Source organism: Plantactinospora mayteni, assembly GCF_016862935.1.
Lineage (GTDB): Bacteria > Actinomycetota > Actinomycetes > Mycobacteriales > Micromonosporaceae > Plantactinospora > Plantactinospora mayteni.
The window spans coordinates 115344-173014 of sequence record NZ_BONX01000036.1 but is presented as its reverse complement, the minus strand read 5'-3'; the positions used below and the strand labels follow the sequence as shown (position 1 = coordinate 173014).

At 72.3% G+C, this 57671-nt stretch carries 51 protein-coding genes and 4 pseudogenes (1 of these 55 only partly in view); 35 read left to right on the top strand and 20 right to left on the bottom strand.

Going from position 1 to position 57671, the window contains the following annotated elements; genetic code table 11:
• Positions 1-188: 188 nt before the first annotated feature.
• Both Pma05_RS26420 and Pma05_RS26415 read left to right on the top strand, forming a co-directional pair.
• Positions 189-833: a hypothetical protein gene (locus tag Pma05_RS26420; protein WP_203860173.1), complete on the top strand. Its 645-nt coding sequence runs from the start codon at positions 189-191 to the stop codon at positions 831-833.
• Positions 826-1752: a serine hydrolase gene (locus Pma05_RS26415; RefSeq protein WP_203860172.1), complete on the top strand. Its 927-nt coding sequence runs from the start codon at positions 826-828 to the stop codon at positions 1750-1752. Before Pma05_RS26420 ends, Pma05_RS26415 begins: the two co-directional genes overlap by 8 nt.
• Positions 1753-1894: 142 nt before the next feature.
• On the opposite strand, the gene Pma05_RS26410 is transcribed toward Pma05_RS26415, so the two are convergent.
• From Pma05_RS26410 to Pma05_RS26400, 3 genes are all read right to left on the bottom strand, one after another.
• Positions 1895-2083, bottom strand: coding sequence for a DUF397 domain-containing protein (locus Pma05_RS26410; RefSeq protein ID WP_203860171.1), 189 nt, complete (start codon positions 2081-2083; stop codon positions 1895-1897).
• A gap of 73 nt (positions 2084-2156) precedes the next feature.
• A complete protein-coding gene (locus tag Pma05_RS26405; protein ID WP_203860170.1) occupies positions 2157-2345 on the bottom strand; it encodes a DUF397 domain-containing protein in 189 nt (62 codons plus the stop codon).
• On the bottom strand, positions 2336-3211 hold the full coding sequence (locus tag Pma05_RS26400; RefSeq protein WP_203860169.1) for a helix-turn-helix domain-containing protein: 876 nt from the start codon (positions 3209-3211) through the stop codon (positions 2336-2338). Before Pma05_RS26400 ends, Pma05_RS26405 begins: the two co-directional genes overlap by 10 nt.
• Before the next feature lie 318 nt (positions 3212-3529).
• Between Pma05_RS26400 and Pma05_RS26395 the strand changes: the two genes are divergently transcribed.
• Together Pma05_RS26395 and Pma05_RS26390 are read left to right on the top strand one after the other, a co-directional pair.
• Positions 3530-5506 carry an acyl-CoA dehydrogenase family protein gene (locus Pma05_RS26395; protein ID WP_203860168.1) on the top strand — a complete coding sequence of 659 codons (1977 nt, stop codon included), beginning with the start codon at positions 3530-3532 and terminating at the stop codon, positions 5504-5506.
• Positions 5507-5570: 64 nt separating this feature from the next.
• Entirely contained in the window at positions 5571-5708 is a 138-nt protein-coding gene (locus tag Pma05_RS26390) for a hypothetical protein (RefSeq protein WP_203860167.1), read from the top strand.
• 66 nt (positions 5709-5774) lie between these two features.
• Here Pma05_RS26390 and Pma05_RS26385 read toward each other — a convergent pair whose 3' ends face one another.
• From Pma05_RS26385 to Pma05_RS26355, 7 genes are all read right to left on the bottom strand, one after another.
• Positions 5775-6743 carry an aldo/keto reductase gene (locus Pma05_RS26385; RefSeq protein WP_239313121.1) on the bottom strand — a complete coding sequence of 323 codons (969 nt, stop codon included), beginning with the start codon at positions 6741-6743 and terminating at the stop codon, positions 5775-5777.
• Positions 6744-6902: 159 nt separating this feature from the next.
• Complete coding sequence (locus Pma05_RS26380; protein ID WP_203860166.1) at positions 6903-8030, bottom strand: asparaginase; 1128 nt, start codon at positions 8028-8030, stop codon at positions 6903-6905.
• 131 nt (positions 8031-8161) lie between these two features.
• Positions 8162-8800 (bottom strand): hypothetical protein, encoded by a 639-nt coding sequence (locus tag Pma05_RS26375; RefSeq protein ID WP_203860165.1) that lies wholly within the window; start codon positions 8798-8800, stop codon positions 8162-8164.
• Positions 8801-8890: 90 nt separating this feature from the next.
• Complete coding sequence (locus Pma05_RS26370) at positions 8891-9928, bottom strand: hypothetical protein (RefSeq protein ID WP_203860164.1); 1038 nt, start codon at positions 9926-9928, stop codon at positions 8891-8893.
• Positions 9929-10322: 394 nt separating this feature from the next.
• Positions 10323-10787 (bottom strand): hypothetical protein, encoded by a 465-nt coding sequence (locus Pma05_RS26365; protein ID WP_203860163.1) that lies wholly within the window; start codon positions 10785-10787, stop codon positions 10323-10325.
• Positions 10762-11457: an RNA polymerase sigma factor gene (locus tag Pma05_RS26360; protein ID WP_239313119.1), complete on the bottom strand. Its 696-nt coding sequence runs from the start codon at positions 11455-11457 to the stop codon at positions 10762-10764. The genes Pma05_RS26365 and Pma05_RS26360 overlap by 26 nt, the downstream gene beginning before the upstream one ends.
• A complete protein-coding gene (locus Pma05_RS26355) occupies positions 11450-12718 on the bottom strand; it encodes a S8 family peptidase (RefSeq protein ID WP_239313117.1) in 1269 nt (422 codons plus the stop codon). The genes Pma05_RS26360 and Pma05_RS26355 overlap by 8 nt, the downstream gene beginning before the upstream one ends.
• Before the next feature lie 229 nt (positions 12719-12947).
• Here Pma05_RS26355 and Pma05_RS26350 point away from each other — a divergent pair, with 229 nt between their 5' ends.
• The gene (locus tag Pma05_RS26350) at positions 12948-15560 is read left to right on the top strand and encodes a CHAT domain-containing protein (protein WP_203860162.1); all 2613 of its coding nucleotides are present in this window, start codon (positions 12948-12950) and stop codon (positions 15558-15560) included.
• Between the two features lie 112 nt (positions 15561-15672).
• Here Pma05_RS26350 and Pma05_RS26345 read toward each other — a convergent pair whose 3' ends face one another.
• The 6 genes and pseudogenes from Pma05_RS26345 to Pma05_RS44075 all read right to left on the bottom strand — a co-directional run bounded on the left by Pma05_RS26345 (position 15673) and on the right by Pma05_RS44075 (position 19811).
• Entirely contained in the window at positions 15673-16080 is a 408-nt protein-coding gene (locus Pma05_RS26345) for a Fur family transcriptional regulator (RefSeq protein ID WP_203860161.1), read from the bottom strand.
• Positions 16081-16126: 46 nt separating this feature from the next.
• A complete protein-coding gene (locus Pma05_RS26340) occupies positions 16127-16426 on the bottom strand; it encodes an ArsR/SmtB family transcription factor (RefSeq protein ID WP_203860160.1) in 300 nt (99 codons plus the stop codon).
• Positions 16427-16532: 106 nt separating this feature from the next.
• A pseudogene (locus Pma05_RS26335) lies at positions 16533-17408 on the bottom strand (metal ABC transporter permease); the annotation flags it as partial.
• Positions 17405-18151: a metal ABC transporter ATP-binding protein gene (locus Pma05_RS26330; RefSeq protein WP_372441563.1), complete on the bottom strand. Its 747-nt coding sequence runs from the start codon at positions 18149-18151 to the stop codon at positions 17405-17407. The gene Pma05_RS26330 and the pseudogene Pma05_RS26335, both read right to left, overlap by 4 nt.
• A gap of 113 nt (positions 18152-18264) precedes the next feature.
• Complete coding sequence (locus tag Pma05_RS26325) at positions 18265-19254, bottom strand: metal ABC transporter substrate-binding protein (protein ID WP_203860157.1); 990 nt, start codon at positions 19252-19254, stop codon at positions 18265-18267.
• Between the two features lie 134 nt (positions 19255-19388).
• Entirely contained in the window at positions 19389-19811 is a 423-nt protein-coding gene (locus Pma05_RS44075) for a DUF6703 family protein (RefSeq protein WP_372441562.1), read from the bottom strand.
• On the opposite strand from Pma05_RS44075, the gene Pma05_RS26315 reads away from it, so the two are divergent.
• The 4 genes from Pma05_RS26315 (at position 19746) to dusB (ending at position 23665) form a co-directional block, all read left to right on the top strand.
• Positions 19746-20087: an antibiotic biosynthesis monooxygenase family protein gene (locus Pma05_RS26315; RefSeq protein WP_203860155.1), complete on the top strand. Its 342-nt coding sequence runs from the start codon at positions 19746-19748 to the stop codon at positions 20085-20087. The genes Pma05_RS44075 and Pma05_RS26315 overlap by 66 nt on opposite strands.
• 24 nt (positions 20088-20111) lie before the next feature.
• Positions 20112-20861 carry an Rv0361 family membrane protein gene (locus Pma05_RS44070; RefSeq protein WP_372441561.1) on the top strand — a complete coding sequence of 250 codons (750 nt, stop codon included), beginning with the start codon at positions 20112-20114 and terminating at the stop codon, positions 20859-20861.
• 205 nt (positions 20862-21066) lie between these two features.
• Positions 21067-22446, top strand: coding sequence for a glycine--tRNA ligase (locus Pma05_RS26305; RefSeq protein ID WP_203860154.1), 1380 nt, complete (start codon positions 21067-21069; stop codon positions 22444-22446).
• A 40-nt stretch (positions 22447-22486) separates the two neighbouring features.
• On the top strand, positions 22487-23665 hold the full coding sequence (gene dusB / locus Pma05_RS26300; protein ID WP_239313162.1) for a tRNA dihydrouridine synthase DusB: 1179 nt from the start codon (positions 22487-22489) through the stop codon (positions 23663-23665).
• 9 nt (positions 23666-23674) lie between these two features.
• On the opposite strand, the pseudogene Pma05_RS26295 reads toward dusB, so the two are convergent.
• Positions 23675-25387, bottom strand: a pseudogene (locus Pma05_RS26295) (beta-N-acetylhexosaminidase); the annotation flags it as partial.
• Positions 25388-25779: 392 nt separating this feature from the next.
• Here Pma05_RS26295 and ppdK point away from each other — a divergent pair.
• The gene (gene ppdK / locus Pma05_RS26290; protein WP_203860151.1) at positions 25780-28488 is read left to right on the top strand and encodes a pyruvate, phosphate dikinase; all 2709 of its coding nucleotides are present in this window, start codon (positions 25780-25782) and stop codon (positions 28486-28488) included.
• A gap of 62 nt (positions 28489-28550) precedes the next feature.
• Here the strand turns inward: ppdK and Pma05_RS42815 are convergent, their stop codons facing one another.
• Positions 28551-29048: a roadblock/LC7 domain-containing protein gene (locus Pma05_RS42815; protein ID WP_239313111.1), complete on the bottom strand. Its 498-nt coding sequence runs from the start codon at positions 29046-29048 to the stop codon at positions 28551-28553.
• A gap of 439 nt (positions 29049-29487) precedes the next feature.
• Here Pma05_RS42815 and Pma05_RS26280 point away from each other — a divergent pair, with 439 nt between their 5' ends.
• From Pma05_RS26280 to Pma05_RS26265, 4 genes are all read left to right on the top strand, one after another.
• A complete protein-coding gene (locus tag Pma05_RS26280) occupies positions 29488-29841 on the top strand; it encodes a VOC family protein (protein WP_203860149.1) in 354 nt (117 codons plus the stop codon).
• Between the two features lie 34 nt (positions 29842-29875).
• Positions 29876-31114 (top strand): deoxyguanosinetriphosphate triphosphohydrolase, encoded by a 1239-nt coding sequence (locus tag Pma05_RS26275; protein ID WP_372441560.1) that lies wholly within the window; start codon positions 29876-29878, stop codon positions 31112-31114.
• 307 nt (positions 31115-31421) lie between these two features.
• Positions 31422-32117, top strand: coding sequence for an SDR family NAD(P)-dependent oxidoreductase (locus tag Pma05_RS26270; RefSeq protein WP_203860148.1), 696 nt, complete (start codon positions 31422-31424; stop codon positions 32115-32117).
• Between the two features lie 9 nt (positions 32118-32126).
• Complete coding sequence (locus tag Pma05_RS26265) at positions 32127-33734, top strand: MFS transporter (RefSeq protein WP_203860147.1); 1608 nt, start codon at positions 32127-32129, stop codon at positions 33732-33734.
• Positions 33735-33773: 39 nt separating this feature from the next.
• Here the strand turns inward: Pma05_RS26265 and Pma05_RS26260 are convergent, their stop codons facing one another.
• Complete coding sequence (locus Pma05_RS26260) at positions 33774-35261, bottom strand: cation:proton antiporter domain-containing protein (protein WP_203860146.1); 1488 nt, start codon at positions 35259-35261, stop codon at positions 33774-33776.
• 235 nt (positions 35262-35496) lie between these two features.
• Entirely contained in the window at positions 35497-35721 is a 225-nt protein-coding gene (locus tag Pma05_RS26255; RefSeq protein WP_107263243.1) for a cation:proton antiporter regulatory subunit, read from the bottom strand.
• A 155-nt stretch (positions 35722-35876) separates the two neighbouring features.
• Between Pma05_RS26255 and Pma05_RS26250 the strand changes: the two genes are divergently transcribed.
• The 21 genes and pseudogenes from Pma05_RS26250 to Pma05_RS26155 form a co-directional block, all read left to right on the top strand.
• The gene (locus tag Pma05_RS26250) at positions 35877-36716 is read left to right on the top strand and encodes a siderophore-interacting protein (RefSeq protein ID WP_203860145.1); all 840 of its coding nucleotides are present in this window, start codon (positions 35877-35879) and stop codon (positions 36714-36716) included.
• Positions 36717-36794: 78 nt separating this feature from the next.
• Positions 36795-38121 (top strand): annotated as a pseudogene (gene dnaG / locus Pma05_RS26245) (DNA primase); the annotation flags it as partial.
• A gap of 65 nt (positions 38122-38186) precedes the next feature.
• Positions 38187-38681, top strand: a pseudogene (gene dnaG, locus Pma05_RS44410) (DNA primase); the annotation flags it as partial.
• 3 nt (positions 38682-38684) lie between these two features.
• Positions 38685-39221 carry a hypothetical protein gene (locus Pma05_RS26240; protein ID WP_239313109.1) on the top strand — a complete coding sequence of 179 codons (537 nt, stop codon included), beginning with the start codon at positions 38685-38687 and terminating at the stop codon, positions 39219-39221.
• A gap of 107 nt (positions 39222-39328) precedes the next feature.
• Positions 39329-40261, top strand: a complete 933-nt coding sequence (locus Pma05_RS26235; protein ID WP_239313107.1) for an ABC transporter ATP-binding protein — start codon at positions 39329-39331, stop codon at positions 40259-40261.
• A gap of 10 nt (positions 40262-40271) precedes the next feature.
• Positions 40272-41075 carry an ABC transporter permease gene (locus tag Pma05_RS26230; RefSeq protein ID WP_372441565.1) on the top strand — a complete coding sequence of 268 codons (804 nt, stop codon included), beginning with the start codon at positions 40272-40274 and terminating at the stop codon, positions 41073-41075.
• A gap of 57 nt (positions 41076-41132) precedes the next feature.
• On the top strand, positions 41133-41942 hold the full coding sequence (locus Pma05_RS26225; RefSeq protein WP_203860141.1) for an ABC transporter permease: 810 nt from the start codon (positions 41133-41135) through the stop codon (positions 41940-41942).
• 154 nt (positions 41943-42096) lie between these two features.
• Positions 42097-43161 carry a cobalamin-independent methionine synthase II family protein gene (locus Pma05_RS26220; RefSeq protein ID WP_203860140.1) on the top strand — a complete coding sequence of 355 codons (1065 nt, stop codon included), beginning with the start codon at positions 42097-42099 and terminating at the stop codon, positions 43159-43161.
• Between the two features lie 3 nt (positions 43162-43164).
• The gene (locus Pma05_RS26215; protein WP_203860139.1) at positions 43165-43743 is read left to right on the top strand and encodes a carboxymuconolactone decarboxylase family protein; all 579 of its coding nucleotides are present in this window, start codon (positions 43165-43167) and stop codon (positions 43741-43743) included.
• A gap of 261 nt (positions 43744-44004) precedes the next feature.
• Positions 44005-45183, top strand: a complete 1179-nt coding sequence (locus Pma05_RS26210; RefSeq protein ID WP_203860138.1) for an ROK family transcriptional regulator — start codon at positions 44005-44007, stop codon at positions 45181-45183.
• A 73-nt stretch (positions 45184-45256) separates the two neighbouring features.
• A complete protein-coding gene (locus Pma05_RS26205; protein WP_203860137.1) occupies positions 45257-46900 on the top strand; it encodes a sugar ABC transporter ATP-binding protein in 1644 nt (547 codons plus the stop codon).
• Positions 46897-48027, top strand: a complete 1131-nt coding sequence (locus tag Pma05_RS26200) for an ABC transporter permease (protein ID WP_203860136.1) — start codon at positions 46897-46899, stop codon at positions 48025-48027. Before Pma05_RS26205 ends, Pma05_RS26200 begins: the two co-directional genes overlap by 4 nt.
• A 113-nt stretch (positions 48028-48140) precedes the next feature.
• Complete coding sequence (locus Pma05_RS26195; RefSeq protein WP_203860135.1) at positions 48141-49223, top strand: substrate-binding domain-containing protein; 1083 nt, start codon at positions 48141-48143, stop codon at positions 49221-49223.
• Between the two features lie 54 nt (positions 49224-49277).
• Complete coding sequence (locus Pma05_RS26190; protein ID WP_203860289.1) at positions 49278-50453, top strand: Gfo/Idh/MocA family protein; 1176 nt, start codon at positions 49278-49280, stop codon at positions 50451-50453.
• A 778-nt stretch (positions 50454-51231) separates the two neighbouring features.
• Complete coding sequence (locus Pma05_RS26185; RefSeq protein WP_203860134.1) at positions 51232-52401, top strand: inositol-3-phosphate synthase; 1170 nt, start codon at positions 51232-51234, stop codon at positions 52399-52401.
• Positions 52385-53272: an SCO3242 family prenyltransferase gene (locus Pma05_RS26180; protein ID WP_203860133.1), complete on the top strand. Its 888-nt coding sequence runs from the start codon at positions 52385-52387 to the stop codon at positions 53270-53272. Before Pma05_RS26185 ends, Pma05_RS26180 begins: the two co-directional genes overlap by 17 nt.
• A complete protein-coding gene (locus Pma05_RS26175; protein ID WP_203860132.1) occupies positions 53269-54210 on the top strand; it encodes a sugar phosphate isomerase/epimerase family protein in 942 nt (313 codons plus the stop codon). Before Pma05_RS26180 ends, Pma05_RS26175 begins: the two co-directional genes overlap by 4 nt.
• 77 nt (positions 54211-54287) lie before the next feature.
• Entirely contained in the window at positions 54288-54974 is a 687-nt protein-coding gene (locus Pma05_RS26170; protein WP_203860131.1) for an EboA domain-containing protein, read from the top strand.
• Positions 54974-55849, top strand: coding sequence for a TatD family hydrolase (locus tag Pma05_RS26165; RefSeq protein WP_203860130.1), 876 nt, complete (start codon positions 54974-54976; stop codon positions 55847-55849). Before Pma05_RS26170 ends, Pma05_RS26165 begins: the two co-directional genes overlap by 1 nt.
• Complete coding sequence (gene eboE / locus Pma05_RS26160) at positions 55849-57111, top strand: metabolite traffic protein EboE (RefSeq protein ID WP_203860129.1); 1263 nt, start codon at positions 55849-55851, stop codon at positions 57109-57111. The genes Pma05_RS26165 and eboE overlap by 1 nt, the downstream gene beginning before the upstream one ends.
• On the top strand, positions 57104-57671 hold the start of the coding sequence (locus tag Pma05_RS26155; RefSeq protein ID WP_203860128.1) for an alkaline phosphatase family protein. Its footprint extends 845 nt past the window's final position; only the first 568 of its 1413 coding nucleotides appear in the window; the start codon lies at positions 57104-57106; the stop codon falls past the right edge of the window. The genes eboE and Pma05_RS26155 overlap by 8 nt, the downstream gene beginning before the upstream one ends.

Here is a 57671-nt window from a genome sequence, read left to right as displayed (position 1 = left end):
CGGACCGCGGACCGCGGACAGCGGACGGCCGACGGTCGATGGCGGATGGCGGACGGTCGCGTGCAACGTCCTGTGCGTGCCGGCCGTCATTAAGGAGCGTGGAAGCCCGAGCAAGGCCGCTACAGGCGGTCGACAGGCCGATCGCGCAACGGGTCCGGCGCATGCCGGGCGGGCGGGACCGGCCGGCCGTGACAGTCGTCCTGCTGCTGGTCGTGCTGGCGGTGGCCGGCCTCACCGCCGGCTGTGGTGCCGATCCGGCATCCCGGCCGCCGGTGGCGGAGGGGGCCCGGTTGACCGCGAGCGGTCCGGCGGACCGGTCGGCACTCGACCTGGCTCTGCTCCAGCCGAGCGGGTTGGGCGCGGGATGGCAGCAGAGTCCGCATCCGCCGGGGCCGCCGCCGTGGCCGTGGCTCCAGGCCGACTGTCCGGCCTACCGGGACGGGGACTATCCGGCCCAGGGACACCGGATCGGCGCCGTGCAGCGCCGCTACCGGCACGAGCCGTCCGAGCTGGTCGCGACGCAGGTCGTCGAGGCGTACGAGCCGGGCTGGGCGGTGCGGGCCCTTGATGACGTACGCCGGGTGGTGAAGACCTGCTTCCGGTACGACGCCTATGGCGCCACCATCTCGTTCACGCCGCTCGACACCGATCTTCCGCCCGCCGACGGGCTGGTGGTGCAGGGCCGGATCGAGTCTCCCGGTGCGCCCGCCCGGTTGACGCTGCTGGTGGCGGTACGGCGCGGCGATCGGATCTCGACGCTGAACGTTCCGGGTCCGGCGGACCGGGGCACCGTGTCTGCGGTGGCGAAGAAGCTGGGGGACCTCCTTGACTAGCCGACCCGGCCCGAGGCGCCGGGAACTGCTCGCCGCCACCGCAGCCGCACTGCTCGGTGCGGGCGCGGCCGGCACCGGGCTGGCGTACCGGTGGACGGGTTCGGCGGGTGCCGGCCCGCAGCCGGGGGCGACAGCCAGCCCGCCCCGACCGACGCCCAGCCCGACGCCGGACTATGCGGCGTTGGCGGGTACCCGGATCGAGCGGAATCTGCGCGGAGTCGGCGGTCGGGTCACGCTGGCGGTGGAGGACCGGGCCAGCGGGCTGGCGGTGACCGCCGGCACCCGGCGCTACCAGACGGCCAGCATCGTCAAGGTCGACATCCTGGCGGCGCTGCTGCTGCGCCGCCAGGACCAGGGGCGCAAACTCGGCGCGAACGAGCGACAGCTCGCCCGCTCGATGATCGTGGTCAGCGACAACGCGGCGGCGAGCAGCCTGTACGCCACGATCGGCCACCGGACCGGGCTGACCGCCGCGAACAGGACCCTCGGGCTGCGCCAGACGACCCCCAATTCGAGTTGGGGAGTGACCACGACGACGGCGGCCGACCAGCTCCGGCTGCTGACCGCGATCACCGACCCGGCCGGTCCGCTCGGCGACGACGGCCGGGACTTCCTGCTCGGGTTGATGGGCGAGGTCGACAAGCAGCAGGACTGGGGGATCACCGCCGCAGCCGGTCGGGCCAGCACCGCCAGCTACGTCAAGAACGGCTGGACGACGGTCGACGCCGACAACGGGCTGTGGCTGGCGCACAGCATCGGCCGGATCGTCGAGCCGGGCCGGGACTGGCTGGTCGCCGTACTCTCCGACCACCATTCGACACAGCAGAAGGGGATCGCGGCGGTGGAGAAGGCCGCGAGGTATGCCCTGACCGAGCTACGCAAGGTCCCGTCGTCGTCGACCGGTGCGCTGACACACTGAGCAACTCCTCGTGACGCCCGGTGCGCCGATGCCGATGCCGCCCGTCCGGTCCGCTGTGCTCACCTGGACACCAGATGCGTTATCACAGCCTCGTAGCGCATCTGGTGTCCAGGTCGACGCGGGGGTGGCGCCGTCGCGGGCGTCAGGGGGTGCTGACGGTGTGGACGAAGGTGCGCCAGGCGTCGGTGCTGAAGGTGAGGATGGGGCCTTGGCGGTCTTTGCTGTCGCGGACGTGTACGGCGTCGGGGAGGTTGTCGGCCACTTCGACGCAGGTGGCTCCACCGTTGGAGGAGCGGGTGGAGGTGCGCCACTGGGCGTTGCTCAGGTCCATGTCTTCGCCGCTTTCTTGAGCAGGTCGAGCCGGACCGCGCAGGGGGGACCGCTCGGCCGGCCCGGTGCCGGGGTCAGTGGGTGGGGACGGTGTGGACGAAGGTGCGCCAGGCGTTGGGGGTGAAGGTGAGGATGGGGCCTTGGCGGTCTTTGCTGTCGCGGACGTGTACGGCGTCGGGGAGGTTGTCGGCCACTTCGACGCAGGTGTCACCGCCGTTGGAGGAGCGGGTGGAGGTGCGCCACTGGGCGTTGCTCAGGTCCATTTCTTCGCCGCTTCCTTGAGCAGGTCGAGGGAGTGCTGGCGCGGCAACGCCTCGCTGCGGACGCCTTCCCACGCCTCTTGCAGGCTATCAATCTCGTCGGGCAACGTGACGACCTGACCACGGAGCAGATTGTCCAGATAGCCGACCCAGCCGTTGCCCTCCATCGCGGCCAGCACGAACGGCCCGGCCAGCCCGGCGTACATGCCGATGCCGGTCGGCACGACCAGCAGGTCGACGTTCGGCAACTCGGCCACCGCGATCAGGTGGTCGAGCTGCTCCCGCATGATCGCCGGGGTTCCGATCAGCCGGCCCAGCACGGTGGCGTCCAGCACCGCGAAGAGCTGCACCGGCATCTCCCGGGTGAGGATCGTCTGCCGTTCCAGCCGGACGGCCACCCGGCGCTCGATCTCCTGCTCGGTGAGCCGGCTGCCGGCGGCGATCACCGTCCGGGCGTATGCCTTGGTCTGCAACAGGCCCGGCACCAGGTTCGGCTCGAACCACCGCAGTATCCGGGCGTTCCGTTCGGCGTCCCGCCACGAGCGGAACCACTGGGTGTCCCTGGTGGCAACCCGGAGCAGCTCCACGAAGAGGCCGCCGGTGTCAAGCTCGCGGTCTGCCAGGGCCAGGTAGCGGAAGTCCAGCGGTCGGGTGCCGGTCTCCACCGAACTCACCAGGGAACCGGAGAAGTTGATCCGGCCGCCGAACTTGTCCTGGGACAGGCCGGCGTTGACCCGAGTCCGGCGGAGCTGCGCCCGGATGAACTCGAGGAGCGGTACCTCGATCGGCCGCTCGGCGGGCTGGTCGGTGGACGGGTCGGCGGGCGGGTCGTCGCGATCCTGGCCGTCCTGGCTGTCCTGTTCGTCCATGATCCCCCCTCGCTGCCCCGGCACCCGTTCCGTGAGCGCCGGTAGCTACCTCGATTGATTCCTGGGCGCACCGTAGTGGCTCCTGACCGGACAGTGAAGATTCCTGGTGGCATCTGTGGAGAGATTCCGGACGTCTGTGGAATCCGCAGGAGATTTCGGCACGCGCATATCCGGTTCTACCGACGGGTAACAAAACGGAGTAGCGTTGGTGAGGTATTCGGCCGCAGCACGTCAGGCGCAGCACGTCAGGAGGTCGCCCGCTCCACGGGTGCGATGAACGTGGGCACCTCACCGCCGTACTCGATCGAGGGGGTTGCCGTGACCACGACAGAGCGGAACAGGCCGGCGGCGGGCGGGTCGGACGGAGTCGGGCCGCTGCCGAAGGAGGCGGGACAGGTCTCCGAGCGGGAGGCCCGGCAGGTTGCCGAGGCCGCCCGGGAGACCGAGTGGGGCAAGCCGAGCTTCGGCAAGGAACTCTTCCTCGGCCGGCTCCGGCTGGACCTGATCGACCCGTGGCCGCAGCCCGATCCCGAGCGCGCCGCCCACGCCGAGGAGTTCCTGACCAGGCTCGACGCATACGTCCGGTCCGAGGTGGACGGGGCGGCGATCGAGCGGGACGCCCGGATCCCCGACGAGGTGTTCCAGGGACTCGCCCGGCTCGGCACCTTCGGCATGAAGATCGACCAGAAGTACGGCGGCCTCGGTCTGACCAACCTGCACTACTGTCGGGCGCTGACCCTGGCCGGCTCGGCCAGCCCAGCGATCGGCGCGCTGCTCTCGGCGCACCAGTCCATCGGGGTGCCGCAGCCGCTGAAACTCTTCGGCACCGACGAGCAGAAGCAGCGCTTCCTGCCCCGGCTGGCCGCCGGTGAGGTGTCGGCGTTCCTGCTGACCGAGCCGGACGTCGGCTCCGACCCGGCCCGGCTGGCCACCACCGCCGAGCCGACCGAGGACGGCACCGGCTACCGGCTCGACGGGCTGAAGCTGTGGGCCACCAACGGCACCGTGGCCTCCCTGCTGGTGGTGATGGCCCGGGTGCCGGCGTCGGAAGGGCGGCGCGGCGGGATCACCGCGTTCGTCGTCGAGGCGGACTCGCCCGGGATCACTGTCGAACGGCGCAACGCCTTCCTCGGCCTGCGCGGGCTGGAGAACAGCCTGACCCGCTTCTCCGACGTCTTCGTACCCGCCGAAAATGTCATCGGCGGTGAGGGACGCGGGCTGAAGATCGCGCTGACCACGCTGAACACCGGCCGGCTCTCGTTGCCGGCGATGTGCGTCGGAGCCGGCAAGTGGTCGCTGAACGTGGCCCGGGAGTGGGCGGCCGACCGGGTGCAGTGGGGTCGGCCGGTCGGCGGGCACGAGGCGGTGGCGAGCAAGCTCTCCTTCATCGCGGCCACCACCTACGGCATGGAGACCATGCTCGACCTCTGCTGCCTGCTCGCCGACGACGACACAAACGACATCCGGATCGAAGCGGCGCTGGTCAAGCTCTATGCAAGCGAGATGGCCTGGAAGATCGCCGACGAACTGGTGCAGATCCGGGGCGGGCGCGGCTACGAGACCGCCGACTCGCTGACCGCCCGGGGTGAGCGCCCGGCCGCCGTCGAGCAGATCCTCCGCGACCTGCGGATCAACCGGATCTTCGAGGGCTCGACCGAGATCATGCACCTGCTGATCGCCCGGGAGGCGGTCGACGCGCACCTCTCGGTGGCCGGCGACATCATCGACCCCGACGCCGAGTTGGGCCAGAAGGTCCGGGCCGGGGCCAGGGCGGGTGCGTTCTACGCCAGGTGGCTGCCGACCCTCGCGGTCGGTCGCGGGCAGAACCCCAGCGGGTACGCGGAGTACGGGCAGCTCGCCGGGCACCTGCGGCAGGTCGAGCGGTCGTCCCGCAAGCTGGCCCGGTCGACGTTCCTGGCGATGTCCCGCTGGCAGGGGAAACTGGAGCACAAGCAGGGCTTCCTCGGCCGGATCGTGGACATCGGCGCCGAACTGTTCGCGATGTCGGCGGTCTGCGTACGGGCGAATGCCGAACGGGAGACCCGACCCGAGGGCGTGGAGTTGGCCGACCTGTTCTGCCGGCAGGCCCGGGTGCGGATCGCCGCGCTGTTCCGGGCGCTGTGGGAGAACACCGACTCGGTCGACACGGCGGCGGCGAAGCGGATCCTCGCCGGCCGGTACGCGTTCCTGGAGGAGGGTGTGGTCACCCCGGCGGCTGACCTGCCCTGGGTGGCTCCCTGGCAGCCGGGGCCGTCGACCGCCGAGGACGTACGCCGACGGATCCCGCCGGTCTGAGCGCCCGCCCGACGAGGGGCGAATGCCGCAGGAGCGTCGTAGTCGGTCTATATGCTCCGCGACCATGGTCATGATGAAACTCGGTGACGAGACGACGGCCGAGGTGCACGGCACCGGATGGCATCTGGAGGTCTTCGAGGAGCGGTTGCCGCTGCCGGAAATCATCCGCCGTCGGGTGTGCCAGGAACTGGTCGGTGGCTGATGTACAACCCGACGGCGCCGGGCGGGCATCTGCGCACGCCCGGCGCCCGGTGCGGCGACCGCCCGTTCACCACCGCCAGAACTCCTCCGGGGCGGTGAGCGGGGCCAACGTCTCCCACAACTCGTCGGGGATGTCCCAGGTGGCGAGGCGGGCGGTCTCGGCGATCCGCTCCGGCCGGGACACTCCGACGATGGTCGAGGTGATCCGGGGATCCCGTACGGAGAACTGGAGTGCCGCCGCCCCGATCGGTACGCCGTGCGCCGCGCACGCCGCCTCCATCAGCCTGATCCGGCGCAGCACCTCGTCGTCGGCCTGCCGGTAGGCGTACTTCGTGGAGGTGGCGGTGCCCTTGGCGAGCACGCCGCCGCCGAACGGTGCCCCGTTCACCACGCCGACGCCGAGCGAGACCGCCTCGTCGAGCAGGTCACCGGCCGACCGGTCCACCAGGGTCCACCGGTTGTGCGTGATCAGTGCCGCGAAGTGCCCGGTACGCAGGTATCGCGCCATCAGCTCCACCGGGCCGCCGGCCACCCCGAGGTGCCCGATCACGCCCTCGCGCTGCATGTCCAACAGCGCCTCGACCGGGCCGCCGGGCGCCATTCCGGCCTCGAAGCTGACGTTCTCCGGGTCGTGCAGATAGACCAGCGGCAGCCGGTCCAGGCCGAGCCGTTCCAGGCTGCCCTCGGCGGAGCGGCGCATCTGGTCGCCGGAGAAGGCGCCGGTGGTGAAGTCCCGGTCGACCTTGGTGGCGAGCACGAAGCCCTCCGGTACGCCGCCGATCCGGAGCAGCGCCGCACCGATCCGCCGCTCACTCTCCCCGTCGCTGTAGCCGGCGGCGGTGTCGAGGAAGTTGAACGGGCCGGTCAGCGCGGCGAGCGCGGTCTCGGTGCCGCGCTCCGCGCTGACGTCGTACCCGAAGAGGCCCGGCATGCTGCCCAGCGGGCCGCCGCCGACGCAGACCGGGGTGACGTGCAGCCCGGTGACGCCCAACGGGCGGCGGGGGAAGGCGTCCGGCGGTTGCTGTCTTCCGTGCACGGAAATCCTTTGACCTACGGCGTCGGCGGTGTGGCGGCGGGTGTGCACCGGCGGCCGATCATGCCGTCCGCCCGGCTATTGTGGCCGCCCGGACCGACGATGGCCAGCGGTGTTGCCGTCGGGAGTGGAGTGGGCGGCGAGCCCGTCGTGCGGCCCGGCTCACCCCACCGGATCGAACTCCGGTACGCCGTACCGCTGGAACCAGGCCCGGACCTGCGCCGGGTCGTCGGTGCGGGCGAGGGCGAGCAGCAGCAGCAACCGCGCCTTCTGCGGCCGCAGCTCCTCGGCCGGGATCACCGCGCCGGGGGTGTCGTAGACGGCGCCGGTGACGTTCCGGTTCGCCGCGACCACGGTCACGCCCGAGGCCATGGCCGGCATGGCCGCCTCGAACTGTCGTGGCGAGGGCGTACCGGCGAAGACCAGCCCGGTCACCCCGGCGTCGACCAGCGCGGTCACCGGTTCACCGGCGGCGTCGGCGTAGGTGTAGACGACCTCGACCCTGGGCAGCCGCTCGCGCGAGATCGTGGCCAGGTCGAACGGCGTGCGCCAGTGCTGTGGGCGGTCACAGTCGCGTACCCGGGCGGGGGCGCGCAGCAGCCGGATCCGTTGCTCGTCGACCGTGCCGAGGCTGCCGAACTCCGGCGACCGCATGGTGTCCAGTCGGGTGGTGCTGGTCTTCGTGGCGTCCCGGGCGGCGAGGATCTCGTCGTTCAGCATGATCACGCTGCCGAAGCACCGCGTACGGCCACTCGCCGCGAGCAGCACCGCGTTGTACAGGTTCGGCGGGCCGTCGCTGCCGACGACCGTCCACGGGCGCATCGCTCCGGTTACGACAACCGGTTTCGGGCTGCGTACGGTCAGGTCGAGCCAGTAGGCCAACTCCTCCATGGTCTGGGTACCCGTGGTGACCACGGCCGCGTCTGCCCGCTTGAGCTGCTCGTCGACCAGCCGGGACAGGTCGTGGTAGTCGGCGATCGTGTACTCGCCCGATCCCTTGGCGCCGAAGTCCACTGTCGACACGTCCGCCACCTGCCCGATCTCCGGTTGCAGGAAGCCGACCAGGTCCCGGGTCGGCAGTCCCCCGGGCTGGTAGCTCTGGAAGGAGACCCGGCTCTCGCCGATCCCGGCGATCGTGCCGCCGGTGCCGATGACCACGACATCCGGCCGGTCAGCCGGTTCCGGGGCGCTCGCCGCCCGGTACGCGGACGCCGCGTCGCCCCCGGCCAACGCGACCATCGCGATGACCGCCACCCCGGCGAGGGCACCACTGAAACGCATCTTCGTCATTCCCCGAGCCTCGCCGACACCCGGCTCGGGGAACATCCGGTAAGCCCCGCTTTCGCACCTATGGCCACCACTACCCGCCGGGGCGGGGCGCGTGTGATGTGCCACTCATGACTCTTCTTCCTTGAGTCTGGTCAGATGCTCCTCGAAACGCTCGTCGGCGAGCCTGCCGGAGCGGGTCGCAGGCCGAGCGCTCGCAGCTCCAGCGCGGCCAGCGCGTCCACCGCCTTGGCATCGCCCCGACGCCACGCCTGCGCCACGTCCGGATCGATCCGGGTCAGCGTCCGGATCGGCTGGTTGGCCAGCGCCCGCAGCGCCAGCAGATCCCGCCCGGCCGGCGCCGACCGCAACGCCCGAGCCGCACCCGCCCGCCGCATCCACCGGACCCGCAGCGGCAGCCACCCCAACAGCACCACGCCGAGCGGAAACACCAGCAGGGCCAGCGACAGCGCCAACGCCAACTCCCCGACCAGCTCCTGCTGGTCCCGGCCCGCCTCGGCCATCGCCCGCGCCGCCCCGGCCGCCTTCTCGAACGGCGAGGTCAGGTCGTCACCCACCACCGGCACCCGGCCGACCTTGCCACTCGCGTCCGCCAGGTTGTCGGCCAGTCCACCGCCGGCCCCCTCCAGCTTCTGTCCGGGTACGGCGAGCTTCTGCACCAGGTCGTGCATCCAGATCGCGGCCCGGATCCAGAGGTAGATCCAGGCGACGACGAGCAGGTCGGCGAGGAGTTGACGGGCGGCGGTCGGAAAGCGATCGGCGTAGATCCTCATGCCGGTCAGCGTGCCACGGGCCGGCCTGCCGTGCCGTGGCAGTGGGCCGGGGAGCGCGTCCCCGACCCACCGGCTTCGTGTCCTCTGCCGTCAGCCCCGAGCCGACACGATGGTGTAGTCCACCCCACCCAGTACGAACTTCTCGCCGACCTCACGGGCCGGTCCGACCTGTAGCACCTGAAGCACGTACGGCTTCTGCGCGGCGTCACCGGCCGAGAAGCTCAGCTTGACGACGGGGCGCTCCTCCGGATTGATCAGCAGGTCCCTGATCTCTGCCCGAGCCGGGTCGACCTCCAGTTGAGTCCGACCGACCACCCGGATGCCCTCACCCGCTCGGCCGCCCCGCACCCAGCGCTCGAACAGTTCCGGACCGAGGTCGACCACGACCTTCACCCCCGGCACGACCTGGTCCGCGGGACGGAACACGAGGTCGAAGTTCGCCGGCACCGGCAGCGCGTTCGCCAGCGCGTACGGCCGGTCGACCGGCGGTCCACCCGGGGTGGCCGGGACGGTGTTGGCGTTCTTCCAGACGATGTTGTTGTTGTACTGCGTGTTGATGGACGTCGCCGTGCCCTCGAAGTTCATCGGATCGGTCGCGGACTCCCAGCGGAGCAGCAGGCAGAAGTGGCCGATGGACGGCACGTTGGGCCATTCGATCGAGGTGACCGTCTCGCCGGGCGCGACCGGCAGGCTCTTGGAGCCGATCGGGGTCCAGTGTGCCGGCCAGTTCGCGGCGCCACCCGAGGTGGTGTAGTACGCGCGCAGCGTGCCGGAGCTGATCCCCGAACCGTACGGGCCCGGGTTCCGGAGCTTGACGAAGATGTAGCTGGTCGACCCGACGACCGGGTTCGTATGGGACGCGCACTCGATCCAGCTGGGGCAGATCTTGACGTCCGGGCTGTTGAAGAAGGACGAATAGATCGCGCCGTGCGGCTCGTTCCCGACATCCGACGCGATGTCCTTCATGAACGCGTCCGTACGCGCGGACACCGCCGCGCCGGCCTTCGACCCGTCGCCGACGCCGCTACCCAGGGCGGCGCTGCTCGTCGAGACGGTCAGCAGCAGCGCCAATACCGTGCCGAACAACACTATGGGGGCTCGGAACAGGCGTGGACTCGCAGTGGTCATGGGGGTTCCTTCTCCTCGGGTACTGGGGCGGGAGTAGTGCGGGGCGCGCTCCGCTTAGGCCGGCAGAATGACTCTAATCCAATGGTCGAAGCCAATGAAATAGGCGAAGAATTCGATTGCCGTGCGTGCCCGCATTTGCCGGGGAGGGAGTAATTCTCGAATAAGGCGGAATGCTGGGCGGAAGAATTACCCGCCAATTTGTATCAACGGCGCTCGACGGTGCTCTTGTACGACCGCGGGTCCGCCACCGCGTGCGTCGGCCCTCGGCCGCGATGGACGTACGCCGGCCGCCCGGTCGGGGCAGCACCGGTCGGGGCAGCACCGGTCGGGGACGCCGGCCGATCGGGAGTGACGCTTCGCCGGCCCCGGACGGTGGCTGGTGGTCCGGGGTCGGTCAGCGGAGCGAGACCCAGCTGGTCGCCACCGCGTAATCCGAGGTCCGCGCGTGCAACTGGACCGGACCGGACGGCGGCGGACCCAGCGAGAAGAAGCCGACGGCGTCCACTGGCACCTCCTCGTACGGGCCGCGCGGGGTACGGACGAGGACCCGGCCGCTGCGAGCGGGAGAGATCTGGCCGACGATGCCGGTTCCGGTCACCTCGATCGCCACGACGACCGGACCGGCGTGGAACGCCAGGGCGCGGGCGGAGCCGGCGGACCTGGTCATCCCGGCGGGCTCCGGGTCGCATGCCGAGTCGAAGGTCAGTTCGGCGAGGGCCAACTCGGCGTCCACGGTCCGCCAGCTGAACGCCGCGTAGCCGGCGGCCAGGAACTCCTCCGGCGGCGGTCCCGGATCGCGTAGGGCCTCGCCCAGCTCGCGCAGCAGGGCGTCGTCATCGGCCGGCGGCCACTGCCCCATCGCGATCACCTCCGCTCCCCTCGGCGTCCGAGGACGCCCCGACGAACGCGGCGAGCGCGGGGGAGTTGCGCAGCTTCCGCAGACATCGCGCCTGCGACGGGCCGATGCTGCCGATCGGCATGCCCAACCGTTCCGCGATCTCCCGGTAGCTGGTCGGTGGATCGGCGACCAGCAGGGACAGCAACTCCCGGCAGCGGGCCGGAAGCTGGCCGAAGCCGTCCCGCAGCGCCTGCCGGCGTTCCGCCCGGAGCAGGTTCTCGTCCGGGGCCGTCAGGTCCGGCGGCAGCAGGGCGCCGATGCTCGCCTCGACGTCGTCGAGCGGGTCGAACGGCTGGGTACGCCGGCCGACCCGGACCAGCCGGTAGCACTCCCGTCGGGTGGTGGTGGCGAGCCAGGTCGCCAGGGCGGCCGGCTCGCGTACCCGACCCAGGTGCTCCACCAGACGCAGCCAGACGGTCTGGTGCACATCGGCCGCGTCGGTCCGGTTCAGCCGATGCGAGCGGATCACCGACAGCACCAGCGGGGTGTAGCGGCGGACCAGCTCGGCCCAGGCGAACTCGTCACCGTCTGCTGCGGCGGACACCAGACCGGCAAGGACCTCGGCCGTCGCCTGGACCTCCGGCGCCGAGCCGGCCTCGGGAGAGGTGGCCGGGTCCGGACGCTCAGTCAACGAGTACGCCGTAGCCGGGGTGCCAGGCGGGCTGGCTGAGCAGGAACTGGCGAGCCTGCTCGGCGTCGAGCCCGGTGGCGGTCATCACGGCGGCCAGTCGGCCCGAGACGTGTGCCGCCGCGAAGGAGGTGCCGGCCCAGGCCGCGTACCCGAGGAACTGCTTGGCGGGCCGTCCCGGCAGCAGCAGTCTGCCGTCGACGTAGGTGCTGGTCCGCTCGCCGTCGGCGCACGCGTCCACCCAGGACCCGAAGCCGCTGTACGGGGCGGGCACCAGCCCGGTCGTCCCCCGGCTGACCGCGGCCACCCCCAGTACTCCGGGCAGCGCGGCCGGCCAGGCCGGCCGGTTGGTACCGGTGTTGCCGGTGGCCGCGACCACGACGACGCCCGCCGGCCGGGCGGCGAGGACATTCGTCAGCGGCAGCGGCGGCAGGTCGTCCTGAGTGAGACAACCCAGCGACAGGTTGATGATCGACACCTGCGGGCTGAGTGCGGCCAGGGCCGCCGCCAGCATCTCCTCGTCACCGACGCCGATCGGGTTCAGCGCCGGCTCGGGATCGAACCGCACGCCCGGGGCGGCCTGCCGGACCACTCCGGCGACGAAGGTGCCGTGACCGCCCTGCGGGCCGAGCACGTCGGTGTGCAGGTAGAGCGGGTCCTCGTCGTCGACCTGCGGCAGGTAGCTGCCGCCGAGCCACTGCGGGTGCCGGGTGCCGGCCAGTCGCCAGACCCCGGTGTCGCAGATGCCGACAGTCACCCCGGCGCCGTCCCCGGCGTGCGCCGGGTCCGGCGCGGGCAGCGCGGCGGCGACCTGCGGCGGGCCGCCCGGGTTGCCCATGATGTTGCCGTAGCCCAGTAGCACGTGGTGCGGTTGCACCCGGGGGACCGGCTGGCCGGGCCACTGCTGGGGATCGCGCAGTTTGGTCACCACGGACGGGACGTCGGCCTCCCGATCGAAGTGCAGCCGGGTGACGCCGGCGAACCGACCGCCCGGGGTGACCTGGTGCCCGACCTTCCGCAGCGCGGTTATCACGCGTTGGGTGTCCGGGTCGGCCACCAGCAATTGCCGGGGGCGGTAGAGAAACTCCCGGCCGGGCTCGCCATGCGGTAGTACGCCGGGATCGGTCGCCAGCAACTGCTGGAATGCCCGCTGGTATGCGGCGTCGTCATCGCTCTCGGCGGCGGCCGGCGCCGGTCGCAGCCCGACACCCAACGGTGTGGCCGCGGCCAGCCCGGCCAACGCCATCAGATGCCGACGGGACAATCGATTGATCGGGCGCGGCGCGACGGGACGGTCAGGCGACACCGGTCCTCCAAATACGCGAAGAAGGTGCGGTCGACGAGCCAACTCCTTGAACGCCCCCGTGCCGTCAATTCTTTTCCGATGATAGTCGATTGTCAATGATGACGGATCCTGAAGGCGCTGGGATATCGCCTCTTCCCGGATAACGGTGCAGATTGACCGAAGGCCATTTATCGGGGATTCTGTCCGCATGGGTGACAGCGCCGGCTCCGTCGCTCCCACGGCCCGGGCCGCGCTCGACGCCGTTCAGCGCTATCCCCGGGAAGCAATCATGATCGGGCGGCGGGTGCTGGAGACCGGGCAACCCGACGCGGACGAGCGCTCCACCGCGGAGCGGGCGATCGGGCTGGCCCTGCGGGAACTCAACGACCTGCCGGGGGCGCTGCGGCATCTGCGCCGTGCGCTGCGGGCCGCCGGGTCACCCCGGGTGGCGGCACTGGCCAGGATGAGCCTCGGCTTCGTGTTGGCCAACGCCGGCCGTACCTCCGCCGCACTGGCCGCGGTCACCTCGGCGCTGCCCCAGTTGACCGGCGCCGACGCCGGGCGGGCCCGGATGCAGCGGGGCGTGGTGCTGCACTTCCGCGGCCAGTTCGAGGCGGCGGTCCGGGAGTACGGGATCGCGGTGGACATCGCCCAACGCGAGGGTGACCTGCTGCTGGAGGCGCGGGCCCGGAACAACCGGGGGCTGCTGAACGCGCACCGGGGGGCGAGCCTGGGCGCCGACGACGACCTCGGCTCCGCCGCCGCCATCTTCCAACGGCTCGGGCTGGACCTGGCCGCCGCCGACGTCCGGTGGAACCTCGGCATCGCCGCGAGCCACGGCGGCGACATTCCTGGGGCGCTGCGCCGCTTCGCCGCCGTCGAGGAGGAGTACGCCCAGCTCAAGGTGCCCCGACCGGCGCTGCTGCTGGACCGGTTCGAGCTGCTGCTCTCGGTGCCACTGGTGGACGAGGCGGTCGAGGTGGCCAGCCTCGCCGTACGGGAGCTGCAACGGCGCGGGATGGCGTCTGACCTCGCCGAGGCGCTGCTCGCCCGGGCCCGGGCCGCGTTGCTCGCCGGTGACCTGACGACCGCCACCGAGGCCGCCGCCGCGGCACGGGTCCGGTTCCGCCGTCAGGGGCGCCGCACCTGGGCCGCCTTCGCCCGGCACGTCGAACTGCGCGCGGAACTGCGCCGGGGCACCCGCTCGGCGGCGTTGCTGGCCGCGATGGTGCGTACCGCCGACCAGCTCGACGCCACCGGTTGGCCGGTCCCGGCGCTGACCACCCGGATCGAGGCCGCCGGGCTGGCCGCCGCGCTGGGTCGTACCGGGCGGGCGCTCGAACTGCTGGCGGTCGCCGCGCGGGCGCGCCGCCGGGGGACGGCGTCGCGGCGGGCGCAGGGCTGGTACGCGCTGGCGCTGTCCCGGCGGCTCGGCGGCGACCACCAGGGTGGCGCCCGGGCGTTACAGCGCGGACTGGCGGTGCTCGACGGCCACCGGGCCGCGCTGGGCGCCACCGAACTGCGCGCGCACAGCGGCGCACACGGCCAGGAACTGGCGGCCGAGGGAGTGGACCTCGCGATCAGCTCCGGTACGCCCGCCCAGGTGCTGGCCTGGACGGAACGGTGGCGGGCCAGTGCGCTGCGGATGCGGGCCGTGCTCCCGCCGCAGGACGTCGGGCTGGCCGCCGCCCTCGCCGAACTGCGGATGGTCAGCGGCGCGCTGGAGGAGGCCCTGCTGACGGGCCGGCCGGTAACCGCACTGCGCCGTCGGCAGGCCCGGCTGGAACGGCACATCCGGGAACTGGCCCGGGGGGTCGACGGCGGCGGCGGACTGCTGGCTCCACCGGGTGTGCACACCCTCGGCGAGTGCCTCGGCCGGGCCGTACTGGTGGAACTCGTGGCCCACCGGGAGCGGCTCCGGGCGGTGCTGCTTCGGGACGGTCGGGCGACCCTGCACGACCTCGGCCCGCTGGAGGCGGCCCTGCACGCGGCCCGGCTGCACCGGTTCGGGCTGCGCCGGTTGGTCGTCACCGGGGACACCCCGGACGCGCGGGCCGGGGTCGCGCATGCCTCGGCGGCACTGGACCGGCAGCTCTTCGAGCCGCTGCGGGCACGCCTGGCCGACCGGCCGCTGGTGATGGTGCCGATCGGGGCGTTGCACGCCGTTGCCTGGGCCGGGTTGCCGACCTGCGCCGGTCGGCCGGTGACCGTGGCTCCGTCGGCGACGGCGTGGCTGCACGCCGCCCGCCGTACGGTGCCGGACGGATCGCCGCTGTTGGCCGCCGGTCCGCGCCTGCCGGCCGCCGAGACCGAGGTACGCCTGCTGAGCCAGGTGCTGCCCGGGGCGCGACTGCTGGCCGGAAAGGGCGCGACCGCGGAGGCGGTGACCACGGGGCTGGACGGGGCCCGGCTGGCACACATCGCGGCGCACGGGACGTTCCGGGCCGACAACCCGCTCTTCTCCACACTGGAACTCGCGGACGGCCCGCTGACCGCGTACGAGTTGGAGCGGCTGCCCCGACCGCCCGGCTGTGTCGTACTGTCCGCCTGCGACTCGGGGCTGTCCGGGGTACGCCCCGGCGACGAGGTGATGGGGTTCACCTCGGTGCTGCTGGCCCTCGGCGCCAGCAGTCTGATCGCCGCCGTGCTGCCGGTGCCGGCGGACCTGACCACCGCGCTGGTGCTGGACCTGCACCGCCGGATGGAGGCCGGTGTCCGGCCGGCGTCGGCGCTCGCCGCCGCCCAGCGGGAGTTCACCGCCCTCGGCGACGGCTCCGCGCAGGCCACGGCGGCGGCGTTCGTCTGCTTCGGGGCGGGCTGACCGGGCCCAGGTCACCGCCCGGCTGCCGGCTCAGCTCAGATCACCGGCCGGCTCAGCTCAGGTCACCGGCCAGCGTGGCCGGCTCAGCTCACCGGCCAGCGTGGCTGTTACGTCAGCGACGCGCGCACTCCGGGCAGGTGCCGAAGATCTCCAGGGTGTGGCTGACGTCGGAGAAGCCGTGCTTGTTGGCGACCCGATCGGCCCAGCTCTCCACGGCCGGCCCCTCCACCTCGACCGTACGCCCGCAGGCCCGGCAGACCAGGTGGTGGTGGTGCCCCTCGCTGCACCGCCGGTAGAGGTGCTCGCCGCCCGGCGGGCGCATCACGTCGATCTCGCCCGCGTCGGCGAGCCCCTGGAGGGTGCGGTAGACGGTGGTCAGGCCGACCCGCTCGCCCCGGCTGCGCAGCATCGCGTGCAGGTCCTGGGCGCTGTGGAAGCCTTCGACCTCGCCGAGCAGTGCGCTGACCGCGCTGCGCTGTCGGGTGTTGCGTACCGCCGTACCGCTGTCCGCCGCCACCATCTCGCCCTCCTCGCGTCGTGGTCAGTTGCCTCCCGGGACGTCCCCGTCAGGTGGCTTCCCCCGAATGGCTCACCGCGTCCGCCACGATATGCGCGATGTGCTCGTCGACCAAGGTATAGGCGATTTCCCGACCGCGTCGTGAGCCGCGTACCACCCCGGCTCCGCGCAGCACCCGCAGGTGCTGGGAGACGAGCGGCTGCGGGGCGCCGAGCGTTTCCACCAGTTCGTGTACGCATCGTTCGCCGTGCGCGAGTTCGCTGACGATGGCGAGCCGGATCGGTGCGGCGAGCGCTCGTAGCAGCTCACCGGCGCCCGCATAGGCCTCGTAGGCGTTTGTGCTCGTCACCCCGTAACGGTAACCGTTGTTAACGGCGTACTGCCGTTCGGTGCGGGGTTTCAAGGTCAACCGGTACCGGCCCGGCCGTCGGGGCCGCGTCCGGGGTGGTCCGCCGGGCGGAGTCGAGCACCACGTCACAGGGCTCGACGTGCGGCTCCGGCCCGGGTACGGCCCGCCGTCGGGCCAGCGCCCGGCGTACCGCCACGCCCACCGAGACCACCAGGAACAGCGCTATCGCCAGGATCACGATGGTGGCTCCGAGCGCCGTGTTGGCGGTGCCGGCCAGCCACACCCCGGAGCCGGAGGCGAGCAGCCCCAGCCCCATCGCGGCGAGCATGGTGCCGAGGAAGCCCCGGGTGACGAGTTGCGCGGTGGCCACCGGCACCACCATCAGGGCGCTGATCAGCAGCAGCCCGACCGCCCGCATCGCGATCGTCACGGTCACCGCCGTGGTCACCGCGAGCAGCAGGTTCAGCGCCCGGACCGGCAGCCCGGAGACCCGGGCGTACTCCTCGTCGTGGCAGATCGCGAAGAGCGCCGGGCGCAACGCGACCATGGTCGTCAGGACCACCGCCGCGAGGACCACGATCACCACCAGATCCTCCGGCGACGTCGTGGTCAGCGAGCCGAAGAGGTACGCCATCAGGTTGGCGTTGCTCCGGCTGCCGGAGAGCCCGACCAGCATCACGCCACCGGCGATGCCGCCGTAGAAGAGCATCGCCAGCGCGACGTCGCCGGACGTCCGGCCGCGTTCCCGGATCAGTTCGATGGCGACCGCCGCGACCGCCGCGACGATCACCGCCGTCAGCACCGGGGACTGGTCGAGCAGCAGTCCGACCCCGACCCCGGTCAGCGCGACGTGCCCGACCCCGTCACCGATCAGCGACATCCGGCGCTGCACCAGATAGACGCCGAGCGCCGGGGCGGCCAGCCCGATCACCAGCGCCCCGACCAGGGCCCGGATCATGAAGTCGTACTGGAAGAGGCTCATGCCCGTCCACCCCACATTCCCGTCGACTCCTCCGGCGCGTGCGGGTGGACGTGGTCGTGTCCGGGCGCGGCGTGGTGCCCGACCGGTTCCGGCACCGCGCCGTCGTGCGCGATCGTTCCCTCGTGTACGACCACCGCCCGGCTGATCACCCCGGCCAGCGGCCCGAGTTCGTGCGCGACCAGCAGCACCGTCCCGCCGTCGGTGACGAACCCGCGCAGCGCCTCGGCGAAGGCGTCCTGGCTGGCCGAGTCGACCCCGGCGGTCGGCTCGTCGAGGACCAGCAGCTCCGGCCGGCCGGCCAGCGCCCGGGCGATCAGGGTGCGCTGCTGCTGGCCGCCGGAGAGGGTGGCCACCGGGTCACCGGCCCGGTCGGCGAGCCCGACCGCCGCCAGCGCCTCGGCCACCGCCGCCCGGTCGACCCGTCCCGGCGGCCGGAACACGCCCCGGCGGGCCAGCCGTCCCGAGGCGACCACCTCGGCCACGGTGGCCGGTACGCCGCTGCCGGCGCCCATCCGCTGCGGCACGTACCCGATCCGGGCCCACTGCCGGAACCGGCGCTGCGGGGTACCGAACAGGGTGACCGCCCCGGCGGCCAGCGGCACCAGGCCGAGGATCGACCGGATCAGGGTGGACTTGCCCGAGCCGTTGGCGCCGAGTACGGCGACCACCTCGCCGGGGTCGATCCGCAGCGAAACGCCCCGCAGCACGGGCCGGTCGTCGTAGGCGACCACCCCGTGCTGCACGGTGACGACTGAACCTTTTTCAACCTCCCCTTGCGGTTCCACGGACCGCGAGGTCGGACGCGGTGTGTGAGCGCCGCGCGGTTCAGGTTGGAAAAGGTTCACAGGTTCGGTCATCAAGAGCATCCCAGTGCGGTCTGCAGGGCTGCGAGGTTGCTGCGCATCACCGAAAGGTAGTCCCCGGTACTGCCGGGTTGCAGGCCCTCGATCGGATCCAGTACGGCGGTCTTCGCCCCGACCTCCCGGGCGATCGTCTCGGCGACCTTCGGGCTGACCAGGGTCTCGAAGAAGATGGTGGTGGTCCTGTGCTCCCGGGCCTCGGCGGCCACCTCGGCCAGCCGCTGCGGGGCCGGTTCGTCCTCCGGGGTCAGCCCGGAGATGCCGATCTGCTCCAGTTGATAGCGCTCCGCCAGGTACGCGAACGCGGTGTGGCTGGTCACCAGTTCCCGCCGCTGGCAGGTCTTCAGCCCCTGGGCGTACTCGGAATCCAGGGTCTCCAGTTCGGTGCGCAGCGCCTTCGCCCGGGCGGTGTAGTCGGCGGCCCGGTCCGGGTCGACCGCACCCAGCCGCTCGGCCAGCCTGTCGGCGATCCCGGCCAGCCGGCTCGGGTCCAGCCAGACGTGCGGGTCCTTGCCGTTCGTCCCCTCCGCGTGCTCCTCCTCGGCACCCGGCTCCTCGGCCGCGCCCTCGCCCTCGTGCACGCCCTCGCCCTCGTGCTCGTGCCCGCCGGCGGTCGCGGCCAGCAGCGGCTGCACGGTGGCCACGTCGAAGGCCCGGTCGCCGGCCTGCTGTTGCACCGCCTCGTCCACGCTCGGCTGGAAGCCGGCCAGGTAGACGACCAGTTCGGCGTCGGTGACCTGGCCGACCTGGCCGGGGTTGAGTTCCAGGTCGTGCGGCTCGGCGCCGGGCTTGGCGAGGTTGGTCACCCGGACGGCGTCCCCGCCGACCCGCTCGGTGACGAACTGGAGCGGATAGAAGGCGGCGACGACGTCGACCCGGTCGGGGTCGGCGCCGGGGCCGTCGGTGCCGCAGGCGGCGGCGCCGGTCAGCGCGAGTAGGCCGGTGGCGGCGAGGGCGACGGTACGGGGGGCGGAGCGGATCACCATGCCGTCCACTCTCCGCGACAATGAGAATGATTGTCAAAAACGCATGCTTGCATGAAACCGCTTCACGTGGCCGTGCCGGTCGCGTCGAACCGGGCGAGCCGGCCGATTTCGTGGGATCATCAGGGGTCGGGCGGTCAACTGAGGATCTTCATCAGCGCGGCGCCGACCAGCAGGGTCAGGATCACCAGCCGGAGGATCCGGGTCGCCGGGCGCTGCACCGGCCAGGTGGTCACCAGCAGCGCGGCCAGCCCGACGGCGAGCGCCAGCAGCAGTGCTCCGCCGACGATCCCCGGCGCGAAGAGGCCGACCAGCACCAGCACCAGTGCGGCCAGGAACACGCCGGTGGGGTTGACCCGGGCCAGCCGGGTCAGCAGAACGCTCTGCGTACGCTGCATCCCACAGACTCTACGAGATCTCGGTGCCCCGGCCGGTGAGCTGTCGCCAGCGACACCCCCGCTCGCCGGGCCGGGGCCGACGGCAGGGAGGCGTACGTGCTCGTGACCAACCGGTTCGTGGTGCCGGAGGAGAGCGCCGGAACCTTCACGGAACGGGCCCACGCCGCGCTGGCCGCCCTCGCCGCCCGGCCCGGATACCGCCGGGGCCAACTGCTGCGGGCCCTCGACGACCCCCGGCACTGGTGCCTGGTCACCGAGTGGGAGTCGGTCGGCACCTACCGGCGGGCCCTCGGCGCCTTCGACGTCAAGGTCAACGCCACTCCGTTGCTCGCCGAGTCGCTCGACGAGCCGTCCGCGTACGAGGCGCTGGCCAGTGCCGAACCGGACGGTCAGGTCGAAGTCACCCCGAGCGACCGGGCCGCTGACTCCGGCCGGTGATGACCCGGGCACTACCCTTGCGCCATGACCGTTCCCGGACCGCCCGGCGGCCCGTCGTCCTCACCCGAGTCCGTCCGGGCTGACGACCCGGCCCCGTCCGGCGGACCCGTGCCGCCGCCCGGCGGGTACGGCCCGCCACCCGGCAACGTCGGCTCGCCGCCGCCCGGGTACCCGCCGCAGCCGGGACCGCCGGTGCCTCCGCCCGGGTACGGGCCGCCGCACCCTGGCGGGTACGGGCCGCCGCAGCCGACCGGGTTCGGGATGCCTCCGGCCGGGTACGTGCCGGTGCCGCCGAGCGTGCCGGCGCCGCCACCGGGCCCCGGCGCCGAGCCGCTGTTCGCCGCGCCGCCCAGCGAGGGGCGTGGGGTCCGGTTGTGGCTCGGGCTCGGGGTGGCCGCGCTCGCCGTCGTACTCTTCTGCGGCGGTGGCGGAGTGGCCCTGGTCGGCCTGCTGATCTCCGGCTCACAGGCGTTGAACGAGCAGGCCAGGACGGTGGTGACCGACTACCTCGACGCGATCGACGACGGGGACTTCCGCAAGGCGTACGACCTGCTCTGCGAGTCCGCCCAGCAGCGGGAGTCGCCGGCCGAGTTCGAGCGTCGGGTCGAGGCCGAGCCGGAGATCGCCTCGTTCCAGATCGGCGACGTGTCGTTGACCACCGAGCTGAGCGTGCCGGTGGACGTGACCTACGCCAGCGGGGGGCAGGACAACCTCCAGGCCCTGCTGGACCAGGACCAGACCACCGGCGGACTGCGGGTCTGCGACATCAGGTGACCCGTGGCCTGCCCGCCGGGCGGCGGCGGTACGGCCGCCGAGGTGGAGTAATCTGCTGGGCTCGGGCCGCAGGTGACCGTACCGTTGTGCGGAGCACCGCCCGATCCAGGTCCGAGTGCCGTCCCCGTCCGCCGTCCCTGACCGTTGTCCCCGTTGACCGCCCGTTGATGTCCCCGCCGGCCGCCAGCCGGTGTAGGAGGTAACCATGCCAGCCGACCGTATCGACGCCGTCGTCAGTCTCGCGAAGCGCCGAGGCTTCGTCTTCCCGTCCAGCGAGATCTACGGGGGCACCCGGTCGGCCTGGGACTACGGCCCGCTCGGCGTCGAACTGAAGGAGAACGTCCGGCGCCAGTGGTGGCGGACCATGGTGCAGCAGCGGGACGACATCGTCGGCCTGGACTCGGCGGTGATCCTCGCCCGGGACGTCTGGGCCGCCTCCGGCCACCTGGACGCCTTCGTCGACCCGCTGACCGAGTGCCAGTCCTGCCACAAGCGGTTCCGGGCCGACCACCTCGAAGAGGCGTACGCGGAGAAGCACGGCCAGCCGCCGGCCTCGCTGGCCGAGCTGAACTGCCCGAACTGCGGCAACAAGGGCACCTTCACCGAGCCGCGGATGTTCAACGGTCTGATGAAGACCTACCTCGGCCCGGTGGAGAGCGAGGAGGGCCTGCACTACCTCCGGCCGGAGACCGCGCAGGGCATCTTCGTCAACTACAACAACGTGGCCGCCTCGGCCCGGAAGAAGCCGCCGTTCGGCATCGCCCAGGTCGGCAAGTCGTTCCGCAACGAGATCACCCCGGGCAACTTCATCTTCCGGACCCGCGAGTTCGAGCAGATGGAGATGGAGTTCTTCGTCGAGCCGGGCACCGACGAGGAATGGCACGAGTACTGGCTGCGCGAGCGCTGGAACTGGTATATCGACCTCGGCCTCTCCGAGGAGAATCTGCGGTTCTACGAGCACCCGCAGGAGAAGCTGTCGCACTACTCGAAGCGGACCGTGGACATCGAATACCGCTTCCGGTTCGGCGGCACCGAGTTCTCCGAGTTGGAGGGCATCGCCAACCGCACCGACTTCGACCTCTCCACGCACAGCAAGCACTCGGGCGTCGACCTGTCCTACTTCGACCAGGAGAAGCAGCAGCGCTGGGTGCCGTACGTGATCGAGCCGGCCGCCGGCCTGACCCGGGCGGTGCTCGCCTTCCTGCTGGAGGCGTACGACGAGGACGAGGCGCCGAACACCAAGGGCAGTGTCGACAAGCGCACCGTACTCCGCTTCGACCCGCGGCTCTCCCCGGTGAAGGTGGCCGTGCTGCCGCTCTCCCGCAACCCCTCGCTCTCCCCGAAGGCGAAGGACCTGGCCGCCGCGCTCCGCAAGCGCTGGGTGGTCGAGTTCGACGACTCGCAGGCGATCGGCCGCCGCTACCGCCGGCAGGACGAGATCGGCACCCCGTTCTGCGTCACCGTCGACTTCGAGACCCTGGACGACAACGCCGTGACGGTTCGTAACCGGGACAGCATGTCCCAGGAGCGGATCTCCATCGACCAGGTCGAGCGCTACCTCATCGAGCGCCTGCCCGGCTGCTGACCGGGGTGTCATGCTCGAACGCGTGACCTCGACCGAACGCGTGACCTCGACCGACCTCGCGCCACCGGCCGCTGCCCGCCTGCTGCACCTGGGCGGGCACGCGGTCTGGCCGCCGGTCGTACTCGCCCCGATGGCCGGGATCACGAATGTCGCCTTCCGGCGCGTCTGCCGGGAACAGGGCGGCGGCCTCTACGTCTGCGAGATGGTCACCACCCGGGCACTGGTCGAGCGAAACCCGAAGACGCTCCGGATGGTCGCGTTCGGCGGGGACGAGCGACCGCGCAGCCTCCAGCTCTACGGGATCGACCCGGAGGTGACCTCGGCGGCGGTCCGGATGGTGGTCGAGGAGGACCTCGCCGACCACGTCGACCTGAACTTCGGCTGCCCGGTGCCGAAGGTCACCCGGAAGGGCGGTGGGGCGGCGCTGCCGTGGCGCCGCCGGCTCTTCGCCCGGATCGTCCGAGCGGCGGTCGAGGCGGCGGCCCCGGCCGGGGTGCCGGTGACGGTCAAGATGCGCAAGGGCATCGACGACGACCACCTGACGTACGTGGAGGCGGGGCTCGCCGCCCAGGACGCCGGGGTGGCGGCGGTGGCCCTGCACGGGCGTACGGCCGCGCAGCGGTATTCCGGTACGGCGGACTGGGACGCGATCGGGACCCTGAAGCAGGCGCTGGACGTGCCGGTACTCGGCAACGGCGACATCTGGGAGGCCGACGACGCGCTCCGGATGCTGGCGCAGACCGGTGCGGACGGTGTGGTGGTCGGCCGTGGCTGCCTCGGCCGGCCCTGGCTCTTCGCGGACCTGGCAGCGGCCTTCGACACTCACCCCGTACGCCGACTGCCGGCGCTCGGCGAGGTCGCGGCGACCATGCGCCGGCACGCCGAACTGCTGGTCGAGTGGTTCGCCGGGGGCGACCGGCCGGACACCGCCGAGCGGGACGGCTGCGTCGACTTCCGTAAGCACGTCGCCTGGTACCTCAAGGGTTTCCCGGTCGGCGGTGAGCTGCGCCGGGCCCTGGCGATGGTGAGCGGCCTGGCCGAACTGGACGACCTGCTCGGCAAGCTCGATCCGGCCGAGCCGTTTCCGCTGGACACCCTCGGCCAGCCCCGGGGCCGGACCAACTCGCCCGGCAAGGTCTTCCTGCCGGACGGTTGGCTGGCCGACCGGGACAGCGCCGAGGTGCCGGCCGGCGCCGAACTCGCCGACTCCGGCGGCTGATCCCACCGGTCAGGTGATCGGCACCGGCTGGTCGTCGGCGGGCGGCGGCCCGCTCCCGGGCGCCGCGTCCGCCGAGGCACCGGCGTCGCTCGCCGTCGATCCGGCGGGCCGGGGCTCGGGTACGACCGGAGCGCCCGTCCACGGCACCTCGGGCGAGCGGTGGAAGGTGATCCCAGCCGTGCTCCAGCGCACGCCCTGACCGGCCAGCCGCAGCCGGAAGTCCGCCCAGTCCCGGGCCTCGGCCGGTGACCAGCCCAGTTCGGCGATGGCCGGCAGCCGGGGGAAGGTCATGAACTCGATGTCGCCGACCGTCCGGATCGTCTCCGTCCAGAGTGGCGCCTCCACCCCGAGCACCGCCTCGGCCGGTACCCCGGCCAGATAGTCGCCGGGATCCCAGTCGTACGCCGCGCGCACCTCGACCAGCCCGGCCCAGTCCTTGCCGAGCGGGGTCGCCGCCGAGTACTTCATGTCGAGATAGCTGCGGTTGCCGGGCGAGAGCAGCACCTTCGCGCCGTCCCGGACCGCGTCGGCCACCACCGGGTCCTCGGTCGTGGTGCCCCAGTACTGGATCACCCGCCCGGCGCTGTGCTCGGCGACGGCGAGCTGGTGCCAGCCGAGCACCCGCTTGCCGTGCCCGGTGACGATCCGCTGGACCCGGTTCATGAACCGGGTGTAGTCGGCCCGGTCGAGGGTGAACGCCTCGTCGCCGCCGACGTGCAGGTAGCGGCCCGGGGTGAGCGCGGCGACCTCGCCGAGCACGTCGTCGACGAACTGGTAGGTCCGCTCGCTGTCGACGGCCACCGCGCTGAACCCGACGTCGGTGCCGGTGTATTCCGTTGGGGCCACCCCGTCCGGCGCGAGTTCCCCGTACGCGTTCAGGGCCGCGTTGGTGTGCCCGGGCAGGTCGATCTCGGGCACGACGGTGATGTGCCGGGCCGCCGCGTACGCGACGATCTCGGCGTATTGCTCCTTGGTGTAGTGGCCGCCGGGGCCGCCGTCCACCTCGGTGCACCCGCCGACGCCGGCCAGCCGGGGCCAGGAGTCGACGGCGATCCGCCAACCCTGGTCGTCGGTGAGGTGCAGGTGCAGGTGGTTGAGCTTGTATCGGGCCAGGTGGTCGACGAAGCGCAGCACGTGCGGTACGGCGAAGAAGTGCCGGGCCACGTCGAGCATCGCGCCCCGGTAGCCGAACCGGGGCTGGTCGTCGATGGTGCCGCCGGGGATCGCCCACGGGCCGGGCTGCCGCCGGGCCGACTCGATCTTCGGCGGCAGCAACTGCCGCAGCGTCTGTACCCCGTAGAAGAGCCCGGCCGCGGTGCGGGCCCGGACCAGCACGCCGGTGGCGGTGATCTCCAGCCGGTAGCCCTCGGCCGAACCCTCGCCGGTCGCCGTTTTACCGGACCGGCCCGACGACACCTCGTCGCCGGTCAGCAGCAGGGAGATTCCGCCCGGTACCTCGGCCTGGCCGGCGGCGACCACCGGCAGCGGATAGCCGGTGGGTCGGCGCAGCAGCTCCGCCAAGTGCCGGCCGACGGCGCTCGCCTCGGGGCTGGGGGTGGTCCGGATCGTGGTGCCGGGGGTCAGGATGAACTCGACCCCGGCGGCCGGCACGACCCGGGCGGGGGCGGGCAGCACGTCGGTCAGCCGGGGCGGGGTGTCGCCGGTGGTCGCGGGGGTGGACCGGGACTGGGTGGTAGGTCGCACGGCAGATCTCTCCGGGGGGAGCCGCAGGTGATTTCCGGGCAAATCTCATGAAACGTACGTTCGAAATGGCCACGTGTCAAGGGCTGGTCACCCTGTGATGCGAGCCTTTCGGCTACGGCCTGTCGATCTAGCTCAACGCCGGGGCGATGCCGATTTCTTCCGTCGACCCGGCGACAAGCCCGGCTGACCGATCTTGCTCGTGGAACCGTTCCCACAAAACCTCACGAACACGTACAGCCTTCGCGACTGTGCGGATTGTCACCGAACGGTCCCAACGGGGCTGCCGGTCGCTTAGCCTTCGCCCACCAGCAGCCGGCGGTTTTCCCGCTGGTACGGGCAACCGTCCCCTGGGTACCTACAGAGCGGCTAAACCTTCGTTCAGTGTCGGACGGCGCACGTGGGAGGGTCCGTTGACAGCGCAGCAGACGGCGGGACACAAGTACGTTTACGACTTCACCGAGGGCAACAAGGACCTGAAGGACCTGCTCGGTGGCAAGGGCGCGAACCTGGCCGAGATGACCAACCTCGGGCTGCCGGTGCCTCCCGGGTTCACCATCAGCACCGAAGCCTGCCAGGCATACCTGAGCACCGGGGCCCAGCCCGCCGGGCTGGCCGACGAGATCGACGCGCACCTGTCCGCACTGGAAGCGGCGATGGGCAAGCGGCTGGGTGAGCCGGCCGACCCGCTGCTGGTCTCGGTCCGCTCCGGGGCGAAGTTCTCCATGCCCGGGATGATGGAGACGGTGCTGAACGTCGGGCTCAACGACGCCAGCGTGACCGGCCTCGCCAGCCAGGCCGGCGGGAACGAGCGGTTCGCCTGGGACTCCTACCGCCGACTCATCCAGATGTTCGGCAAGACGGTCTGCGACGTACCGGGCGAGGACTTCGCGCACGCGCTCGACGACGCCAAGCGGGCCAAGGGTACCGAGAACGACCTGGACCTGGACGCGGACGACCTGCGGGCGCTGGTCGACGCGTACAAGACGATCTTCCGGAAGCACACCGGCCGGGAGTTCCCGCAACAGCCCCGGGAACAGCTCGAACTCGCCGTCAACGCGGTCTTCGAGTCGTGGAACGCCGAGCGGGCCGTGCTCTACCGCCGGCAGGAGCGGATCCCGGCCGACCTCGGTACCGCGGTCAACGTCGTCGCGATGGTCTTCGGCAACCTCGGGCCCGACTCCGGCACCGGAGTCGCGTTCACCCGCGACCCGGCCAGCGGCGCGCAGGGCATCTACGGCGACTACCTGGCCAACGCCCAGGGCGAGGACGTGGTGGCCGGGATCCGCAACACCGTACCGCTGCAACAGCTCGAAGAGCTGAACAAGCCGGCGTACGACGAACTGCTGGCCATCATGGCCCGGCTGGAGGGGCACTACCTCGACCTCTGCGACATCGAGTTCACCATCGAGCGCGGCAAACTCTGGATGCTCCAGACCCGGGTCGGCAAGCGCACCGCCGCCGCCGCGTTCGTGATCGCCGCCCAACTCGTCGACGAGGGCCTGATCGACCTGGACGAGGCGCTGCACCGGGTCAACGGCGCGCAGCTCGCCCAGCTCATGTTCCCCCGGTTCAAGCTCGACGCCGACCTGACGCCGCTGGCCCGGGGCATCGGCGCCTCGCCGGGCGCCGCCGTCGGCAAGGTGGTCTTCGAGGGGAGGCGGGCGGTCGAGCTGGCCGACGCCGGCCAGGACGTCATCCTGGTCCGCCGGGAGACCAACCCGGACGACCTGCCCGGCATGATCGCCTCGCGCGGCATCCTCACCTCGCGCGGCGGCAAGACCAGCCACGCCGCCGTGGTCGCCCGGGGAATGGGCAAGACCTGCGTCTGCGGCGCCGACTCGCTCGACGTCGACGTGCGGCAACGGAAGTTCACCGTGGACGGCCAGACCATCTCCGAGGGGGACGTGGTCTCGATCGACGGCACCACCGGCAAGGTCTACCTCGGCGAGGTGCCGGTCTGGCCCTCCGAGGTGGTGCGCTACTTCGAGGGCAGCGTGGACGGGGCGACCACGGACGATCCGCTGGTGGCCGCCGTACACCGGATCATCGAACACGCCGACGCCCAGCGGCGGCTGGGCGTCCGGGCGAACGCCGACACCGGCGAGGACGCGGCCCGGGCCCGGCGGTTCGGGGCCGAGGGGATCGGCCTGTGCCGGACCGAGCACATGTTCCTCGGTGACCGGCGCACGCTGGTCGAGCGGCTGATCCTCTCCCGCACCGACGATGAGCGGCAGGCGGCGCTGGCCGAGCTGCTGCCGTTGCAGCGGGCCGACTTCGTCGAGGTCTTCCGGGCGATGGACGGCCAGCCGGTCACCGTCCGACTGATCGACCCGCCGCTGCACGAGTTCCTGCCCTCGCTGGAGGAGCTGGCCGTGCACGTGGCGGTCGCGCACGAGCGCGGCGAGGACGCCGCCGGGGACGAGGCCCTGCTCAGCGCGGTACGCCGGATGCACGAGCAGAACCCGATGCTGGGCCTGCGCGGGGTCCGGCTCGGCCTGGTCATCCCGGGCCTCTTCGCCATGCAGGTGCGGGCGATCGTCGAGGCGGCGGTGGAGTGCGCCCGCAACGGCGGCACCCCGAAGCCGGAGATCATGGTGCCGCTGGTCGGCGCGGTCCAGGAACTGGAGACGGTACGCGCCGAGGCCGAGAAGATCATCGCGGAGGTGACCCGGGAGCAGGCCGTCGAGGTACTGATCGGCACCATGATCGAGGTACCTCGGGCGGCGCTGACCGCCGGGCAGATCGCCGAGGCGGCCGAGTTCTTCTCCTTCGGCACCAACGACCTGACCCAGATGGGCTGGGGCTTCTCCCGGGACGACGTGGAGGGCGCCTTCTTCTGGCGCTATCTGGAGCTGGGCATCTTCGGCATCTCGCCGTTCGAGTCGATCGACGCCGACGGGGTCGGCCGGCTGGTCCGGATCGCCACCGACGAGGGCCGGGCGGCCCGTCCCGGGCTCAAGCTCGGGGTCTGCGGCGAGCACGGCGGTGACCCGGACTCGGTGCACTTCTTCCACGAGGTGGGCCTGGACTACGTCTCCTGCTCGCCGTTCCGGGTACCGGTGGCCCGGCTGGAGGCCGGTCGCGCGGTCGTCGAGTCCACCGGCTCCGACAGCCGCTGAGCGGATCGTGGTCTGTTACTACCCCTGATGGGGTAGTGGCAGACCACGATCCAGTCGCGTCGCTACTGGTGGCCGGGGGAGCGGGGGGAGGACCAGAGGCCGGCGGGGAGGGTGGCCATCGGGGTGCGGGTGGCGAGTGGCGCGTCCGGGTCGGTGGCCGGCGGGATCGCGGTCGCGACCGTCGGCTGCCGCACGGCGTCCCAGAGCGCGCCGAGTCGCTGGGCGGCCGGGCGGGCCTCGGCGTGCAGCCGGGTCAGGTCGGTCTCCGGGCGGACCACGGCGGTCAGGATCGCCTCCTCGCCGGCCGGGTAGACGACCACGCTGCCGTCCGCGCCCCGGACCACGGACTCCCGCAGCGGCCCGTGCCCGACCAACTCGGCGAAGCGGCCACCGATCCCGAGGCCCGCCGCGGAGAGGGCGGCGATGTGGTGCGGGTCGATGCCGGGCAGGTCGCCGGCGACCAGCAGCCCGTCCACTGCGGCCAGCACGGCACCCGATATCTCCGGCACCGCGCGGCGCAGCCGGTGCAGTTCGGCCAGCAGGGCGGCATCAGTGTTCACTGGTGACCTCTCCTTGGCGTTGGTCCGTGCCGCTGGACTTTGCTCGATGTGCCGGCGCGTTCCGCCGTGGCTTCGTTGCCGCTCGACGTCGCCCGGGCGCCCTCCGGCGGCGTTGCCACGCCGTCGTCCGGCGCGGTCCGGCGCCGCCCGTGGGCGGGCTGCCGCCCTGGTGCAGCGCCGCCCGCTGTTCGCCGACCGCCGCCGGTGGTTCCCCGCCCGGTAACCTTCCGACTCCGGCACGCTACACCGGGCGAGGTCTCGGCGCCGTCCCATGACCATCGGCGATTGTCCGGCAACTCTCGGCTGTTCGGCGGTTGCGTACGCAGGGCAGCTCGACCGCGGGGTGTGTCGGGCGTTCGTTGGTGCACCCGAGCGGCGAACCCGGGCGTAACCTGATCGACACGCGAACTTCGTTTCCCTCGTAACGGAGGTGTGGCCCATGGGCAGCGTGTGGGAAAACCTGGTGGTCGATGCCGCCGATCCGGCCCGGCTCGCGCGCTGGTGGGCCGAGGCGCTCGGCTACCAGATCGTCGCCGAACTGCCGGGCGAGGTGGAGATCCGCCGGACCCCCGACACGCTGCCCGGGCTGGTCTTCGTGCCGGTGACAGAGGGCAAGGAGACGAAGAACCGGCTGCACATCGACCTCCGCCCGGCCGACCAGGAGGCCGAGGTCGAGCGGCTGGTCGACATGGGCGCCCGGCACGTCGACGTCGGGCAGTCGCCGGACGACACCTGGACCGTACTGGCCGACCCGGAGGGCAACGAGTTCTGCGTACTCGCCCGGCGGGGTTGACGGGGCCGGGGTCGGCCGGGTGAAGATCGGTGGCGTGATCAGCCAGCCTGACGCGGAGCGCCGGGTGGCCGAACCGGCGAAGGACAGCGGCTACGGGCGGAGCCCGTACCAGCGGGACCGGGCCCGGGTGCTGCACTCGGCGGCGTTCCGGCGGCTGGCCGCGAAGACCCAGGTGCACACCGCCGGCACCGACGACTTCCTCCGGACCCGGCTCACCCACTCGCTGGAGGTTGCCCAGATCGCCCGGGAGATGGGCGCCCGGCTCGGCTGCGACCCGGACATCGTGGACGTGGCCGGGCTCGCGCACGACCTCGGGCACCCGCCGTTCGGGCACAACGGCGAGGACGCGCTCGACGTGCTCGCCGCCGACTGTGGCGGCTTCGAGGGCAACGCACAGACGCTGCGGGTGCTGACCCGGCTGGAAGCCAAGGTGTACGGCCCGGACGGCACCTCCGCCGGGCTCAACCTGACCCGGGCCGCCCTCGACGCCACCTGCAAATATCCGTGGCCGCGCCGGCCCGGCGAGCGCAAGTTCGGGGTGTACGCCGACGACGCCGACACCTTCGGCTGGCTGCGCCAAGGCGCCCCGGACGGCGACGTACGCTGCCTGGAAGCCCAGGTGATGGACTGGGCCGACGACGTGGCGTACTCGGTGCACGACGTCGAGGACGGCATCCACGGCGGCCACCTGCGGCTCCGGCTGGCACAGTTGCGGGTCGACGCCGACGAGCGGGCCGCGCTCTGTGCCGACGTCGCGGGGCGCTACTCGACGGAGTCGGCCGGCGACCTGGCCGAGGTGCTGGCCGGGCTGCTCGCCGACCCGGTGCTCGCCCCGCTCTGCGACTACGACGGCAGCCACCGGGCACTGGCCGCGTTGAAGGCGAGCACCAGCGTGCTGACCGGGCGCTTCGTCGCGGCGGCGGTAGAGGCGACCGAGCAGCGCCACGGTACCGGCCCACTGCGCCGGTACGCCGCCGAACTGCTCGTACCCGGGCGGATCCGCGCCGAGTGCGCGCTGCTCAAGGGGATGGCGCTGCGCTACGTGATGCGCCGTCCCGGCGCGCAGGACCGGTACGAGCGCCAGCGGGAGATCCTGACCGAGTTGGTGGCCGCGCTGCTGACCCGGGCACCGGACGCGCTCGACCCGGTCTTCGCTCCACTGTGGAAGGCGGCGCCGGACGACCCCGCCCGGCTGCGGGTGGTGGTCGACCAGGTCGCCTCGCTCACCGACCCGGCCGCGGTCGCCTGGCACGGTCGACTCACCGCCACCTGACACCGGCGACCCGCCGTTGCGTGACACCGCCGATTCACCGGAGGCGACGCCCAGTTGGAGGCGCCGGTCCGGGCCGGCCGGGCAGGTCGCGGTGTCGACCCGGGCCGGCTGGCCGATCCGCCGGTGCCGTCACCGACCGGATGTCCTGAATCGGCCGCCGACCGGCCCGTTGTACCGAATCGCCCGGCCCGGCGCCGCCGATCATGCCCCCGGGCTGCCCGATTACCCGATCATGGCCGCACGCCCGCGCCACAGGTGGAACTCTCGTTGACATGGACCGCGTCGTCGACGAGGAGCTGGAGCGGGCATGGATCCCAGGACATTCGTGGTGGACGGCGGCACCAGCGGGCTCGGGATGGAGGTCGCCCGGATCCTCGCCGCCGACCACCGGGTCGTGATCCTCGGCAACGTCCCCGACGAGGTGTCCCGGGCCCGTGACGAGCTGGGCTGCGACGGCATGGTCTGCGACATGTCCCGCAGCGAGCAGGTCCGGGACGTCCTGGCGGAGGTCGTCGTCCGGTACGGCCCGATCGACGGCCTGGCGCACTGTGCGGCGATGTGGGCCGGTGGCAAGCTGGAGGAACTCGCCCCGGAGACGATCCGCCGGGCGATCGAGGTGAACGTGCTCGGCACGGCGTACCTGCTGCACGAGGCGCTGCTGCGGATGCGCGAGCAGGGGTACGGCAACATCGTCTACGTCAGCGCGCTCGCCACCGACGTACCCCGGCCCGGCATCCCGCTCTATCGGGCGACGAAGAGCTTCGGCACCAGCCTGGTCGAGTCGCTGGCCGAGGCGCAGGGCACGAACAGCATCAAGGTGATGGAGATCCACCCCGGCCCGATGCACACCCGGCTACAGGAACGGGTCGGCGCCGACTTCCTCGACACGATCTTCGCGCTGCCCGAGCAGGTGGCGACCGAGGTCGTCCGGCTGATGCTGCTCGGCGCCGACGACCTCTACGTCTCGGGGCAGAGGGTGCTCCGCGCCGACGGACGTTGGTAACCCGGGGCGATGGTCAGCGCCGGGCCGGCCTCCGCCGAGCCACCACCCTCGGCGTGGGCGCCACTGCGGGTGGCGACCTACCGCAGCCTCTGGGTGGCGATGCTGGTGGCCAACATCGGCACCTGGATGCAGACCGTCGGCGCCCAGTGGTTGCTGATCGACGAACGGAACGCCTCCACCCTGGTCTCCCTGGTGCAGACCGCCAGTACCCTGCCGATCCTGCTGCTCGCGCTGCCGGCCGGCGCGCTGGCCGACACCCTCGACCGGCGGCGGCTGCTGATCGCCGTGCAGTTCTTCATCGTCGCCGTGGCGCTGGCGCTGACCCTGCTCACCGCGACCGGCCACATGCCGCCGGCACTGCTGCTCACCCTCACCTTCGCCTTCGGGGTCGGGCAGGCGCTCACGCTGCCGGCCTGGGCCGCGGTCATCCCCGACCTGGTACCGCGCAACCTGTTGCAGTCCGCCTCCGGGCTCGGCTCGATCAGCGTGAACGTGGCCCGCTCGGTCGGCCCGGCGGTGGCCGGCCTGCTGATCGCCTGGACCGGCGTACCGCTGGTCTTCGCCCTCAACACCGTGGCGTTCCTGTTCTTCGCGTTCACCCTGATCCGCTGGCGGGCCGGCAGTTCCCGCTCGGTCGAGGTGCCGGAACGGTTCACCGCGGCGCTCCGGGCCGGCGGCCGGTACGTCCGGCACTCGCCGATCGTGCAGCGGCTGCTGCTCCGGGCGCTGCTCTTCCTGGTACCCGGTAGCGCCCTCTGGGCACTGCTGCCGCTGATCGCCAACCACCGGCTCGGGCTCGGCGCCGGCGGGTACGGCGTACTGCTGGCCGCGCTCGGTGTCGGGGCGGTGGCCGGCGGGTTGGTGCTGCCCTGGGTACGGGCCAAGTTCTCGCCGAACCTCTTCCTGCTCTTCGCCGGACTGACCTACGGGACGGCGATGCTGGTGGTGGCGCTGGTCCCGGTCGAGGCGTGGGTACTGGTCGCGCTGGTACCGGCCGGGCTGGCCTGGGTGACGGTGCTCTCCAACGTCAACGCCGAGATCCAGCTCTTCCTCCCCGGCTGGGTACGCGCCCGCGGCCTCGCCGTCTACCAGGTGGTCTTCGCCGGTGGGCAGGCGATCGGCGCGCTCGTCTGGGGCGTGGTGGCGGACGCGGCGGGTCTGGTCCTGGCGCACGTGGTCGCCGGGCTGCTGATGATCCTCGGCGCGCTGACCGTGAAGGTGTGGCCGCTGCCGGACCTGCGCGCCGTGGAGCGGGACCCGGCGACGCACTGGCCCGACCTCGACCTGGTGCACGAGCCGGACCCGAGCGTCGGGCCGGTGATGGTGGTCATGACGTACACCGTCCGGGCGGAGCACCGGGAGCGGTTCGTCGCCGCCATGGAGGAGGTCCGGGCGGCCCGGCAGCGTACCGGCGCGTCGCGCTGGGGCCTGTTCCGGGAGGGTGAGTCGGCGGACCTCTTCGTGGAGGTCTACGAGCTGCCCTCCTGGGACGAGCACCTGCGCCAGCACGGCGGCCGGCTGACCAAGGCGGACCAGGCCGCCGAGCTGCGGGCGCTGGAACACGCCGAGGGGGTACCGCAGGTGAGCCACCTGCTGCCGGCCGAGGCCAATCCCTGACGTGTCTTCCTGGCGACGTGTCTTCCTGGCGCGGCCGGGTCAGGACTCCACGGGTTCCCGGGGGCCGATCGGCTCGCGGACCAGCGCGCCGTCGACGTAGCAGTACTGCCAGTCCTCGCGCGGCTCGAGCGAGCGGATCAGCGGGTGGCCGGTCTCGTCGAAGTGCGCGGTCGCGTGCCGGCCCGGCGAGTCGTCGCAGCAGCCGACCGCGCCACAGGTCAGGCACATCCGCAGGTGCACCCAGTCCGCACCGGCGTCGAGGCACTCCCGGCAGGCGTCCCCGTCGGTCTCGGTGATCTGGATCCGGCCGAGGTGCGTGCAGGCGGTGCTCATGGTCTCCTCGCGGACGTACCGCCAGCGGGACCGGAGGAACTGGTCCGGGATGACCCGGGCCAGGTAGCGGGACTGCGCCGCGAACATCGGGCTGAGCACGGCGAGGACCAGGACGTAGAGCGCGACGAACGGTCCGATCCGGTCGTCGAGCCCGGCGCCCAGCGCCAGGGTGGCCAGGATCAGCGAGAACTCGCCCCGGCCCAGTACGGTCAGCCCGACGTTGGCCGCACCGCGCTGGTTGAACCCGAAGAGCGAGCCGGTGACCAGGCCGGCGCTGATGTTCACCACGATCGTCACCGCGACCGCGACCGCCACCGGTACGGCCACCGAGCCGAACGCCCCGACGTCGATGCTCAACCCGAAGCCGACGAAGAAGACCGCGGCGAAGACGTCCCGCAGCGGCAGGACCAGCCGCTCCACCCGCTCCCGTACGGCGGTCCGGGCCACCACGAGGCCGATCATGAGCGCGCCGATCGCGTCGGAGACGCCGACCTCGGCCGACAGCCCGGCGACCAGCACCACCAGCCCGACCATCCCGATGGCCAGCAGTTCGTCCTCGTGGCTGCCGATCAGCCAGCCGATCGCCCGGGCGCCCCACTTCGCCACCGCCACCAGCAGCAGCAGGTAGCCGAAGCTCATCCCGATGTGCAGGGCGATCTCGCCCGGGGAGGAGGCGCCGGCCAGGATCGGGGAGAGCAGGGCCAGGTAGAAGGCGAGGAAGAGGTCCTCGATCACGATGATGCCGAGGATGATCGGGGTCTCGGCGTTGGCCAGCCGGCGCAGTTCGATGAGCAGCTTGGTGGCGATCGCCGAGGACGAGATGCCGAGCGCCCCGGCGATCACCAGGGCCTCCGGGGTGCCCCAGCCGAGGGTGAAGCCGAGCGCGAGCCCGGCCCCGACGTTCAGCCCGATCGAGCAGCCGGCGGCGATGAAGAGCCGTTTGCCGCTGCCGAACACCTGCCGTACCGGGAACTCGACGCCGAGGTTGAACAGCAGCAGTACCAGGCCGATGGCGGCGAGCAGGGCCAGGTCCTCGGGATGCTCGATCAGCACCGGGCCGGGGGTGGCCGGCCCGAGCAGGATCCCGGTCAGCATGAAGAACGGCACGCTGGGCAGACCGACCCGCCGGCCCGCCCGGGCCAGCAGGCCGGCGACCAGGACGATCGCGCCGAACCCGATCAGATCGGCGTGCATGGGGTCTCCAATCGGGTGGCGTCTCGGGTGGCGTCGCGTCGGGCCGGGAAACCCGGTGACGTCAGGCGGAGGGCATCAGACCTCGGGCATCGGGCGGAGGGCGTCGGGCGTCAGGCGGGGGCACGAGGCGGAGGGCATCAGGCGTCAGGCGGAGGGCATCGGCGAGGACGTCGGGCGTCGGGTGACGAAGCGTCGCGTGGAGGGCGTCGGGTGGAGGGCGTCGGCTAGGCCGTCGTCAGGCGAAGAAGGTCCCGCCGAGTACGGCGCCGACCTTGCGGGACTGCTCCTCGGAGAGTTCGACCACCGCGGTGGGCTCGTCCGAGCGGGAGGTGAAGACGTAGAGGTCGCGGGTGCCGTCCCGGCGTACCACCACCGAGACGCGGGTGCCGCCGTGTCCGAGATCGATGTCGTACCGCTTGCCGATGCCCGGCAGCTCCTGCACGTGTACGCCCTGGCCCATGACCTCTCCCCAGACGAATGGCCGCCCCCCGGGGCGGGCCGACAAGTCGGCGGCCGGCCGGTCAGGGGGTGGTCCGTGCCGCCAGCCTACGTCCGCACCGGCCGGATCGGCGGCCCCGGCATCCGGACCTCGATATCTTAGGGTAGCCTAATCTAATGGCAGAGAGCTCTAACGGAACCGGCGTCAGGTACGCCACCGTACTGCGCGCGTCGTGGATCACGCCGCACATGATCCGCGTGGTGCTCGGCGGGGACGGGCTGACCGGCTTCGCTGCCGACACCTACACCGACCACTACGTCAAGTTGATCTTCCCGCCGGTCGGTGTCGACTATCCGGTACCGCTCGACCTCGACCGGCTCAAGCGCGAGCGGCCCCGCGACCAGTGGCCCCGGCTGCGGACGTACACGGTGCGGGCCTGGGACGCCGCGGCCCGGGAGCTGACCCTGGACTTCGTCTACCACGGCGACGAGGGGCTGGCCGGCCCGTGGGCCGCCGGCGCCCGCCCCGGGGACCGGGTGATGTTCCGGGGCCCCGGCGGCGGGTACGCCCCGGACCCGACGGCCGACTGGCACCTGCTGGTCGGCGACGAGAGCGCCCTGCCTGCGATCGGTGCCGCGCTGGAGCGGCTGCCGGACGGTGCCCCGGCCCTGGTCTTCGTCGAGGTCTCCGGCCCGGCCGAGGAGCAGCACCTGAGCACCAAGGCGGAGGCCGAGATCATCTGGGTGCACCGTGCCGGCCGAGCCGTCGGCGACCCCCTGGTCGAGGCGGTACGCGCGGCCACCTTCCCGCCCGGCGAGATGCACGCCTTCGTGCACGGCGAGGCGTACTTCGTCCGCGAACTGCGCCGGATGCTCCGTGCCGAGCTGCGGGTGCCGAAGGAGCGGCTCTCCATCTCCGGCTACTGGCGTCGCGGCGACGACGACGAGAGTTGGCGCTCCGCCAAGGCCGACTGGAACCGGCAGGTCGAGGCCGAGGACTCCGCGACGGTCGGCTGAACCGCGCGTCGCACTGCCACCCCTTCGCCGTTCACGTCGGCCCGGCAGGGCAGGATGTAGCCCGGAGGGGGTGAGGCGGTGGCCGGGCGGATCCGCGACGAGGACATCGCGCTGGTACGGGAGCGCACCTCGATCGCCGACATCATCTCCGAGACGGTCACGCTCAGGTCGGCCGGCGGCGGCAACCTCAAGGGACTCTGCCCGTTCCACGACGAGAAGACCCCGTCGTTCACCGTCGCCCCTGCCCGAAATGTTTATTTCTGCCACGGGTGTGGGGCCGGTGGCGACGCCATCAAGTTCCTGATGGACGCCGAGCACCTGAGCTTCGTCGAGTCGGTCGAACGCCTCGCCGACCGGGCCAACATCCAGCTCCGCTACCTCGAGGCCGGCCCCGCGCCGGTCCGCCCTCAGCAGGGCCAGAAGCAGCGGCTCGTCGCCGCGCACACCGCCGCCGCCGAGTTCTACGCCGGCCAGCTCGGCACCGCCGGGGCCCGGCCGGCCCGCGAGTTCCTGGCCCAGCGCGGCTTCGACCGTACGGCGGCGCAGACCTACGGCTGCGGCTTCGCCCCGGACGCCTGGGACCTGCTCACCAAACACCTGCGGCAGAAGGGCTTCACCGGTCAGGAACTGGTCACCGCCGGGCTGGCCCGGGAGGCGCGCTCCGGCTCGCTGATCGACCGGTTCCGGCGCCGGCTGCTCTGGCCGATCAAGGACCTGACCGGCGACGTGATCGGGTTCGGCGCCCGCAGGCTCTTCGACGACGACGACGGCCCGAAATACCTGAACACCCCCGAGACGCCGATCTACAAGAAGTCGCACGTGCTCTACGGCATCTCCCAGGCGAAGCGGGAGATCGCCCGGCAGGGGCGGGCGGTGATCGTCGAGGGGTACACCGACGTGATGGCGTGTCACCTGGCCGGGGTACCGACGGCGGTGGCGACCTGCGGCACGGCGTTCGGCGCGGACCACATCTCGGTACTGCGCCGGCTGCTGATGGACACCGACGCGGTGGCGGGCGAGATCATCTTCACCTTCGACGGTGACGCCGCCGGGCAGAAGGCGGCGCTGCGGGCCTTCGAGGACGACCAGCGGTTCGTCGGGCGTACCTTCATCGCGGTCAGCCCGGACAACATGGACCCGTGCGAGCTGCGGCTGGCAAAGGGTGACCTGGCGGTGCGGGACCTGGTCGCCCGCCGCGAGCCGCTGGTCGACTTCGCGCTGCGCCAGGTGCTCAACCGGTACGACCTGGACACCGTCGACGGTCGGGTGGAGGCGATGCGCCGGGCGGCCCCGCTGGTGGCCAGGCTGAAGGACCGGGAGAAGCGTCCGGAGTACGTCCGCAAGCTCGCCGGTGACCTCGGGATGGAGATCGAGCCGGTGCAGCGGGCGGTGCTGAACGCCGCCGCCCAGCAGGGGGCCGGGCAGTCGCGCCGGGGCAACGGCACCGGGCCGACCCCGCCGCAGCGGCCGGCCCCGGTCGAGCCGGTGGTGGACAACCCGCAGTCGCTGGTGGAGCGGGAGGCGCTGAAGCTCGCCCTCCAGGTGCCGGTGCTGGCCGGCCCGATGTTCGACGCGCTCGCGGCCGAGGTCTATCTGCATCCCGTACACCGGGTGGTGCGGGGCGCGATCGGGGTGGCCGGCGGCGCGGCGGCGGCGACCACCGGCGCGGTCTGGATCGAGCGGGTCCGGGACGCCTGCGGCGACCTGGTCGCCGCGGCGTTGGTCGGCGAGTTGGCCGTGGAGCCGCTGCGGCTGGACACCGACCCCGATCCCCGGTACGTCTCGATCACCCTGGCCCGGCTGGAGTGGGGCTCGGTGACCAGCCGGATCCGGGACCTGAAGTCGAAGGTGCAGCGGGTCAACCCGACGGCCAACAAGGACGAATACTTCGCGCTCTTCGGTGAGCTGCTCTCCCTGGAGCAGCACGCGCGAGCCCTGCGTGAGCAGGCGATGGGGGGTCTGTAGCCGGTGGAGGCGTTCAACCTGTTCCGTCGCGGTCGGAAGTTGCCGGCCGACCAGCGTCCCGGGCTGGAGTCCGGCGAGCGGGTGCTCGACTGGGCCCGGGTGGCCGACGGCGAGGAGATCGTGGTGGTCACCGACCGTGGGCTCTGGCTGCCGGGCGACGCCGCGCGGCTGGGCTGGCACGACGTACACAAGGCGGTCTGGTCGGGTCGGGACCTGGCGGTCACCCCGGCCGAGCCGGTCGAGGAGCGACCGGACTACCGGGTGGTGGCGGACGGGGCGGTCCGGGCGTACCTGCTGGTCGATCCGGGTGACGTGCCGCACCAGGTACGGGCCCGGGTGACCCGGTCGGTGGCGTACACGGCACACCACCCGTTGCCGGACGGCGGTCTGCGGATCGCGGCCCGGCAGGTACGTGGAGTCGACGGCCTGACCTGGACGGTCCGCTACGACCCCGGTACGCCGGTCGACGACCCGGCCGTGGTGGCCGAGACCGACCGGTTGGTGGCGGCGGCCCGGTCCGGCACCGACCCGGATCTGTGAGCCGGCCGCCCGCCGGGGCGCGCCCTTGCTGTTGGACGGGCTGACCTGGGCCGTTCCGCCCGGAAACTCGGTGGGACGTGTCGGACCCGGCCGTTATGGTCGAGCCCGTGACTAGGGACGGGATTCTCATCCAGGCGCGAGGGCTGGTCAAACGGTTCGGGGACTTCACCGCCGTCGATGGGATCGACGTCGACGTGCGGGCGGGGGAGGCGTTCGGTTTCCTCGGTCCGAACGGCGCCGGCAAGAGTTCGACGATGCGGATGGTCGGCTGTGTCTCGCCGCCGACCGACGGCGAGTTACAGATCATGGGGATGGACCCCCGGCGGGACGGGCCGGCGATCCGGGCCCGGCTCGGCGTCTGCCCGCAGTTGGACAACCTCGACCCGGAGCTGACCGTCCGGGAAAACCTCACCACCTATGCGCGCTACTTCGGCATCCCGCGCCGGGTGGCCCGGGAGCGCGCCGCCGAGCTGCTCGACTTCGTGCAGCTCGCCGAGCGGGCGGGCAGCAAGGTGGAGCCGCTCTCCGGCGGCATGAAGCGCCGGCTGACCATCGCCCGGGCGATGGTCAACGAGCCCGACATCGTGCTGCTCGACGAGCCGACCACCGGGCTGGACCCGCAGGCCCGGCACCTGGTCTGGGAGCGGCTGTTCCGGCTCAAGCAGCAGGGGGTGACGCTGGTGCTGACCACCCACTACATGGACGAGGCCGAGCAGCTCTGCGACCGGCTGGTGGTGATGGACGGCGGCCGGATCGTCGCCGAGGGGTCGCCGCGGACGCTGATCGAGCGCTACTCGACCCGCGAGGTGGTCGAGCTGCGCTTCGCCGGTGAGACCCAGGAGGCGTTCGCGGGCAAGCTGGACGGGCTCGCCGAGCGGATCGAGGTGCTGCCGGACCGGATCCTGCTCTACGTCACCGACGGCGACGGCGCGGTGGCCGAGGTGCACGCCCGGGCGCTGACCCCGGCCAGCGTGCTGGTCCGGCGCAGCAGCCTGGAGGACGTCTTCCTGCACCTCACCGGCCGGACGTTGGTGGACTGAGATGGCGCTCCTGGAGGCCACGGCGGCCACCCGCCCGCAGGCCGGACTGGTCGGGCGGTTCCCCGCGCTGGCGGTGCTCGAATACAACCTCGTCGCCTACCGCCGCACCTGGCGGGCGGGTGTCTTCTCGTCGTTCCTGCTGCCGCTGCTCACCATGGTCGGCTTCGGAGTGGGCGTCGGGGCGTACGTCGAGGCGCCGGTGGCCGGGGTGCCCTACCTCGACTTCCTCGTGCCGGGGTTGATCGCCTCGACCGCGCTCCAGGTCGCGATCGGCGAGTCGACCTGGCCGGTGCTCGGCAACTTCGAGTGGATCAAGATCTACTTCGCGCAGGCGTCGACACCGCTGCGGGTCGCCGACATCCTCGGCGGCCAGCTCGGCTTCGTGCTGTTCCGGGTGCTCACCAGCAGCCTCGCCTTCCTGCTCGTGGCGGCGGCGTTCGGCACGCTGCACTCGCCGTGGGCGCTGGCCACGCTGCCGCTGGTGGCGCTGATCGCGGCGGCGGTGGCCGTGCCGGTCTTCGCCTACAGCTCCTCGGTACGCAGCGACAGCTACCTGGCGCTGCTGTTCCGGTTCGCGGTGATCCCGATGACCCTCTTCGCCGGAGTGTTCTTCCCGGTCGAGTCGCTGCCTATGGTGCTGCGCTGGCTGGCGTACGCGTCGCCGCTCTGGCACGGCGTGGACCTGTGCCGGGCCGCCACCCTCGGCGTCGCGCCGGCCTGGTCGGTCCCGGGGCACCTGCTCTACCTCGCCGCCTGGGTCGCCGTCGGTTGGTGGCTGGCGCACTCGGCGTTCCGCCGCCGACTGGTGGTCTGAGTCGTCGTCGGCCGGCCCACCCCTGTCCGACCTGTTCCGAGCAGAAGAGAGGCTTCCGTGGTCAGCATCGTCCTGCCCCGGCTGATCAGTTTCGAGGGCGCACCCCGCCGGGCGGCCTCGGTGGCCGAGCGCAACGTCGCGGCGCTGAAGTCCGCGTACTGGGTGGTGCTGATCTCGGGCTTCTTCGAGCCGATGCTCTATCTGCTCTCCATCGGCGTCGGGGTGGGGGAACTGGTCGGCGACCTGACCCTGCCGAGCGGCACAGTGGTGTCGTACGCGGCGTTCGTGGCACCGGCGATGCTGGCCGCCTCGGCGATGAGCGGGGCGCTGGCCGAAACGACGTTCAATTTCTTCGGCAAGATGAAGTACATGAAGCTGTACGACGGGATCCTCGCCACCCCGGTGCAGCCGTTCGAGATCGCCCTCGGCGAGCTGGGCTGGGCGATGCTCCGGGGCAGTCTCTACTCGGCGGCGTTCCTGGCCGTGATGGTGGGGCTGGACCTGACCAGCGGGATCCGGGCGCTGGTCGCCTTCCCGGCCGCCGTACTGGTCGGCTTCGCGTTCGGCGGGCTGGGCATGGCGCTCTCCACCTTCATGCGCAGTTGGCAGGACTTCGACCTGATGGGCTCGGCCCAGTTCGCCCTCTTCCTCTTCTCCGGGACGTTCGTACCGGCCGAGGCGTACCCGTCGGTGCTGCGCTGGGTGGTCGAGGTGACCCCGCTCTACCGCGCGGTGCACCTGGTCCGGGGCATCACCGTGGAGGGCGGCGGCTGGGGCGAACTCGTCGACGTGCTCTATCTGGTCGCGGTGACCGCGCTCGGCCTGGTCGTCGCGGGGCGGCGGATGGGCCGGCTGCTCTGCAAGTGAGGTTGGGCGGGGTCGGCTCGGCGAGCGCCTCGGACACCCCGTCGTCGGGGCGCCGGGCCGCGACAGGTGCCGAGTGATCACGTCTCCGCGCCGGATGCGCAAACCCCGCAACCGACGCAGAGTCGGGGAAATCGAGGACCGCTAATTTCGAGGCATGAGTCTCCCGACGGAACCGATCGGAAGCATCCCCCGACCGCCGGCACTGCTCGCCGGCCTCGCCGACCACGCCGCCGGCCGGATCGGGCGCGACACGCTCGACGCGCTCTACGACGACGCTGTGCGGGACACGATCGCCCGATTCGAGGCGCTCGGCTCCCCGGTTGTCACCGACGGTGAACAACGCAAGCCGAGCTTTGCCACGTACCCCCTGGACGGGCTCGGCGGCCTGGCGCCGGACGGCGTCGTCATCCCGTTCGCGGACGGGCACATCCGGCAGTTGCCGAAACTCACCCGCGGACCGTTCCGCTACGCGGCCCGGTCCGAGAGCTACCTGCGGGCCGCGCAGCGGCACGCGAAGGTGCCGGTCAAGCAGGCCGTGATCGCGCCGTCGGCGCTGAGTCTGCTCTACCCGGCGGACGGCATCGACGGGTACGACCAGGCGGCGTTCCTCGACGACCTGGCCGACGAGGCCGAGGCGGACATCCGTGGTGCCCTGGCGGCCGGGGCGCACCGCGTGCAGCTCGACTTCACCGAGGGGCGCCTCTCCATCAAGCTCGACCCGTCGAAGGGCGTGCTGGACTCGTTCGTGGCGCTCAACAACCGGGTCCTCGACCGGTTCACTCCTGAGGAGCGGGCCCGGATCGGCGTGCACACCTGCCCGGGCGGCGACCAGGACTCGACGCACAGCGCCGACATCGACTACGCCGAGCTGCTGCCGAGCCTGTTCGCACTGCACGCCGGGGTGTTCTACGTACAGTTGGCCAGCGAGCCCGACCCCGACAAGGTGCTGGCCACGATCGCCGCCCAGGTACGCCCGGAGCAGCAGGTCTTCGTCGGCGTCACCGACCCGGTCGACCCGGTGGTGGAAACCCCGGAACAGGTCCGCGACCGGGTGCTGCGGGCCGCCGAATACCTGCCGCCCGACCGGCTCGGCACCTGCGACGACTGCGGCTTCGCGCCGTTCGGCGACGACGTGTCGACCTCGCGGGAGACGGCCTGGGCCAAGGTGCGGGCCCGGGTCGAGGGCACCGCGCTGGCCGCCGAGCGGTTGGGGGTTTGACCGATGGCCCACATCGACCTGGGCGTGGACGAGACCCGGTATCCGGGGATCATCGGCCCGATGCGGTTCCGGCCGGAAACCGCGCGGCCGCTCAACGAACTGGCCGAGGTGCTGCTGCGCGGGCCACACCCGCTCTCGCCCGGCGAGCGGGAGCTGATCGCGGCGTACGTGTCCGGCCTCAACGAGTGCGAGTTCTGCTGCACCTCGCACTCGGCCTTCGCCGCAGCGCAACTCGACGCCGGCATGCCGCTGGTGGACCAGGTACGCGCCGACCTCGACTCGGCGCCGGTCCCGGCAAAGCTCCGGGCCCTGCTGAGGATCGCGGCAGCGGTCCGCGACGACGGCCGCAAGGTCACCCCGGCGCTGGTCGAGGCCGCCCGTGCCGAGGGCGCCAGCGATCTGGAGATCCACGACACCGTACTGATCGCGGCGGCGTTCTGCATGTACAACCGGTACGTCGACGGGCTCGGCACCCTGACCCCGGACGACCCGTCCGGGTACGCCGAGCCGGCCCGCTGGATCATCGAGCGCGGCTACCTGGCGCTGACCGATCCCGACGCGACGTCCCCGGCACCGGACTGACCGGCCCGGCCCGTCCTGCCCCGGCCCGGCTCCGCGACGACCGCAAGCTGCAAGAGCGGGATCGCGGCCGGGGAGGCGGGGACCGCAGCGGGTGACCGCCCGCTTTCCTTGATCAACAACTAACTTTCGTCCGTTGGGACAAAAGTTAGCGTCATCTTGGATGAAGCTCTAGACATCCGCTCCGGAAGGCTCCTACTGTGTCGAACACAACGCGGTGGCGTTGCGTCGACGTGAACCGATGCCTGACGGAGGTGAGTCCCTGTGCGCACCCCGGAAGCGCTGCATCTGCGGCTGCTGAGGCTGTTGCGCGACGAGGGCGCGGTGTCCCGGGCCGAACTGGCGGACCGGTTGCAGATTCCTCGGCCGCGCCTGCTCGCCGAGCTGGAGCGGTTGGTCAGCCTCGGCTACGTGGCGGAGGCCGGACTCGCCGCCTCCCGGGGCGGGCGCCGCTCCACCCTTGTCGAACTCAACCCCGACCTGCGGTTCGCCGCCGTCGATCTGGGGGCCAGCTCGATCGACGTCGAGGTGGTCAACGGCCGGCTCGAACCCGTCGCCGCGTACGCCGAGACGACCGACATCCGGTCCGGCCCCAAGGTGATACTGCAACGGGTGCACGAACTGCTGCACAAGGCGAAGGTCGACGGGGCGTACGAGCGGCTGCACGCGGTCGGCATCGGCGTACCGGGGCCGGTGAGCTTCCGGGACGGCGTACCGGTCTCGCCGCCGATCATGCCCGGCTGGGACCGTTTCCCCGTCCGTGAGCTGCTGACCCGGGAGCACGGCTGCCCGGCGGTGGTGGACAACGACGTCAACATCATGGCCATCGGCGAGCGGCACGGCGGGGTGGCGCACTCGGTCGACGACTTCCTGTTCGTCAAGATCGGCACCGGCATCGGCTGCGGCATCTACCTCTCCGGCGAGGTCTACCGGGGCACCGACGGCTGTGCCGGCGACATCGGGCACATCCAGGTCGACTCGCACGGGCCGATGTGCTCGTGCGGCAACGTCGGCTGCCTGGAGGCGCTGTTCAGCGGCGCCGCGCTGGCCAAGGAGGCCACCGTGGCGGCCCGCAGCGGCACGTCGCCGGCGCTGGCCGACCGACTGGCCGCCACCGGTACGGTCACCGCGCTCGACGTCGCCGAGGGCGCCATCGAGGGGGACGTGACCTGCATCCGGCTGATCCGTGACGGCGGGCGGCGGGTCGGCGGCGTACTGGCCGGTCTGGTCAGCTTCGCCAACCCGTCGATGATCGTCATCGGCGGCGGGCTGGCCCAGCTCGGCCACATCCTGCTGGCGGAGATCCGCAGCGTGGTCTACCGGCGTTCGCTGCCGCTCGCCACCGGCAACCTGCCGGTGGTCCTCTCCGAACTCGGTCCCCGGGCCGGGGTCACCGGCGCCGCCGTACTCGCCACCGACGTCGCGTTCGCGGAGGCGTCATGACCGGGCGGATCGAGCGCCTCGGCCGGTCGAGTCGGTCGGGTCGGGACGGCGACGAGCGTACCGAGGAGACGTCATGACCGAACCCGCCGAGCGGCCCGCTGCCGACGAGACCGTACCGGCCGGCGTGCAGAGCCCGAACGGGACCGGCCCGGTCGGCGACCCGCCACCGCTGGTGACCCCGCCGGCCGACACCGTGCCCGGCGAGGTCGTCCTCCGGCTCACCGACGTGGTGAAGACCTTCCCGGGCGTACGCGCGCTGGACGGGGTGCAGTTGGAGGTGCGGGCCGGCGAGGTGCACTGCCTGCTCGGCCAGAACGGCGCCGGCAAGTCGACGCTGATCAAGGTGCTCTCCGGTGCACACCAGCCCGACTCGGGTCAGGTGGAGTGGCTCGGCGAGCCTGTCTCGTTCGGCAACCCGCAGGCCGCGATGAAGGCCGGCATCGCCACCATCTACCAGGAACTCGACCTGGTCGAGGACCTGTCGGTGGCCGAGAACGCCTTCCTCGGGCACGAGCCGCGCCAGCTCGGCTTCGTCCGGCGCGGCTACATGGCCCGGCAGACCCGGGAGATCCTGGCCCGGCTCGGGCACCCGGAGATTCCGCCCCGCCGGATGGTCCGCTCGCTGCCGTCCGCCGGCAAGCAGATCGTCAGCATGGCCCGGGCGCTCTCGCACGAGGCCCGACTGATCATCATGGACGAGCCGAGCGCCGTACTGGCACACGACGAGGTCGGCAACCTGTTCCGGATCATCCGGGAGTTGACCGCCCAGGGCATCGCGGTCATCTACATCTCGCACCGGATGGAGGAGATCCGCGAGATCGGCGACCGGGTCACCGTACTCAAGGACGGCCGGACCACCGCGGCGAACCTGCCGGCCCGGTCCACCCCGACCCGCGACCTGGTCAGCCGGATGACCGGCCGGACCATCGAGTACGTCTTCCCGGACCGCCCGGCCGAGACGCCGGCCGCCGAGAAACTGCTCGAGGTACGCGAACTCAGCCGGGAGGGCGAGTTCGCCGACGTGTCGCTGACCGTGCACGCGGGTGAGATCGTCGGCATCGCCGGCCTGGTCGGCTCGGGCCGCTCCGAGCTGCTGGAGACCATCTTCGGGGCCCGCCGGGCCAGCACCGGCACGGTCTCGATGGCCGGCCGGCAGGTCCGGCCGGGCAGTGTCGGTGCCGCCGTCCGGGCCGGCATGGGGATGGCCCCGGAGGAGCGGAAGAGCCAGGCGCTGCTGCTCGGCGAGCCGATCTACCGCAACGTCACGCTCGCCACCTTCACCCGGTGGGCCCGACTGGGCTTCACCGACGCCGGCCGGGAGCGGGCCGAGGCGAACGAGGTCGCCGACCGGCTGGAACTGCGGCCGCTGGACGTCCGGCGACCCGTCCGGACGCTCTCCGGCGGCAACCAGCAGAAGGTCGTGGTCGGCCGCTGGCTGCTCGGCGGCACGAAACTGCTGCTGCTCGACGAGCCGACCCGGGGCGTCGACGTCGGCGCCCGGGCCGAGCTGTACCAGGTGATCCGGGCGCTGGCCGCCCGGGGAGTGGGCGTACTGCTGGTCTCCAGCGAGGTGCCGGAGGTGCTCGGCCTGGCCGACCGCGTACTGGTGATGCGGGAGGGCCGGGTGGTGCACGAGGCGCCAGCCGGAGAACTCGACGAAGACACCGTGCTCGACCTCGTGATGGCGGGGTCGCTGATGGAGGGGGCGCCAGCGTGACCGAACGTACCGAGACCGCCGCGCCGGCGGGGGCGGCGCCGCCCGCGGACCGGCCGTCGCCGGTCTCGCCGGCCCCGGCCGGAGCGCCGGTCCACAAGGGAGCCGGTACGCCCGGGAACGGCACCGGCCGGTGGAGTGGCGACGCGGGTGAGTCGTTCCGGCGCAACCTGGGCCTGGTCGGGGTACTGGTGGTGCTGATCGTCATCGGCATCGTCACCCGACCCGACCTGTACAGCGACATGAACTGGGTCGGCGACAACATCATGTCGATCCTCACCCTGGCCTCGGTGGTCGGCGTGGTGACCGTGGGCATGACGTTCGTGATCATCGGTGGCGGGATCGACCTCTCGGTCGGCGCGATCGTGGCGCTGGCCGGGGTCTGGAGCACCACGGTCGCGACCCAGAGCTACGGCGCCGGAGGGATGATCTTCACCGCGGTCGTGGTGGCGGTCTGCGTCGGGCTGGTCAACGGCTTTCTGATCTCGTACGGCCGGCTGGTGCCGTTCATCGCCACCCTGGCCATGCTGGTCGCCGCCCGGGGTCTCGCCGCCGAGATCTCCGACAAGCAGACCCAGGTCTCCAACAACGCGACCATCAACGGCATCGCCAGCAACGACGTACTGGGCATCCCGGTGCTGGTCTTCATCCTCGCCGGGGTGGTGGCGGCCGGCTGGGTACTGCTCAACCGCACCACCTTCGGTCGGCGTACGGTCGCGGTCGGCGGCAACCCGGAGGCGGCCCGGCTGGCCGGCATCAACGTACGCCGGCACAGCATGCTGCTCTACGCGCTCTCCGGCCTCTGCTGCGGAATCGCCGCGATCATGCTCACCGCGCAGGCCAACTCCGCGCAGGCGGCGATGGCGAACCTCTACGAACTCGACGCGATCGCCGCGGCGATCATCGGTGGCACGCTGCTCAGCGGCGGCCGGGGCACGATCGTCGGCTCCCTGCTCGGCGTGATCATCTTTGCCACCATCACCAACCTGTTCGCGATCAACGGCCTCTCCACCGAGGCGCAGAACATGGTCAAGGGCGGCATCATCGTCGCCGCCGTGCTGGTCCAGCAGTTCCGGTTCAAGTCGCTCACCCAGCTCCTCGCCCGTAACAAGCTCCGCTCGACGAACTGACGCACCGCAGCAGTACCCGGTGGCGCCCGTCGCCGGTGGCCGCTCCTCGGCCACCGGCCGATGGACCCCACCCACCTCACCCCACCCGAAGTCCAGATAACCAGGAGGTCGTCATGACCCAGCACGATCCGCTCCGGCCGGTGCGCGACCTGTCCCGCCGCCGGCTGCTGCTCGGCGGAGCGGCGGTGGGCGCCGGTGCCCTGCTCACCGCCTGCACCAGCAACGACAACGGCTCCGGTGACGGCGGAGGTGAGCAGGTCAAGGCGGCGGACAGCTCGGCCAACCCGAACAGCGCACCCGGGCAGAAGGTCGTGATCGGCTTCTCCGCACCGGCCGCCGACCACGGCTGGCTCGCCGCCATCACCAAGAACGCCGAGGCGCAGGCGAAGGTCTTCTCCGACGTGGAGTTCAAGACCGTGGCCGCCGGTGCGGACGCCGCCGCCCAGCGGGCCGCGCTCTCCACGCTGATCTCGCAGAAGCCGAACGTGATCGTGATGCTGCCGCACGACGGCAAGGAGCTGAACGCCTCCGGGCTGGAGGCGATGAAGGCCGGCATCCCGGTGATCAACCTGGACCGGGCGTTCCCGGACGCGCTGGCGTACCGGCTCCAGATCAAGGGCGACAACTACGGCATGGGTGTCGCGGCCGGCCGCTACATCGGCGAGCAGATGAAGGCCAAGGGGATCACCAACCCGATCATCGGCGAGATCGCCGGCATGGACGAGCTGGAGCTGACCAAGGAGCGCTCCGCCGGCTTCGCCGCCGAGCTGGCCGTTTTCGGCTTCAAGGTGGCCAACCGGCGCGCCGCGCGGTTCACCGCCGACACCGGCCAGAGCGAAGCCTCGCAGCAACTCCAGGCGTTGCCCAAGATGGACGCGCTGTGGAACCACGACGACGACCAGGGCATCGGGGTACTGGCCGCGATCAAGCAGGCCAACCGCACCGAGTTCATCATGGTCGGCGGCGCCGGCTCCAAGGCCGCCATCGACGCGATCGTGGCCGACAACAGCGTCCTGAAGGCAACCGTCACCTACAGCCCCTCGATGGCCTCGTCGGCGATCTCGCTGGCCCGGCTCATCGGCCAGGGCAAGGGCATGTCCGACCTGGTCGAGTTGCAGGTGCCGAAGGAGATCACCTTGGCCTCCGAGACGATCACGAAAGAGAACGCGAGCCAGTACGCCAAGCTCGGGTTCTGACACACCGGGGGGAGACCCACCTTGTCCACGAACGAGAAAGAACTGCGGGTCGGCATGGTCGGCTACGCGTTCATGGGCGCCGCGCACTCGCAGGCGTGGCGGACCGTGAACCGCGTCTTCGACCTGCCGGTACGAGCCCGGATGGCCCTGATCTGCGGCCGGGACGAGTCCAAGGTCGCCGACGCGGCCGGCCGGCTCGGCTGGGAGGGGCACACCACCGACTGGCGTGAACTGATCGCCCGGGACGACATCGACATCGTCGACGTCTGCACACCCGGCGACAGCCACGCCGAGATCACCATCGCGGCCCTGGAGGCGGGCAAGCACGTACTGTGCGAGAAGCCGCTGGCCAACACGGTCGAGGAGGCTCGGGCCATGGTCGCCGCGGCGGCCAAGGCCCAGACGGTGGGCGTACGGGCCATGTGCGGGTTCAACTACCGCCGGGTTCCCGCGGTCAGCCTGATGCGGGAGCTGGTCGCCTCCGGCCGGCTCGGCGTGATCCGGCACGTCCGCGCGGTCTACCTGCAGGACTGGATCACCGACCCGCAGTTCCCGCTGGTCTGGCGGCTGCAAAAGGACAAGGCCGGGTCCGGTGCGCTCGGCGACATCGGGGCGCACATCATCGACCTGACCCAGTTCGTGACCGGTCAGCGGATCACCGGGGTCAGCGCGATCACCGAAACCTTCGTCAAGGAGCGCCCGCTACCCGCCGAGTCGAGCGGACTGGCCGCCTCGGCCGACGGTGCCGGTGCCGCCACGGGGCAGGTCACCGTCGACGACGCGGCGGTCTTCGTGGCCCGGCTCGACGGCGGCGGGCTCGCCACCTACGAGGCGACCCGGTTCGCCACCGGGCGGCGCAACGCGCTGCGGGTCGAGATCAACGGTTCGCTCGGCTCGGTGGCGTTCGACCTCGAGCGCCTCAACGAGCTGGAGTTCTACGACGCCGCCGAGCCCGGCGTCGAGCAGGGCTTCCGGCGGATCCTGGTGACCGAGGGCGACCACCCGTACATGGCGGCGTGGTGGCCGCCGGGGCACATCATCGGGTACGAGCACTCGTTCACGCACGAGCTGCGGGACTTCCTCGCGGCTGTCGCCGCCGGGTCGGACCCGACTCCGTCGTTCACCGACGCGCTCCAGGTCCAGCTCGTGCTGGACGCGGTGGCGCGCTCGGCGGAGCTGGGCTCGTCCTGGACCGGAGTGGAGCCGGTACCCGCCCCGGTCACCGCGTAACCCGTCGACCCGGCGTACGCCGGCTTCCCGCCCGACGTGGCGTGGAGCCGGCACCGCCGGAGAGAGTTGTCCACCCGTCGGGTGGGTTGGCCCGGGCTCGGGCCGGCGGACCCGACCCGAGAAGCTTTCCGGGACGACCGGCGAGGGTCCGGTCGCGGTTGCGCCCCGCGACCGGATGGAGGTCGATCCGGAAGGAGTGCGTACGCGCACGGCGGAGCCCGCTCCAGTCGTCGCGTACGACAGGTGACACGGCCGTCCGGTGTGGCCGGACCGGGATTCCCCGGCCGCACCGGACGCCGGAACCACACCGGCTGACCCCCAACCGGTGGAACCGCCCCGGTCCGACGTCCCGGACCGACCCGAAACCGCGACGCGGGTCCGGCCACCCCCGGCCCGACCGGTCGCCCGACGACTTCGCGCCGGCCCCGCACAGTGGTCGGCGACACAACTCCACACGGAACCGCGACCGGAGCCGGCAACCCCCGCCGACCCGGTCGCCATGGATCGGGGGAGGCAGGACCGCGACGCCGACCGGCCCTGCCTACCAAGCCCCGTCCGCCCGCACGGTCACGGACCCAAGCAGTGTCGTTGCCGCCGACTCCGGCGCTGCCGCACGGGATGTTCCACCGGGGTCGGTCGGGCGGGCGGGGCGCTTTTCTCGGCTACGAGGCAGGATGTCCCGATAGGCGGACTCGGCGGGCGATCCGGCATATCGCCCGGTTCGTCGTACGCCCCCGGTCGGCCCACGGCCGTGCCGGCACCGGAGGGAGGAGCACTGATGCGTACGGGTGTCTGGCTGGTAGGCGGACGTGGTTCGGTCGCGGTGACCAGCACGGTCGGGGCGTTGGCCCTGCGGGCCGGGCTCGCCGAGCCGACGGGTTGCGTGACCGAGCTGCCGGCGCTGCGTACCGCGGCCCTGCCGGCCCTGGCCGACCTGGTCTTCGGTGGGCACGACATCGCCACCACGCCGCTGGTGAAGAAGGCCGAGGCGCTGGCCGAGGCGGGCGTACTGCCGGCCCGGCTGGTGGCGGCACTGGCCGAGGAACTCGGCACGGTCGAGGCCGAACTGCGGCCGGCACCGACCGGTGGCACCCAGGCGGCGGTGATCGAGGCGATCGTCGCCGACCTGACCGGATTCCGCGAACGGCACGGGCTGGACCGGGTGGTGGTGGTCAACGTCTCCTCGACCGAGCCGGCCCCGGCGCCGCATCCGGCACACGCCCGACTCTCCGAACTGGACGTTGCGCTCGCCGAGGGGAGCCCGCTGCCGGCCAGCTCCGCGTACGCGTACGCCGCCTTCACCGCCGGTTGCCCCTATGTGGACTTCACGCCGTCGACCGGCGCCCGACTGCCCGCCCTCGCCGAACTCGCGCAACGGGCCGGCCTCCCGTACGCCGGGCACGACGGCAAGACCGGCGAGACGCTGGTCAAGTCGGTCCTCGCCCCGATGTTCGCCATGCGGCACCTGCGGGTACGGAGCTGGTCCGGCACCAACCTGCTCGGCGGCGGGGACGGCGCCAACCTGGCCGAGCCGGCGGCGAACGCGGCCAAGTCCGCCAGCAAGCAGCGGGTACTCGGCGAGACCCTCGGCTATGTCCCGCAGGGCAACACCCGGATCGAGTACGTCGACGACATCGGGGACTTCAAGACCGCCTGGGACCTGGTCACCTTCTCCGGCTTCCTCGGTACCCCGATGCGGATGGAGTTCACCTGGCACGGCTGCGACTCGTCGCTCGCCGCGCCGCTGGTGCTCGACCTGGCCCGGCTGACCGCCGCCGCGCACCGGGCCGGCCGGACCGGCCCGCTGACCGAGCTGGCGTTCTTCTTCAAGGATCCGCTCGGCGAGGTGCCGCACGCCCTCGCCGAACAGTGGGCCACGCTGCGCGCCTTCGTCCGCGAGCTGGACGCCGAGCCGACTTCGGGAGGCGCGGATGCCGTCACTGCGTGACCTGGCTGAGCTGGTCCGGGCGCCGGCCGCGCTCTCCGTACCCGGGGACGTGGTGGCCGGGGCCGCCGCCGCCGACGCGCTGGACCGCCGGGTACCGGGGCTGGCCGGCGCGTCGGTGCTGCTCTACTGGGCCGGGATGGCCGCCAACGACTGGGCGGACCGCGAACTCGACGCGCGGGAGCGACCGGAGCGGCCGATCCCCAGTGGACGGGTGTCGCCGGGGCTCGCCCTCGGCGTCTCGGCCGGGCTCACCGCCGCCGGGATCGGGCTCGCCGGGCTGGCCGGTGGGCGCCGGGCGCTGGCCGTGGCGGTGCCGCTGGCCGGCGCGGTCTGGGCGTACGACCTGCGAGCCAAGAACACTCCGGCCGGGCCGGCGGTGATGGCCGCCTGCCGGGGGCTGGACGTGCTGCTCGGCGCCAGCGGGGGTCGGGTGGTCCGGGCGGTACCGGCGGCGCTGACGGTGGCCGCGCACACGTACACGGTCACCGAACTCTCCCGGCGGGAGGTCTCCGGCGCGACCCGGACGCTACCGGCCGCGACCCTGGCCGGTACCGCCGCGGTGGCCGCCGCCGCAGTGGCCCGGCGCCGGACCGCCGACCCGGCCCGACCCGCCCGCCACCCCGACTGGCGGACCCTGGTCCCGGCCGCCCTCGCCGGCTGGTACGGCCTCCAGTACGGCACCGCGCAGGCCCGGGTGGCGGCCGACCCGCAGGCGTCCCGGGTCCGGGCCGCGGTCGGCGCCGGCATCACCGGCCTGCCCGCCCTACAGGGCGCGCTGGTCGCCCGGGCCGGCGCCGCGCTGCTCGGCGTCGCGGTCGCCGCCGCCGCCCCGCTCGGCCGCCGCCTCGCCCGACTGGTCTCGCCGACATGACCGCCGCAGCCGGCCCCGCCGCGCCGGACCCGGGCTCGACGGGCGGTCCCGCCGTGCCCGGGCTGCGCTTCGGGTACGGGACCAACGGCTTCGCCAACCACCGGCTGGACGACGCGCTGCGGGTGATCGCCGACCTCGGCTACCAGGGCGTGGCGCTGACCCTCGACCACGACCACCTGGACCCGTTCGGCCCCGAGCTTGCGGCCCGGGTGGCGGCGGTCGGCCGGAGCCTCGCCACGCACGGACTCGGGGTGGTGGTCGAGACCGGGGCCCGCTACCTGCTGGACCCCTGGCACAAGCACGCGCCGACGCTGCTGCACGACGACAACGCGCTGCGGGTCGAGTTCCTCCGCCGGGCCGTCACGATCGGGGCCGACCTGGGCGCCGAGGCGGTCTCCTTCTGGTCCGGGGTACGACCGAGCGGCGTCGACCCGACGACCGCCTGGGACCGGCTGGTCGCCGGCTGTGCCGAGCTGGTCGAGGTCGCCGACGCCGCCGGGATGCCGCTCGGGTTCGAGCCGGAGCCGGGCATGCTGGTGGCCGAGATCGCCGACTGGCGGCGGTTGCGGGACGCCCTCGGTGCCCCGCCCGGCTTCGGCATCACCCTCGACATCGGACACTGCCGGTGCCTGGAGCCACAGCCGGTGCCCGACTGCGTGGCGCAGGTGGCTCCGTACCTGGTCAACGTGCAGATCGACGACATGCGCCGGGGAGTGCACGAGCACCTGGAGTTCGGCACCGGCGAGATCGACTTCCCGCCCGTACTGCGGGCGCTGGCCGAGGCCGGTTACGCCGGGCTGGTCGCCGTCGAGCTGCCCCGGCACTCGCACGCGGCCCCGTCGGTGGCGGCGCACTCGATCGAGTTTCTCCGCACCGCTGCCGCCGACGCCGGGCTCGTGACGGAGCGCATGAGCACCGTGCCGGACCGGGGGCGGTGAACGGCACACCGGACTGAGACGTACGACCCGGGGGGACCGCGACCACCATCCACACCGGAAAGACTGGGGAGGACCGGATGGAACCGGAACCGGAACTGGAACGACTGCGGGCGGCGCTGCTGGCCGTACCCGACGGGCGGCTGCCCGACCGGGACTGGCTGCTCGACCGGGACTGGCTGGCCGAGGCGCTGCGCCGGGTCGGGGCCGAACCGGCCGCGCTCGGCCGGCTCTTCGCGGCGGCCGGCCGCAGGTGCGGGCGGACACCCCTGCCCGACCTGCCGGACTGGACCGCCGACGACGCGGCCCGGGTACTGCTGCTCGCCGCGCTGCCCCCGACCGAGCTGCCCGGTCAGGTCGAGGCCCGCTACCGCGAGGGCGACGCGGCCGAGCGACGGGCGGTGCTGCGTGCCCTGCCGCTGCTGCCGGTCGGCGACGCCGGAGTACCGCTGCTGCACGACGCGATCCGGACCAACGACACCCGGCTGGTCTCCGCCGCCCTCGGCCCGTACTCGACCCGGCTCGACCAGGCCGCCTGGCGGCAGGCGGTACTCAAGTGCGTCTTCACCGGGATCCCGCTGGCCGCCGTGCACCGGCTCCACGACCGGGCCGACGCCGAGCTGGCCACCATGCTGGCCGGCTTCGCCGACGAGCGCCGGGCGGCCGGCCGGGACATGCCGGCCGACGCGACCGCGTTGCTGGCTCGACTGAGCGTGCCGCACCGGTCGGGGACCCCGACCGGGCCGGGCGCGGAGGAGGAGGCGTGATGAGGATCTTCGACCCGCACATCCACATGACCTCGCGGACCACCGACGACTACGAACGGATGGCCGCCGCCGGGGTACGTGCCCTGGTGGAGCCGGCGTTCTGGCTCGGTCAGCCCCGGACCAGCGCCGCTTCCTTCGTCGACTACTTCGACTCGCTGGTCGGCTGGGAGCCGTTCCGGGCCGGCCAGTTCGGCATCCGGCACCACGCCACCATCGCGCTGAACCCGAAGGAGGCCAACGACCCGCGCTGCCGGGAGGTGCTCGACCTGCTGCCCCGCTATCTGGACAAGGACGGTGTGGTGGCGGTCGGCGAGGTCGGCTACGACTCGATGACGCCGGAGGAGGACGAGGTCTTCGCCGCCCAGCTCGCCCTGGCGGTCGCACACGAGCTGCCGGCGCTGGTGCACACCCCGCACCGGGACAAGGCCCGGGGCACCGAACGCAGCCTGGCGGTGGTCGCCGAGTCCGGCCTCGACCCCGGCCGGGTGGTGATCGACCACCTCAACGAGGTGACCGTGCCGCTGGTCCGGGACAGCGGCTGCTGGCTCGGCTTCTCCATCTATCCGGAGACCAAGATGTCGCCGCCGCGGATGGTCGAGCTGCTCCGCACGTACGGCACCGAGCGGATGCTGGTCAACTCGGCCGCCGACTGGGGCCGGTCGGATCCGCTGCTGACCCGGGCCACCGGCGAGGCGATGCTGGCCGCCGGATTCGACGCCGACGACGTCGACCGGGTGCTCTGGCGCAACCCGGTGGAGTTCTACGGCCAGTCCGGCCGGCTGGAGCTGGCCGACGACGAGTCCGCTGGCGAGCCGGCGGGTGAGGCGACACCCGGCACCTTCGAGGGGAACTCGATCCTGCGGGGCGGTAGCTGATGCGGCTGCGGCACGCCGACGGGCAGACGGTGCACCTGAGCTACTGCACCAACGTGCATCCGGCCGAGGACCTGGCCGGGGTGTTGGGGCAGCTCGACACGTACGCGGTGCCGATCCGGGAGCGGTTGGGTGCCGACGTACTCGGGTTGGGGCTGTGGCTGGCCGCGCCGGTGGCGGCCGGGCTCGCCGCCGACCCGCAGACCCGGCGAAAACTGCGCGCCGAGCTGACCGCGCGCGGGCTGGAGGTGGTGACCCTGAACGGGTTCCCCTACCAGTCCTTCCACGCCCCGGTGGTGAAGCAGGCCGTCTACCACCCGGACTGGACCACCCGGGAACGGCTGGTCTACACCCTGAACCTGGCCACCGTACTTGTCGACCTGCTCCCCGACGACGCCGTCCGGGGCTCGGTCTCCACCCTGCCACTGGCCTGGCGGGAGCCGTGGGGGCAGCGCCAGTCCGACCGGGCGGCCCGGGTGCTGGACGAGTTGGCCGCCAAGCTGACCCAGATCGCCTGGCGTACCGGCCGGGCGGTCCGGGTCGGCTTCGAGCCGGAGCCGGGCTGCGTGGTCGAGTCGACCGGCCAGGCGGTCGCCGCACTGTCCCGGGTGGACACCGACCGGCTCGGCATCTGTCTCGACCTGGCCCACCTCGCCTGCGCCTGGGAGCAGCCGGCCGAGGCGCTGGGCCGGCTGCGCGCCGCCGGGCTGCCGGTGGTGAAGGTGCAGGTCTCGGCCGCGCTGGCCGCCGCCGATCCGGTCGCCGCCGCCGACACCCTGCGCGGGTACGTCGAACCGCGCTTCCTGCACCAGACCCGCGCGGAACCGTGTGGCAGGGCCGCCGATCCGGCCGACCCGGCGTACGCCGCCGACGACCTGGACGCGGCGCTCGCCGCCGACCTGCCCGGCGCCTGGCGGGTGCACTACCACGTACCGCTGCACGCCGTACCCGCCGCGCCGCTGGAGTCCACCGTTCCGGTGCTCCGGGAGGCGCTCCGGGAGCTGTTCGCCGGGCCGGTCGCCGGCTGCGACCACCTGGACGTCGAGACGTACACCTGGGGGGTGCTGCCGGCCGCGCAGCGCCCGGGATCGGACGCGGAGCTGGCCGGCGGAATCGCCGCCGAGCTGGCCTTCGCCCGCGACGAACTGGTCACGCTCGGCCTGACCGGGATCCCCGGCGGCCTGACCGGGATCCCCGGCGGCCTGACCGGAATCCCCGGCGGTCCGGCCGCCCCCGCATCCGCGCCGAGGAGGCACGATGGCTGACAGTCCACTGGTCGTGATCGACGTGGTCGGGCTGACCCCCCGGCTGCTGGCCCACATGCCCCGGCTGCGCGCCCTGGCCGACGCCGGCTGCCAGGCCGAACTCGGTACCGTGCTGCCGGCGGTGACCTGCTCGGCGCAGGCGACCCTGCTCACCGGGGCGCTGCCGGCCGAGCACGGCATCGTCGGCAACGGGTGGTATTTCCGGGACCTGGGCGAGGTCTTCCTCTGGCGCCAGCACCACGCGTTGATGGGCGGGGAGAAGGTCTGGCAGGCGGCCCGCCGCGCGCGCCCGGACTACACCGTGGCCAACGTCTGCTGGTGGTACGCGATGGGCGCCGACGTGAACTGGACGGTGACGCCCCGGCCGATCTACTACGCCGACGGGCGCAAGGAGCCGGACTGCTACACCGACCCGCCGGAGCTGCACGACGAGCTGACCGGGAAGTTGGGCGGGTTTCCGCTGTTCACGTACTGGGGGCCGGGGGCGGGACTGCCGTCGTCCCGATGGATCTGCCGGGCCGCCGAGCAGATCATGGTCGAGAAGAATCCCGACCTGACGC

Excerpts from the sequence above, each read along its gene's own strand:
- Pma05_RS26410 (WP_203860171.1), bottom strand. The coding sequence starts at position 2,083 with ATGGACCTGAGCAACGCCCAGTGGCGCACCTCCACCCGCTCCTCCAAC.
- Pma05_RS26405 (WP_203860170.1), bottom strand. The coding sequence starts at position 2,345 with ATGGACCTGAGCAACGCCCAGTGGCGCACCTCCACCCGCTCCTCCAAC.
- Pma05_RS26400 (WP_203860169.1), bottom strand. The coding sequence starts at position 3,211 with ATGGACGAACAGGACAGCCAGGACGGCCAGGATCGCGACGACCCGCCC.
- Pma05_RS26390 (WP_203860167.1), top strand. The coding sequence starts at position 5,571 with ATGGTCATGATGAAACTCGGTGACGAGACGACGGCCGAGGTGCACGGC.
- Pma05_RS26380 (WP_203860166.1), bottom strand. The coding sequence starts at position 8,030 with ATGACGAAGATGCGTTTCAGTGGTGCCCTCGCCGGGGTGGCGGTCATC.
- Pma05_RS26375 (WP_203860165.1), bottom strand. The coding sequence starts at position 8,800 with ATGAGGATCTACGCCGATCGCTTTCCGACCGCCGCCCGTCAACTCCTC.
- Pma05_RS26370 (WP_203860164.1), bottom strand. The coding sequence starts at position 9,928 with ATGACCACTGCGAGTCCACGCCTGTTCCGAGCCCCCATAGTGTTGTTC.
- Pma05_RS26365 (WP_203860163.1), bottom strand. The coding sequence starts at position 10,787 with ATGGGGCAGTGGCCGCCGGCCGATGACGACGCCCTGCTGCGCGAGCTG.
- Pma05_RS26350 (WP_203860162.1), top strand. The coding sequence starts at position 12,948 with ATGGGTGACAGCGCCGGCTCCGTCGCTCCCACGGCCCGGGCCGCGCTC.
- Pma05_RS26345 (WP_203860161.1), bottom strand. The coding sequence starts at position 16,080 with ATGGTGGCGGCGGACAGCGGTACGGCGGTACGCAACACCCGACAGCGC.
- Pma05_RS26325 (WP_203860157.1), bottom strand. The coding sequence starts at position 19,254 with ATGGTGATCCGCTCCGCCCCCCGTACCGTCGCCCTCGCCGCCACCGGC.
- Pma05_RS44070 (WP_372441561.1), top strand. The coding sequence starts at position 20,112 with ATGACCGTTCCCGGACCGCCCGGCGGCCCGTCGTCCTCACCCGAGTCC.
- Pma05_RS26305 (WP_203860154.1), top strand. The coding sequence starts at position 21,067 with ATGCCAGCCGACCGTATCGACGCCGTCGTCAGTCTCGCGAAGCGCCGA.
- Pma05_RS26280 (WP_203860149.1), top strand. The coding sequence starts at position 29,488 with ATGGGCAGCGTGTGGGAAAACCTGGTGGTCGATGCCGCCGATCCGGCC.
- Pma05_RS26270 (WP_203860148.1), top strand. The coding sequence starts at position 31,422 with ATGGATCCCAGGACATTCGTGGTGGACGGCGGCACCAGCGGGCTCGGG.
- Pma05_RS26265 (WP_203860147.1), top strand. The coding sequence starts at position 32,127 with ATGGTCAGCGCCGGGCCGGCCTCCGCCGAGCCACCACCCTCGGCGTGG.
- Pma05_RS26260 (WP_203860146.1), bottom strand. The coding sequence starts at position 35,261 with ATGCACGCCGATCTGATCGGGTTCGGCGCGATCGTCCTGGTCGCCGGC.
- Pma05_RS26255 (WP_107263243.1), bottom strand. The coding sequence starts at position 35,721 with ATGGGCCAGGGCGTACACGTGCAGGAGCTGCCGGGCATCGGCAAGCGG.
- Pma05_RS26250 (WP_203860145.1), top strand. The coding sequence starts at position 35,877 with ATGGCAGAGAGCTCTAACGGAACCGGCGTCAGGTACGCCACCGTACTG.
- Pma05_RS26220 (WP_203860140.1), top strand. The coding sequence starts at position 42,097 with ATGAGTCTCCCGACGGAACCGATCGGAAGCATCCCCCGACCGCCGGCA.
- Pma05_RS26215 (WP_203860139.1), top strand. The coding sequence starts at position 43,165 with ATGGCCCACATCGACCTGGGCGTGGACGAGACCCGGTATCCGGGGATC.
- Pma05_RS26205 (WP_203860137.1), top strand. The coding sequence starts at position 45,257 with ATGACCGAACCCGCCGAGCGGCCCGCTGCCGACGAGACCGTACCGGCC.
- Pma05_RS26195 (WP_203860135.1), top strand. The coding sequence starts at position 48,141 with ATGACCCAGCACGATCCGCTCCGGCCGGTGCGCGACCTGTCCCGCCGC.
- Pma05_RS26190 (WP_203860289.1), top strand. The coding sequence starts at position 49,278 with ATGGTCGGCTACGCGTTCATGGGCGCCGCGCACTCGCAGGCGTGGCGG.
- Pma05_RS26185 (WP_203860134.1), top strand. The coding sequence starts at position 51,232 with ATGCGTACGGGTGTCTGGCTGGTAGGCGGACGTGGTTCGGTCGCGGTG.
- Pma05_RS26180 (WP_203860133.1), top strand. The coding sequence starts at position 52,385 with ATGCCGTCACTGCGTGACCTGGCTGAGCTGGTCCGGGCGCCGGCCGCG.
- Pma05_RS26175 (WP_203860132.1), top strand. The coding sequence starts at position 53,269 with ATGACCGCCGCAGCCGGCCCCGCCGCGCCGGACCCGGGCTCGACGGGC.
- Pma05_RS26170 (WP_203860131.1), top strand. The coding sequence starts at position 54,288 with ATGGAACCGGAACCGGAACTGGAACGACTGCGGGCGGCGCTGCTGGCC.
- Pma05_RS26165 (WP_203860130.1), top strand. The coding sequence starts at position 54,974 with ATGAGGATCTTCGACCCGCACATCCACATGACCTCGCGGACCACCGAC.
- eboE (WP_203860129.1), top strand. The coding sequence starts at position 55,849 with ATGCGGCTGCGGCACGCCGACGGGCAGACGGTGCACCTGAGCTACTGC.